The 56,951-nt window shown below is 64.8% G+C and carries 47 protein-coding genes (1 of these 47 running past the window's edge); 20 read left to right on the top strand and 27 right to left on the bottom strand.

Annotated elements, in window-relative coordinates; all coding sequences use genetic code 11:
* Nucleotides 1-822, top strand: the 3' portion of a protein-coding gene (locus tag A3AS_RS0132180) for a hypothetical protein (RefSeq protein WP_018321602.1). Its footprint begins 279 nt before the window's first position; the window shows 822 of its 1,101 coding nt (coding positions 280-1,101); its start codon lies beyond the left edge, outside the window; it ends in the stop codon at nt 820-822.
* Nucleotides 823-1,028: 206 nt separating this feature from the next.
* Here A3AS_RS0132180 and A3AS_RS0132175 read toward each other — a convergent pair whose 3' ends face one another.
* From A3AS_RS0132175 to A3AS_RS0132165, 3 genes are all read right to left on the bottom strand, one after another.
* A complete protein-coding gene (locus tag A3AS_RS0132175) occupies nt 1,029-2,216 on the bottom strand; it encodes an alanine--glyoxylate aminotransferase family protein (RefSeq protein WP_018321601.1) in 1,188 nt (395 codons plus the stop codon).
* Between the two features lie 106 nt (nt 2,217-2,322).
* Entirely contained in the window at nt 2,323-3,048 is a 726-nt protein-coding gene (locus tag A3AS_RS0132170) for a thermonuclease family protein (protein WP_018321600.1), read from the bottom strand.
* Between the two features lie 234 nt (nt 3,049-3,282).
* Entirely contained in the window at nt 3,283-5,010 is a 1,728-nt protein-coding gene (locus A3AS_RS0132165) for a hypothetical protein (RefSeq protein ID WP_018321599.1), read from the bottom strand.
* A 423-nt stretch (nt 5,011-5,433) separates the two neighbouring features.
* Between A3AS_RS0132165 and A3AS_RS0132160 the strand changes: the two genes are divergently transcribed.
* A complete protein-coding gene (locus A3AS_RS0132160) occupies nt 5,434-6,282 on the top strand; it encodes a caspase family protein (protein WP_018321598.1) in 849 nt (282 codons plus the stop codon).
* A gap of 129 nt (nt 6,283-6,411) precedes the next feature.
* Here the strand turns inward: A3AS_RS0132160 and A3AS_RS0132155 are convergent, their stop codons facing one another.
* From A3AS_RS0132155 to A3AS_RS48580, 5 genes are all read right to left on the bottom strand, one after another.
* Nucleotides 6,412-7,302: an efflux RND transporter periplasmic adaptor subunit gene (locus A3AS_RS0132155; protein ID WP_026202587.1), complete on the bottom strand. Its 891-nt coding sequence runs from the start codon at nt 7,300-7,302 to the stop codon at nt 6,412-6,414.
* Nucleotides 7,303-7,555: 253 nt separating this feature from the next.
* Nucleotides 7,556-7,726, bottom strand: coding sequence for a hypothetical protein (locus A3AS_RS48585; protein WP_018321596.1), 171 nt, complete (start codon nt 7,724-7,726; stop codon nt 7,556-7,558).
* 71 nt (nt 7,727-7,797) lie between these two features.
* A complete protein-coding gene (locus tag A3AS_RS0132145) occupies nt 7,798-8,940 on the bottom strand; it encodes a lactonase family protein (protein WP_026202586.1) in 1,143 nt (380 codons plus the stop codon).
* 127 nt (nt 8,941-9,067) lie between these two features.
* A complete protein-coding gene (locus A3AS_RS49850; RefSeq protein WP_256375113.1) occupies nt 9,068-9,199 on the bottom strand; it encodes a hypothetical protein in 132 nt (43 codons plus the stop codon).
* Nucleotides 9,200-9,280: 81 nt separating this feature from the next.
* Nucleotides 9,281-9,490, bottom strand: coding sequence for a hypothetical protein (locus A3AS_RS48580; RefSeq protein ID WP_183713181.1), 210 nt, complete (start codon nt 9,488-9,490; stop codon nt 9,281-9,283).
* A 131-nt stretch (nt 9,491-9,621) separates the two neighbouring features.
* Between A3AS_RS48580 and A3AS_RS49845 the strand changes: the two genes are divergently transcribed.
* Both A3AS_RS49845 and A3AS_RS0132125 read left to right on the top strand, forming a co-directional pair.
* Nucleotides 9,622-9,744 (top strand): hypothetical protein, encoded by a 123-nt coding sequence (locus A3AS_RS49845; protein WP_256375112.1) that lies wholly within the window; start codon nt 9,622-9,624, stop codon nt 9,742-9,744.
* A gap of 138 nt (nt 9,745-9,882) precedes the next feature.
* Nucleotides 9,883-10,464, top strand: a complete 582-nt coding sequence (locus tag A3AS_RS0132125; RefSeq protein WP_018321591.1) for a hypothetical protein — start codon at nt 9,883-9,885, stop codon at nt 10,462-10,464.
* A gap of 55 nt (nt 10,465-10,519) precedes the next feature.
* On the opposite strand, the gene A3AS_RS0132120 is transcribed toward A3AS_RS0132125, so the two are convergent.
* A complete protein-coding gene (locus tag A3AS_RS0132120) occupies nt 10,520-13,183 on the bottom strand; it encodes an EAL domain-containing protein (protein WP_018321590.1) in 2,664 nt (887 codons plus the stop codon).
* 231 nt (nt 13,184-13,414) lie between these two features.
* Nucleotides 13,415-14,134 carry a hypothetical protein gene (locus A3AS_RS0132115; protein WP_245283334.1) on the bottom strand — a complete coding sequence of 240 codons (720 nt, stop codon included), beginning with the start codon at nt 14,132-14,134 and terminating at the stop codon, nt 13,415-13,417.
* 179 nt (nt 14,135-14,313) lie between these two features.
* On the opposite strand from A3AS_RS0132115, the gene A3AS_RS0132110 reads away from it, so the two are divergent.
* Both A3AS_RS0132110 and A3AS_RS0132105 read left to right on the top strand, forming a co-directional pair.
* A complete protein-coding gene (locus tag A3AS_RS0132110) occupies nt 14,314-15,378 on the top strand; it encodes a LysM peptidoglycan-binding domain-containing protein (RefSeq protein WP_018321588.1) in 1,065 nt (354 codons plus the stop codon).
* 246 nt (nt 15,379-15,624) lie between these two features.
* Nucleotides 15,625-16,875, top strand: a complete 1,251-nt coding sequence (locus tag A3AS_RS0132105) for a Spy/CpxP family protein refolding chaperone (protein WP_084674957.1) — start codon at nt 15,625-15,627, stop codon at nt 16,873-16,875.
* On the opposite strand, the gene A3AS_RS0132100 is transcribed toward A3AS_RS0132105, so the two are convergent.
* From A3AS_RS0132100 to A3AS_RS0132090, 3 genes are all read right to left on the bottom strand, one after another.
* Nucleotides 16,876-17,703, bottom strand: coding sequence for a hypothetical protein (locus A3AS_RS0132100; RefSeq protein ID WP_245283333.1), 828 nt, complete (start codon nt 17,701-17,703; stop codon nt 16,876-16,878).
* Between the two features lie 1,155 nt (nt 17,704-18,858).
* Complete coding sequence (locus A3AS_RS0132095) at nt 18,859-21,306, bottom strand: adenylate/guanylate cyclase domain-containing protein (protein WP_018321585.1); 2,448 nt, start codon at nt 21,304-21,306, stop codon at nt 18,859-18,861.
* A 251-nt stretch (nt 21,307-21,557) separates the two neighbouring features.
* Nucleotides 21,558-23,624, bottom strand: coding sequence for an AsmA family protein (locus tag A3AS_RS0132090; RefSeq protein ID WP_018321584.1), 2,067 nt, complete (start codon nt 23,622-23,624; stop codon nt 21,558-21,560).
* A gap of 245 nt (nt 23,625-23,869) precedes the next feature.
* On the opposite strand from A3AS_RS0132090, the gene A3AS_RS0132085 reads away from it, so the two are divergent.
* Nucleotides 23,870-24,544: a Crp/Fnr family transcriptional regulator gene (locus A3AS_RS0132085; protein ID WP_018321583.1), complete on the top strand. Its 675-nt coding sequence runs from the start codon at nt 23,870-23,872 to the stop codon at nt 24,542-24,544.
* 146 nt (nt 24,545-24,690) lie between these two features.
* Here the strand turns inward: A3AS_RS0132085 and A3AS_RS0132080 are convergent, their stop codons facing one another.
* From A3AS_RS0132080 to A3AS_RS0132065, 4 genes are all read right to left on the bottom strand, one after another.
* Nucleotides 24,691-27,825 carry an efflux RND transporter permease subunit gene (locus A3AS_RS0132080; RefSeq protein ID WP_018321582.1) on the bottom strand — a complete coding sequence of 1,045 codons (3,135 nt, stop codon included), beginning with the start codon at nt 27,823-27,825 and terminating at the stop codon, nt 24,691-24,693.
* Nucleotides 27,825-28,754 carry an efflux RND transporter periplasmic adaptor subunit gene (locus A3AS_RS0132075; RefSeq protein ID WP_018321581.1) on the bottom strand — a complete coding sequence of 310 codons (930 nt, stop codon included), beginning with the start codon at nt 28,752-28,754 and terminating at the stop codon, nt 27,825-27,827. The genes A3AS_RS0132080 and A3AS_RS0132075 overlap by 1 nt, the downstream gene beginning before the upstream one ends.
* Nucleotides 28,755-28,912: 158 nt before the next feature.
* Entirely contained in the window at nt 28,913-29,575 is a 663-nt protein-coding gene (locus A3AS_RS0132070; RefSeq protein WP_026202583.1) for an OmpA family protein, read from the bottom strand.
* 159 nt (nt 29,576-29,734) lie between these two features.
* Nucleotides 29,735-31,276 (bottom strand): caspase family protein, encoded by a 1,542-nt coding sequence (locus A3AS_RS0132065; RefSeq protein WP_018321579.1) that lies wholly within the window; start codon nt 31,274-31,276, stop codon nt 29,735-29,737.
* Between the two features lie 38 nt (nt 31,277-31,314).
* On the opposite strand from A3AS_RS0132065, the gene A3AS_RS47800 reads away from it, so the two are divergent.
* Nucleotides 31,315-31,494: a hypothetical protein gene (locus tag A3AS_RS47800; protein ID WP_018321578.1), complete on the top strand. Its 180-nt coding sequence runs from the start codon at nt 31,315-31,317 to the stop codon at nt 31,492-31,494.
* Between the two features lie 152 nt (nt 31,495-31,646).
* Nucleotides 31,647-32,453, top strand: coding sequence for an N-acyl homoserine lactonase family protein (locus A3AS_RS0132055; RefSeq protein WP_026202581.1), 807 nt, complete (start codon nt 31,647-31,649; stop codon nt 32,451-32,453).
* Between the two features lie 300 nt (nt 32,454-32,753).
* On the opposite strand, the gene A3AS_RS0132045 is transcribed toward A3AS_RS0132055, so the two are convergent.
* Entirely contained in the window at nt 32,754-33,473 is a 720-nt protein-coding gene (locus A3AS_RS0132045) for a methyltransferase domain-containing protein (protein ID WP_018321575.1), read from the bottom strand.
* Between the two features lie 90 nt (nt 33,474-33,563).
* Nucleotides 33,564-34,106: a MarR family winged helix-turn-helix transcriptional regulator gene (locus A3AS_RS0132040; RefSeq protein WP_018321574.1), complete on the bottom strand. Its 543-nt coding sequence runs from the start codon at nt 34,104-34,106 to the stop codon at nt 33,564-33,566.
* 110 nt (nt 34,107-34,216) lie between these two features.
* Here A3AS_RS0132040 and A3AS_RS0132035 point away from each other — a divergent pair, with 110 nt between their 5' ends.
* The 5 genes from A3AS_RS0132035 to fahA all read left to right on the top strand — a co-directional run bounded on the left by A3AS_RS0132035 (nt 34,217) and on the right by fahA (nt 39,882).
* The gene (locus tag A3AS_RS0132035; protein ID WP_018321573.1) at nt 34,217-35,833 is read left to right on the top strand and encodes an FAD-dependent oxidoreductase; all 1,617 of its coding nucleotides are present in this window, start codon (nt 34,217-34,219) and stop codon (nt 35,831-35,833) included.
* Nucleotides 35,834-35,841: 8 nt separating this feature from the next.
* Nucleotides 35,842-36,069, top strand: coding sequence for a DUF2783 domain-containing protein (locus A3AS_RS0132030; RefSeq protein ID WP_018321572.1), 228 nt, complete (start codon nt 35,842-35,844; stop codon nt 36,067-36,069).
* Between the two features lie 25 nt (nt 36,070-36,094).
* Entirely contained in the window at nt 36,095-37,051 is a 957-nt protein-coding gene (locus A3AS_RS0132025; protein ID WP_018321571.1) for an MBL fold metallo-hydrolase, read from the top strand.
* Between the two features lie 2 nt (nt 37,052-37,053).
* A complete protein-coding gene (hmgA, locus tag A3AS_RS0132020) occupies nt 37,054-38,400 on the top strand; it encodes a homogentisate 1,2-dioxygenase (protein ID WP_026202579.1) in 1,347 nt (448 codons plus the stop codon).
* A gap of 210 nt (nt 38,401-38,610) precedes the next feature.
* A complete protein-coding gene (fahA, locus tag A3AS_RS0132015) occupies nt 38,611-39,882 on the top strand; it encodes a fumarylacetoacetase (RefSeq protein ID WP_018321569.1) in 1,272 nt (423 codons plus the stop codon).
* A 102-nt stretch (nt 39,883-39,984) separates the two neighbouring features.
* Here the strand turns inward: fahA and A3AS_RS0132010 are convergent, their stop codons facing one another.
* Both A3AS_RS0132010 and A3AS_RS0132005 read right to left on the bottom strand, forming a co-directional pair.
* The gene (locus A3AS_RS0132010; RefSeq protein ID WP_018321568.1) at nt 39,985-40,296 is read right to left on the bottom strand and encodes a DUF1272 domain-containing protein; all 312 of its coding nucleotides are present in this window, start codon (nt 40,294-40,296) and stop codon (nt 39,985-39,987) included.
* 72 nt (nt 40,297-40,368) lie between these two features.
* Nucleotides 40,369-40,848 carry an Lrp/AsnC family transcriptional regulator gene (locus A3AS_RS0132005; protein ID WP_026202578.1) on the bottom strand — a complete coding sequence of 160 codons (480 nt, stop codon included), beginning with the start codon at nt 40,846-40,848 and terminating at the stop codon, nt 40,369-40,371.
* A gap of 123 nt (nt 40,849-40,971) precedes the next feature.
* On the opposite strand from A3AS_RS0132005, the gene hppD reads away from it, so the two are divergent.
* Nucleotides 40,972-42,087 carry a 4-hydroxyphenylpyruvate dioxygenase gene (gene hppD / locus A3AS_RS0132000; protein ID WP_018321566.1) on the top strand — a complete coding sequence of 372 codons (1,116 nt, stop codon included), beginning with the start codon at nt 40,972-40,974 and terminating at the stop codon, nt 42,085-42,087.
* 133 nt (nt 42,088-42,220) lie between these two features.
* On the opposite strand, the gene A3AS_RS0131995 is transcribed toward hppD, so the two are convergent.
* From A3AS_RS0131995 to A3AS_RS0131980, 4 genes are all read right to left on the bottom strand, one after another.
* Nucleotides 42,221-43,327 carry a CaiB/BaiF CoA-transferase family protein gene (locus A3AS_RS0131995; RefSeq protein ID WP_026202577.1) on the bottom strand — a complete coding sequence of 369 codons (1,107 nt, stop codon included), beginning with the start codon at nt 43,325-43,327 and terminating at the stop codon, nt 42,221-42,223.
* A gap of 196 nt (nt 43,328-43,523) precedes the next feature.
* A complete protein-coding gene (locus tag A3AS_RS0131990) occupies nt 43,524-44,324 on the bottom strand; it encodes a xanthine dehydrogenase family protein subunit M (protein ID WP_018321564.1) in 801 nt (266 codons plus the stop codon).
* Nucleotides 44,325-44,339: 15 nt separating this feature from the next.
* On the bottom strand, nt 44,340-46,682 hold the full coding sequence (locus A3AS_RS0131985) for a xanthine dehydrogenase family protein molybdopterin-binding subunit (protein WP_018321563.1): 2,343 nt from the start codon (nt 46,680-46,682) through the stop codon (nt 44,340-44,342).
* Nucleotides 46,683-46,765: 83 nt separating this feature from the next.
* The gene (locus A3AS_RS0131980) at nt 46,766-47,251 is read right to left on the bottom strand and encodes a (2Fe-2S)-binding protein (RefSeq protein ID WP_018321562.1); all 486 of its coding nucleotides are present in this window, start codon (nt 47,249-47,251) and stop codon (nt 46,766-46,768) included.
* Nucleotides 47,252-48,178: 927 nt separating this feature from the next.
* On the opposite strand from A3AS_RS0131980, the gene A3AS_RS0131975 reads away from it, so the two are divergent.
* The 4 genes from A3AS_RS0131975 to A3AS_RS0131955 all read left to right on the top strand — a co-directional run bounded on the left by A3AS_RS0131975 (nt 48,179) and on the right by A3AS_RS0131955 (nt 52,806).
* Entirely contained in the window at nt 48,179-49,894 is a 1,716-nt protein-coding gene (locus A3AS_RS0131975; RefSeq protein WP_063707628.1) for a PQQ-dependent methanol/ethanol family dehydrogenase, read from the top strand.
* Between the two features lie 130 nt (nt 49,895-50,024).
* Nucleotides 50,025-51,206 (top strand): c-type cytochrome, encoded by a 1,182-nt coding sequence (locus A3AS_RS0131970; protein WP_026202575.1) that lies wholly within the window; start codon nt 50,025-50,027, stop codon nt 51,204-51,206.
* Between the two features lie 108 nt (nt 51,207-51,314).
* Nucleotides 51,315-52,001, top strand: coding sequence for a response regulator transcription factor (locus A3AS_RS0131965; protein ID WP_049815047.1), 687 nt, complete (start codon nt 51,315-51,317; stop codon nt 51,999-52,001).
* A gap of 106 nt (nt 52,002-52,107) precedes the next feature.
* Complete coding sequence (locus A3AS_RS0131955; protein ID WP_018321558.1) at nt 52,108-52,806, top strand: response regulator transcription factor; 699 nt, start codon at nt 52,108-52,110, stop codon at nt 52,804-52,806.
* Between the two features lie 40 nt (nt 52,807-52,846).
* On the opposite strand, the gene A3AS_RS0131950 is transcribed toward A3AS_RS0131955, so the two are convergent.
* Nucleotides 52,847-54,205 (bottom strand): ATP-binding protein, encoded by a 1,359-nt coding sequence (locus tag A3AS_RS0131950; RefSeq protein WP_018321557.1) that lies wholly within the window; start codon nt 54,203-54,205, stop codon nt 52,847-52,849.
* 10 nt (nt 54,206-54,215) lie between these two features.
* Entirely contained in the window at nt 54,216-55,382 is a 1,167-nt protein-coding gene (locus tag A3AS_RS0131945; protein WP_018321556.1) for an FIST N-terminal domain-containing protein, read from the bottom strand.
* Between the two features lie 268 nt (nt 55,383-55,650).
* On the opposite strand from A3AS_RS0131945, the gene A3AS_RS0131940 reads away from it, so the two are divergent.
* The coding region (locus tag A3AS_RS0131940) for a HAMP domain-containing protein (RefSeq protein ID WP_157644441.1) at nt 55,651-56,951 on the top strand (1,301 nt) is incomplete at its 3' end.

The following is a 56,951-nucleotide window of genomic DNA, read 5'->3' as shown; positions in this document are numbered from 1 at the left end:
TCCAACTCACGCCAGCAGGCCTTCGTGCTGGAGCAGGCGATCGCGGGCGGCGCAAGGCGCGTGATCTGGGCGATGGACGATTTCATCTTCGTCGATGCGGCCGACATCGAGGCCGATCCCTATCTGTCCGTCGATCTCTATCGCGGGACGGCCAAGGGCATCGCGTCCTATCTGTTCAGCGCCGCGATGGCGAAAGAGTCCCTGTTCACGCTGCTGCGGTCGGTCCCGCCGTTGCAAGGGCCGCTGACCCGCGCGGCGCCGTTTCTTCCCGTCAAGTTCGCGTTCGCCGATGTCGACGACATCTACGCGCTGCCGCGGGATTTCGACATTGCTCGCGAGTACAATGCGAGGAGGACGCTCGCCGCCTTCGCCTACATCACGAGCCCGGTGCGCAGCCGTTTTCTCGGCGAAGGCTACGGCTATGACGCCATGGTCAGGCATTTCGAGCGCGATGCCATCGGCCTGATCACGCGCCACCCCGACGTGACCTTCGACATCTACTTCCCGCCCTATTCGATCCTGCAATTCGTTGCAATGCGCGACGCCTCGCCCGAGACGCTGAAGATCGTCACCGATCTGACGGCAGTCATTTCGCAGCGCCTGACACAGCTTCCCAATGTGCGCCTGCACGATTTCCGCGCGATCAAGGCGGTGACGCACGACCTCGAAAATTACGGCGACGTCATCCACCACTCGCCGGTCGTCGATGCGAAGGTGCTGCAGTGGCTGGCGAGCGGGGAGTATCGCGTCGATCCGAAGACGCCGACGGCGTCGCTGGATGAGCTGAAGGCGCAGGTCGAGGCGTATCGTGTCGCGCGCTGATCTTCCCCTCTCCCCCTGTGGGAGAGGGTGGCTCGCCGCGGAGCGGCGAGACGGGTGAGGGGTATCTCTCCGCGAATCGATCTCGAAATTGAGTTTGCGGAGACAACCCCTCATCCGGCGCTTCGCGCCACCTTTTCCCACAAGGGGAGAAGGAAGAAAGGAGCGCTGCGTTCGCAGGGACGACAGTGGCGTTTGTGGCTGGCGCCCTACACCGCCACCTCTTCGCCGAGATACGCGACCGCCGCTTCCAGTCCGCCCTTGCCGTGCGGGATCTTCAGCGCGTTCAGGCCAATCTCGATCACCCCTAACGTGCCGAGCAGCATCGGCGCGTTGACGTGGCCCATATGGGCGATGCGGAAGGCTTGGCCCGAGAGGTCGCCGATGCCGGTGCCGAGCACGACGCCGCACTTGTCCTTGCAATAGCGTTGCAGCACCGCGGGATCGTGGCCGTTGCTCATGGTCACCGTGGTCACGGTGTTGGAGCGCTCGCTCGCCTCCGCCACGTTGAAGCCGAGCACCTGGCCTTCCGACCATGCGCCAACCGCGCGGCGTGCGGCTTCGCCGAGCAGGCTGTGGCGGCGGAAGGCGTTCTCCAGGCCTTCCTCGTGCAGCATGTCGATCGCCTTGCGCAAAGCGAACAAGAGATGCACCGGCGCGGTGCCGGCGTATTTACGATAATTCTCGGTGCCCTCGCGCTCGCTCCAGCTCCAATAGGGCGTCGACATGTCGGCCTTCTTGTGCACCTCGAGCGCACGCGCATTGGCGGCGACGAAGCCGAGGCCGGGCGGCGTCATCAGGCCCTTCTGCGAGCCGGACATCGCAACGTCGATGCCCCATTTGTCCATCTCGAACGGCATGCAGCCGAGCGAGGCGACAGTGTCGACCATGTACAGCGCCGGATGGCCGCTCGCCTTGATCGCCTTGCCGATCGCCTCGATGTCGTTCTGCACGCCCGAGGCCGTGTCGACCTGGACCACGACGACGGCCTTGATGGTGTGCTCCTTGTCGCGCCGCAGGCGCTCCTCGACCTCGTGCGGCCGCACTGCGCGGCGCCAGTCGCCCTTGAGCACCTCGACCTCGGCGCCCATCAGCGCTGCCGCATTGCCCCAGCCGATCGCGAAGCGTCCGCTCTCCAGCACCAGCACCTTGTCGCCGCGCGACAGCACGTTGCTCAGCGCCGCTTCCCAGGCGCCGTGGCCGTTGGCGATGTAGATGTAGGACTTGCCCTTGGTCGCAAACAGTTTCGAGATGTCACTGAGCAGGCTCTCGGTCAGGTCGAGCATCTCCTTGGAGTAGATGTCGATCGCCGGACGATGCATCGCCCGCAGCACCTCGTCGGGCATCGTGGTGGGCCCGGGGATGGCCAGAAATTCCCGGCCCGCGCGAACGGTCATTGCTGTTGGTCCTTGTTGCTTGAGAACGGACTGGTGGGTTTGCTGATTCACGTTTTACGCGCCGTGAACCCCCAAGAAAAGCACGCAAAACGCAGGTCTGGGGCTCTCATCTCTTGGTCTCGCGGCAGCCGGCGGCTTCCGCCTCCTCGACCGAGCAGAACCAGCGAGTGCCCTTGCTGATCTTCATCTTGATCTGGGTGTACCAGCGGCTGGTCGGCTGGTGAAAGATGCACTCGCCGGCGCTGTTGACGTTGCCCTTGATGGTGCAGTCCGGGGAAGGCGCCACCGGTCCCGAGGCCGAGGCGAGCAGCACCGCATGCGCCCCGTCGGGCGGCTTGGTGGCGCCGAGGATGGCGGTCTTCTTGTTGCGGACGCGCCAGTCCCAGGGCGCGATGAAGGCGCCCTGCCACATCCCGGCTTTTGCCTCGCGCGCAGCGGCCTCGTCGGGCTCGTAGTCCTTGGAGATGCGGGTGTAGGCAAGCGCCCAGCCGCTGCGCACCAGCCATTTCTGGATGTCCTCGCCGCCGACCTCGCAGCGCGCCACGGTGCGGCCGCGCCGGTCGATTGAACGGGTGTGGCAGACCCAGCTCTTGCCCTCGGCATATTTGGCGAGCTCGTCGCGCGCCGCGACGCCGCAGGTCCAGCGCTCGCTTTTGGTGTTCAGGCAGAGCTGGTCGACCGCAGGCGCGTCGATGCCGCCGAGCCGGATCCGCGCGTTGCCGATCACGACGGCATCGCCGGCGCGGACCTTGGCCATGCCGGTGATGTCGGTGGCCTCAGCCAGCGAGGGCAGGGCGAGCAAGGACAGCGCAATCAGGATTTTTCGCAGCATGCCGGTCCGCGTGTGATGAAAATCTCGATAGATCGCGCAATTGTGGTCGGCTTTTGGCCGTCGGGCCAGCATATGCCTAACAGATAGGCTTTCAACTTCCCGTCATCATGGAAGGTCTCGTAGGGTGGGCAAAGCGAAAGCGTGCCCACGATGTCTTTCGTGGCGAGAGATCGTGGGCACGGCGCGAAGGGCGCCTTTGCCCACCCTACGGCACCGTGTCTGAGGCACTCACCCTCACCGCCCCGTCATCGCCCGCTTCGCCACCGCCAGCCCCATCAGCACGAACGCGGACGTCACCTCCGGGCCGCCCACTAAAATCCGCGTCGGCGTCTTCATCTTGTTCCACTCATAGGCGCGGAACGGGCCGCGGCGGCCGCCTTCGCCGAGACCGGCGACGATCACGTTCAGCGCCGGCGCGAAGGCGCGCGGGTCGGCGCCGAGATGGCCGAGTGCGATCAGCGCCAGCGCCGCATCGAACACGTTCATCTCCGCGGCCATCAGCTCGCCCTTGACGTAGGACAGCACGCGATGGCGGATGAAGTCGAAATCACCGGCGGGATCGATTGCGGCCTGCGCGGCAAGCGGCAGTGCCAGGAACGCCGCATAGCAGCGGCCGAAATAGGCGCTGTAGAGCTCGGGCAGATAGTAAATGTGCGAGCGCGGATTGGCGAAGGCGCCGCTCGCCGCCAGCCGCTTCTGGAAGCCGATGATGCGATGCACCGTGGCGAGCCGCGACGGCGTCTCCAGGACTTTCCAGCGCGCCAGGTTGCGAAAGCTCACCTCGAGAATGTCGAGATTGAGCGTCGGATCGAGATCGTTGCCATAGGGACGCTCGCCCTTGAGGTTGTCGATCCAGGTCGCGACGCCGCCCTCATAGTCGATATTGTCGTTGAGCGGCACGGTCACGCGCGGTTCGTTGACGCCGGCGCGCACCTGGTAGCCGGCGTAGAAATCCAGCAGCGGCTGGTCGATGATCTCATCAAGGCAGCCGGCCTGCGTCGCGGCCGAGATCGAGCACGCCGTGGTGTCGCAATCCGGCACGTAGACGCCGAAGCCGAGATCCTGCTTGATCTGCGCGAAGTAACGGGAAAAGCGCGGATGCGGCGGAGGCGCCAGCGCGGTGACGACGTTGAAGCGCGCGCCGTCGATGCCCTCGACCTCCTCGCGGCTGATGTTGACGCAAAAATTCACCATGTCGGCGATGGCGCGTTCGGCCGCAATCTTGTCGGCCTGGGAGGCGAGTCCGGTCTCGCCATAGCTGAGCAGCGCCTCGATGAAGAACGCATCGTAATAGGCCGAGCGGTGGCGGATCTGCACCGGTTCCCACATCGGCTCGGCGACCCCTCGCCAGGGCGGATTGACGACGGCCCGGGCTGGCGAGCGCGCGATGAAGACGCGGGCGAGGTTGAACAGCAGCGAGGAATTCTTGTAGCCGCGCGCGTTGAGGCCCGTGAGCGCCATGATCAGCTCGCGGCCGCGGAAATCAGGATCGCCGATCAGGTTGAAGGCGGCGTAGGTCGGCAGGAAACCGTTCTTGCGGTAGGAGCCGAGCAGATGCTGCGCGCAGTCACGGATCACGCCGTCGATCTGCGCCTCTGGCGGCGCGGAGCCGGTGAACATGGCCGGCGGCGGCTTGGGGTGGTCGAGCGCGATGCTGTCGACGAGATCGGCGACCGGCTGGCCGACCGCCGCCCAATCGGGCTCGGCCTCGTCGCGGGCGCGAACCAGCGCTTGGCGCAGCGCCGTCAGCCTGGCCTCGTCACGCAGCTCGGGCAGTCCAGCCCGCCGCAGCAGCACCCGCAACGCGGGATTGCCGAGCGCGGTCTTGTAGAATTTGGCCAGATGCGGATCGCCGCTGGCCGTGACAGACAATACGGGGTCGCACACGTCGTAAAGCGAGGGGCCGTCCTTCCGGGCGGTCAGCGCCCGGCAGGCGGCGCCGGCAAAATAATGAAGGCTCATGAAATACCTGGTCGCGGGGCCTTGGTCGGGGGCCGGCACGCTCCCATCTGCGCGCCGCCCCCTTGCCAAGTCGTTGAAAAGGCTACCCGGATTCGCAGGAAATACAAATGTGATGGAGGTCACGGAAAAAGCCGGCACGAAGGCTGCATGATCCAGGCTCGAAATGGGGTGCCAGGGGGCAAAAACGCACAAATCTAGCTTGGAGAATTAACGAACATCTTCAGTCGCTTAGCTCAATTTTTGGGCAATCTATTGCCGGGGAGGCGATATCCGGTTAAGGGTTTGTTTGGTGCGGCGCCGCAAATTGCGCGCAATTCGGGGGCACATCCCCGGCCAATCCCTCAAACCTAAAGACGCTATCGCGCTACTCAAACAGTGTGCGCGCGCTTGGCTGGTCTTTGGCACTGACAGGAATGAAGCGAGATGAATGTTAGGCAGCTCGACATTTCCCGACGCACGATCGCGTTGGCCGCGGCCCTCATCGGCACGGTGTCGCTCGTGATCGGCGCCCATGCTGCTCTCAACATGCGCGCGATCGACGCCGCCAAGGCCGTCTCGACCGACCAGATCACGGGCTCGATCGCCCAGACCTCGCGCCTCGCCCTCGTCATCGGCAATGGACACTATCCCGACGCCAGCGCGCCGCTGACGCAGTCGATCAACGACGCCCGCGCGCTGTCCTCGTCCCTGCGCAAGAACGGTTTTGACGTCGACATGGTGGAAGACGCGACCAAGGACGACATGGTCCGCGCCGTCAATCGCCTGAAGTCCCGGATCAAGCGCGACACCGTCGTCATGCTGTTCTTCGGCGGCTACGGCGTGCAGGCGGGACGCGAGAGCTACATGCTGCCGGTCGATGCCGTGATCTGGAAGGAAAGCGACGTCCGCCGCCAGGGCGTCTCGATCGACGGCGTGATCGACATGATGAAGGAGCAGGGCGCCAAGGCCAAGCTCGTCGTCGTCGATGCCTCTCGCCGTAACCCTTACGAGCGTCGCTTCCGCTCCTACAGCCACGGCCTCGCGCCGATCAACGCGTCCGACAATGCGCTGATCCTGTCCTCGGCTTCGCCCGGCAAGGTCGTCGATGACGGCAAGGGCGAGCACAGCGTGCTGGTCAGCGAGTTCCTGAACAACCTCAGTGCAAAGGGCAGCGCCGAAAGCGTCTTCAACAAGACCCGCGTCGCCATCTCCCGCGCCAGCGAAGGCGATCAGGTCCCGACCGTGTCCTCCTCGCTGCTCGAAGACGTCCATTTCGGCGAAGCCGGCGGCTAGTTTTTTTGAGAGCGCGCGAGCTCTCGTAGGGTGGGCAAAGGCGCAAAGCGCCGTGCCCACCATTTTTCTCCGTCATTTCGATAGAAGGCGTGGGCACGCTTCGCTTTGCCCACCCTACGAGATCGCCTGCTACTTCGCTGCTTCCGCGGCCATCACCGGGCGTACCGGATCGCCTTCGCGCAGCAGCGCACCGGCGCGGGCGACGACGACATCGCCGTCGTTGAGGCCGTCGCGGACCTCGATATTGCCGCCCGACATCAATCCGACCTCGACCCGCTTGGTCTCGACCCGGTTGCGGCGGATCACCTGCACCACGGTGCCGGCGGATGAATATTGCACGGCGGTCAGCGGCACCGCGACGTTGCAGCTCTGCCCGGTCTTGATCAGCGCGCGTCCGCTCGCCTTCAGCAGCAGCCGCTTCTGCGAGGAGATGCCGATATAGACCATGCCTTGCTGGATGTTCGGCTCCACGGTCGGGCCGATGCGGCGCACCTTGCCGTCGATGTCGCCGGCGCCCGCGATCCGCACGGTCGCCGGCTGATTGACCGCGAGCTTGCGCATATCGGTGGTCGCCACCAGACCGACGAGATCGTATTCGCTGCGCGCCACGATCGTGAACAGCGCCTCGCCCTTGGCCGAGGCCAAATTGCCGATCTGGGCGGTCGACGTCGCGATCACGCCCGCCACCGGCGCGGTGACCTGCAGCGTGCCGCCCTCGGGGAGCGCCAGCCGTGCCAGCACCTGGCCGGCGGTGGTGGTGTCGCCGGCTTCCGCCAGCACGTCGGTGACCTTGAGGCCCGGCCGCTCGGGCCGCACCGACGTTTCCTCCCGCGCGATGATCGTGCCGGTGGCCTCGACGATGTCGGAGAAGCAGGACTTTGCGACTTTCAGCACCGTGACCGCCGGCCCCTTGGGCGCGTCGTCATCGGCGGCTCGGGCCGGATAGGGACCGAGGATGAGCATGCCGGCGACGGCTGCGGGACACAGGCTTCGAGTAACGGCACGGGGCAAATGATGCATCGGAAATTCCACGGGTTCTATGCCTCCAATCGATAGCAGATGGCAGGGCTGCGGACTACGGCAGCGTTGTCCCAAAAAGAAGGCCGCGCCACCGCGGGCCGACGCAGCAAGTCTTTGATTAGTCGCGGGATTGGAGAACAGGTTCGCATTTCCCGGGCGGCGCGCCGCGGGTCGGCACTACTCCAAAGTGCCGTCGATCACGGTCCTCTCATCGGTCAACGGCACAGGTCGCGGCGCGGGCGTAAACGGCCCGTCAGCCGCGGCGCTCACCCAGCAGCTTGCCGTTGGCCCGGTCGATCAAATGCAGGCGCGTGCAGGCCGGACAGGACACCGACACATGCGTGCGGTCGGCCGGCTCGTCGCCGAGCCGATGCTGCACGTTCATGCCGGTCTGCGGGCATTTGAAGACGATCTGACGGTCCATGACCGATGATATGACGACAAGGCGCGCTTTCCGAAATTACGGATGATTACGTAGGTCGGCGGCGGCGCCCCTCACGGCAGGTTCAGGAACTCCACCCAGTTCGGCTTCTTGCCGGTGGGGTAGGATTTCAGCTTGGCCAGCGCGCCGCTGCCCTGGTCGATCGCATAGACCGTCATGCTGTCGGAGAGCTCGCCGACCGCGGCGAGGTAGCGCCCCGTCGGATCGATGTGGAAGCCGCGCGGCTGCTTCTCGGTCGGCACGCTGCCGATCGTGGTCAGCTTGCCGCTGGCCGCATCGACCTTGTAGGCGGTGAGCGTGTTGGTGGTGCGTTCGGAGGCGTAGAGGAAGCGGCCGTCCGGAGTGATGTGGATGTCGGCGGCCCAAGGCTTCTTATCAGACTCTTTTCCGTTAAAGCCCTCCGGCAGTGCGGTGGTGCGCTGGATCTCGTCCCAGGCGCCGCTCCTGGCCTCGTAGGTGAACGCGGCGACGTCGCCGTTCAACTCGTGGATCAGATAGACGAACTTGCCATTGGGATGGAATACGAAGTGCCGCGGGCCCGATTTCTCCGGCACCTTGTGGGCTGGCGGATCGCTCGGCGTCAGCGTACCGGCCGTGGCATCGAACGCGAAGGCCAGCATCTGATCGGAGCCGAGATTGGTCGCGAACGCGAAGCGATTGTCGGGCGAGGGCAGGAAGGCGTGCGCGTTCAGCCCGGTCGGGATCACCTGTTTCGGCTCGCCGGCGACACCGTTGGCGGAAAGCGGATTCAGCGCGACCTTGTTGCCGCCATAGGAGGCGCTGAACAGGAACTTGCCGCTGCGGTCGATCGCGATATTGGCCATGCTGTCGGCGAGCGGTCCGTTGCCGATAGGGCTGAGCTGGCCTGTCTTGGGATCGATCGCAAAGCTGACCGCGAGGTACGGCTGCGAGCGGACACCGGCGATCAGCACGCGGTGGTCGGGCGTGATCGCGAGCGGCGTCGACGAGCCGGGCTTGTCGACGCCCTTGAAGGCGGCCGTCTGCACCGGAATCATCTCGCCGCTCTCGGTCATCTTGAACACGCTGATGTCGTTGCTGTCGGCGTTGCCGACATAGGCGAAGGTCTCGGCCATGCCGGCGTGGACTCCAGAAATGAGAGTGAGGGCTGCGAACAGGGTGGTGGCGATTGCAGCGCGTGGTGCTTTGGATGCGATGCGTCGGGTCGGTCTCAACATGGGCTCCTCCTGAGGGCCGGTCGCGGCCTTGTCGTTTTGCCGGCGAGGATAGCGGGCGGCGCGCCGCCGCACCAAATTCCAGTTGGGATTGATCGATGCCGAAATTGTATCGGTCGCGGGGGAGGGACTACCGCATCGCCGCGGTCCGGGAGGGCAGATGCGGGCTGGACGGATGCGCGGGTGGTCCGAGCACGGCCCAGACCGCGACCGCAACCAGAGCGGACGTCAGGATGGTCCAGGCGATGAGCCGTTTCCGCATCTGGTCGAATCCGTCGCTGTCATGAAGTCGCGGGGCACCCGGAATCGTGCACTGCAAACCGCGGCAATCCTATGAACTCGTTCACAGGCGAAAACGGCGGGCGCAAGGCGAACCAATGCCGCGCGAGCGCATTGAACCGGCATGCCCCGTGAAAACGATCTCGAAGGTAAGCCCGACATGGGCGGCAAGCATGGCGGTCAAGCCGGCCAGCCCAAGTCGCCGCCGCGCCCACACCAAGGCGAACACGATGAGGACGTCGTGGCAAAGCGCCACACCGGCCAAACCGATCACGCCTCGCCGCCGACCAAATCAAAATAGCGCCTCGCCGCGCGGCCGTGCCGCGCCGCGCGTCGGGAACGGCGGCATCGCTGTGCCGTTACCCCGGTCCCGCGGGCGTGACAGATCAAAACGGAGGCTGGCTCGTGTTTTGGATTTATTGGAACACCGCCTGGTCGCTGATCATCAGCGGCATCATGGTCGCCACCATCGTCAGCCACCCCGACGCGGAGTTCGTCGAGATCACCGCGGCAAAACAGAAGCTCTGAGCCCGCGCCAGGAGTCGTCGGCGATGACCGCCTGTGACCCTTTGCGGACGCCTTGAAGCCTTGTCTCGATTGGCTTGTTCAGCTTCAATCGCCGGGCGCCGGCTTTGGTCCGGCTTGGATGTGCCAGGGGGAAATTGAATGAGCCCATCCGCACCCATCAGCGCCGCCGACGCGATCAGCACGTACGTCTTTGCAAAGGATGGCAATCGACCGCAGATGATGAGGGACGCCTTTGCCTCAGACTGCGAATTGGAGATGGTCGTAAAGACCGACGCCATCTCATTCCCAAGCTCCGCAAAAGGGCTGGAGCAAGTTACCGAAGTACTGGTGACGAGCTTCGGCGATCAATACCAGAACGTCCGGACTTTTTGTCTCTCCCGTCCGACCTCACAGCAGCTACCGCGTTTCCGTTGCGATTGGCTCGTCGGGATGTCGGCAAGGCAAGGTGGTGCGGTTCGCGTCGGCTGCGGACGCTATGACTGGCGCTTCGGCTCCGGCCATGACGGCCGCGTCGAGAAGCTCGCGATCGAAATCGAAGTCATGAGTGTACTTCCAGCCGAGATGTCGAAGCCGATCATGCAATGGCTCGCGGCCTTGCCGTATCCCTGGTGTTCAAGCGCCCAGGCCTGCGAGAGTATTCCAGCCATTGACGCCTTAGAGCCGATCAAGCACTTCCTCACGGTAACGAGCGAGGCAAACCAGCAACCAAGAGTTTGTTGAGCAGGGGTGCGGCTCATCAAGTCCGGATTTGGCCTTAAAGCCAGACGTGGCGCCGCTAAGCCGCAACCGCCTGCGTCGCCAGCAGCTGCTTCAATTTCGCCGCCGGCACGGCCGGGCTGAACAGCCAGCCCTGCATCTGGCTGCAGCCGAGCTGGCGCAGCACCTCGCGCTGGGCTTCGGTCTCGACGCCTTCGGCGGTCGTCGCCATGTGGCGCGCGGCGGCCATGTGCACCACGGCCTGCACGATCGGCGAGGAATCTTCGGACTGACCGATGTCGCTGATGAAGCTGCGGTCGATCTTGATCTTGTCGAACGGGAAGCGGTGCAGATAGCTCAGCGACGAATAGCCGGTGCCGAAATCGTCGAGCGCGATACGCACGCCGAGCTCGCGCAGCTGCTGCAGGATCGTCAGCGCCTCCTCGTCGTCGCGGATCAGCACGGTCTCGGTGATCTCGAGCTCGAGCCGTCCGGGCGCAAGTCCGGACTCTGCGAGCGCGGCCGCGACCTTCAGCGCCAGCGTCCGCGTGCGGAACTGCACCGGCGAGACGTTGACGGCGATGTGAATCTGGCCGGGCCAGGAGGCGGCCTCACGGCAGGCCTGCTTCAGCACCCACTCGCCGATCTCGCCGATCAGCCCGGTATCTTCCGCCACCGGAATGAAGTCCGCGGGCGAGACCATGCCGCGCTCGGGATGACGCCAGCGCAGCAGCGCTTCGCAGCCGGTCACGACATTGGCCGCGAGATCGACCAGCGGCTGGTAGTGCACCTCGAACTCGCCGCGAGCCAGCGCCTGACGCAGATCGAGCTCGAGCTGCCGGCGCAGCCTCGCCTTGGCGTCGTATTCCGGCGTGAAGATGCGGTAGGTGCGGCGTCCCTCCGACTTCGCCGCGTACATCGCAAGATCGGCGCGCTTGAGCAGGTCGTCGAGATTGTCGCCGTGGTCGGGCGCGATCGCGATGCCGATGCTGGCATCGGTCGGGATGTCCTGGCCCTTGCAGTCCACCGGCGCGCGCAACGCCTTGAGGATATCTTCCGCCAGCGCCGACAGCTCGGCCGGATCGCGAGTACCGGCCTTGACGATGGCAAACTCGTCGCCGCCGAGCCGCGCGACGAGGTCGTTGCCGGAAACGCAGGCGCGCAGCCGGTTCGCCACCTGCCGCAGCAACTCGTCGCCGACCTCGTGTCCCAGCGAATCGTTGACGCCCTTGAACTCGTCGACGTCGATATAGAGGATGGCGAACGGCTTGTTCTGGCTGAGCTCGGCGACGCGCCGCTCCAGATGACCGCGCAGCAGCACGCGGTTGGGGAGGTCGGTCAGCGCGTCGTAATGCGCCATATGGGCGATGCGTTCGTCGGCGCGGATGCGGGCGGTGACGTCGTCGTGGGTCGCGAGCCAGCCGCCGGCGGCGCCGGGCTGGTTCTTGATCTCGACCAGGCGGCCATCCGCGGTCTCCACGATGGCGCTCTGGGTGCGCCCGATATGGCTCAGAATGTCGTCGCAATAGGTCTCGACGTCGCCGTGGAACGAGCCGGTGTCGTGGCGGTGCCGGATCACGTCACGGAAAGTGGCACCGGGCTTCACCACCTCGGGGGACAAGCCGTACATCTCGATGTAGCGCCGGTTGCAGACAATCAGCCGCTCGTCCTGATCGAACATCAGGAGCCCTTGCGTCATCGTGTTCATCGCGGTGTCGAGCCGCTGTTTCTCCAGCGAGAGCCGGTGCGTCACCTGGCGGAAGATCAGGAACAGCGTGAGCACCAGGAGGCTGATCGACAGCACGGCGATGGTGACGAAGAATTTCGTTTGCGTGCGCCAGGTCGCAAGCGTCGCATCCAGCGACTTGGTCGCGACCACGACGAGCGGCTCGCCGGCGAGCAGGCGCGAGGCGACGATGCGGTCCTTGCCGTCGATCGGGCTGGCGATCTGCATCGAGACGAAGGTGCGGTCGAACACCGCCATCTGCTCCGGCGTGCCCTTGCGAAAGTTCTGCCCGATCATCGCATCGACACGCGGAACGCGCGCCAGCAATTGGCCGTTCTGGTGGTGCATCGCGATCGAGGATTCCTCGCCGAGTCCGGTCGAGGCGAAGAACGATTCGAGCTGCTCGGGCGCGATCGCGCGCGAGACCACCCCGAGGAATTCGCCATGCGGGCCGGACACGCGCCGCGCGAACACGATCGCCGGTCCGTTGCCGATCCGGCCGTGCACAACCTCCACGTCCTCCTGCGCGGTCGGATCGTTCTTGAGGCGGTTGAAGTAGCCGCGGTCCGCGACCGAGACGTCGGCGACCGGCCAGCGCCGCGACGAGTTGATCAGCATGCCCCTGGCATCGAACACATTGGCGCCGGCAACGTCGGTCCAGCCGCTGGCTTTCGCACGCAGCACCTCGTGCATGGCGAGCGTGCCCATCTCGCTGCGGAAGACGTCGGCGGATTCGATGCCGCGGCTCTCGAGCTCGGTGATGATGCTCTTCTGCAGCACCGCGAAATCCTCGAACTCGCGGTCGAAATGCCGGGCCAGCAGGCGCACGGTGTTTTCAAGGCTGTCGCGGCCGCTCTCGATCGCATTCTGCCGGAAGCGGTCGACGGTGAGCGCGGTGCCGATTGCGGTCGCGGCCATCAGCACGAAGCCGCCGACGATCAGCCATGTCAGTGGCGCTCCCCGCCAGCGACGGAGCAGCGCGCGCATGCGCGCGGTCCATCGGATCGATGTGCCCATGCAGCCCTCCCGTGGGATGCAAGATGCAGTAAAACCGACAAGACCCCGTTACCAGCGAAGGTTAGGGAACTATGAATCGGAACGGAATCAGTGGGTTGGTTCCATCGATCGCGGAAGCTCCCGTAGGGTGGGCAAAGGCGCGCTCTTCGCGCCGTGCCCACGACCCCTATCCGCATCATCCAACGTGATCGGTGGGCACGCTACGCTTTGCCCACCCTACGAGACCACCATTCACCGCTTGATCTCCCAGTTCAGCGCTTCCGCGTTGCCCTTGGCGAACATCTTGGGGACATCGAACTGTCCGGTCTTGAGGTTATAGCGGCATTTCCAGTCCGCGAGCCCTTTCACGGCGACGTTCTTCGGATGCTTGTCCATTTCGCCCGACAGCGAGATCAGCAGGTAGCGGTTGTTGGGCCAGTCGACGCCGAGCCAGCGATAGGCAGTTTCGGTGCCCTTCATCAGATTGGCCGAGATATGATAGTCGAGCTTCATCTTCTTCGTGTCGGGACGGCTGTGGAAATAGGCCCATGCGAGATCGCTGAGTGATTGCTTCGTCGCGCTGACGAAGGCGCCGTTCTCGACATGATAGAGAAACAGATCCTGCGAGCCTGAGCCGGTCTTCTGCATCCGCACCAGCCATTGCGAGTCGCTGGTGAAGCGGAAGCCAGCGCCGTAGCCCTGCTCCGGCTTCAGCTCCGTCATCTGGTCGCCGCGTCGCGCCCAGACCTGCCATTTGACGCCGAACAGGTCCTCACTGTCCTTCATGTATTGCTCGAGCCTGGTGGCACCGTCAGGCGAGGTGAAGGCGAGGTCGGCATTGTCGGTGAGGACGAAGCCCGGCGGCGGGCCGGAGGCTGCGAGCGCTGGGGAAGCGGTGAGCGTCAGGGCAAGCGCCAGCCCGAGGGCTAGACCGAGCGCCAGATTTGGGGCGGAACGGCAAAATGTGGTCACGGGAAAATTCCTCAAAAAATGCCGCGATGCGGTCTCGCGAGATTTGACGCCGGCGGGGTGGCGCCGGTTCATCCCTGAGTGCCGGGACGGCGGTCTCATCCCATCGACCGTCTTGCTGCCGCAGCCAATTCGGCGCACCTTGCCCCCTCGGCTGATTTGCCATCTAAGGTTCTTTTCCGATGATGACCGCATCCAAGGCCTTCATTGCTCTTTGCCTGCTCGCCCTGGTCGGCACCGTGCTGGTGATCGGCCCGACCGAGCTGCGCCGCCTGCTGCCGAACGGGACCAAGACCGTCGTCGCAGCCACGCCCGAGGCCAAGGTCGAACCCAAGGTCGAACCCAAGGTCGAGGCCAAGGCCGAACTCAAGCCGGCCCCGAAACCGGAAGAACCCAAACCGGAACAGCCAAAGCTTGCCGCCGCCACGCCGCCTGCGCCCGCACCAGCCCCCGAGCCGAAGGCGGGGGCGCTGGCCGAGACCCAGAAGCAGGTCACGGCCGCGCTCGCCGATCTTGCACCGGTCAAGCCGTCGCCGGCGGTCGCCGACACCGGCCCCCGTTTCGACGTCGCCCGCGTCGACGATCACGGCGAGGCCGCGGTGATCGCGGGCCAGGCCGCGCCGGGGGCAACGGTCGAGCTGCTGCGCGACGGCAAGCCGCTCGATACGGTGACTGCCGACGCCTCGGGCCAGTTCGTGATGACCCCGCCGCAGCTTCCCGCCGGTTCCTATGAATTGACGCTCCGCGCCAGAGCGCCGGATGGCACGGTCACGCAGTCCAGCCGGACCATGCCGGTGACCATCGCCGCCGCGGCGCCGCCGCCCGCGCGTCCGGCACCGGTCGCGAAGCAAGACGTGCGGCAAGATTCGAAGCAGGCCGAGAAGCCGGACGACAAATCGGATGTCGTGGCATCCCTGCCGTCGGCCTCGCCGCATCTGGCCTCAACAGCCGAAAGGTCCGCGGTCCGGCCGAGGCTGGGCGGCGCGCCGAAGCCTCGGGTCATGGCGAGGGCGCCAGCGGCGACGACCGTTGCATCTGCCTCGCCGGCGGACGCCCTCAGCGTTGCGCCGGCAGAGACAGGCAGCCGGGTGATCTCCCGCGGCGACAGCCTGTGGGCACTCAGCCGGCTCGCCTATGGCGACGGCGCCCGCTACGCCGTGATCTTCAAGGCCAACCGCGACAAGATCCACAATCCCAATCTGATCTATCCCGGCCAGACGTTTGTGATGCCGCAAAAGGCGGAGTGAGGGGCGGTCTTGCTCTTCCTCTCCCGCTTGCGGGAGAGGAAGCCGAGCGCCGATCCTGCACCACAGGCAATTGCCCAGCCTGAGAGATCAACCGCGACGCTTTGCCCTGTATCCCCAAGGAACATTTGGTTCCCCGGCGCGTCATCTCGATGCGACGCAGTGCGCGCTTGGCTGGAGGAGGCCGAATTGGTCAGGTCAGCGGTCGTGTCAGGACGCGTGGGACTGGCGCTGGCGGGCGCCACCATCATGATTGCGGCCCTGCTGCTGCCCGGTAAGGCTGAAGCGCAGTTCGGATTGCGTGGCGGCCCGTTCGGTGTCGCCCGTTTCGCCGTCGGCCACATGATTGGCATGTCGCGGCTGCGCCATTCCCGTATGGCAGTGCGGGGCGGCCGCTACCGCTCCGCTGCCTTGAGATCGCAAGATCCGCGCGGTGCCGAGCGCGGCCAGCCAGCCAACCCTTACGTCCTGCGCGCGGCGCTCACGGCGCAGGCCGCGCTTTCAGGCTGGCAAGGCGGCCGCCGCCCGCAAGGCTGGTGGCGTCATCCCGATGGCAGCTACGGCTGGGTCGGCCCGGTGTTCTGGCCGTTCGCGCATGACGATCTCACCAATGCCGTGATCTTCGGCGATGCGACCAGCCTCTCGCTCTACGGCTATGGCGACATCTACGCTGCGATCTTTGCGCCCTACGCGGCCGCCGAGCTGGCCGCCTACACCGCGCCGCAGGGCAAACGCGCGCGCCGAATTCCGTCGGCGCAGAACGTTTGCGATGCCAGCGATCCCCCCGGCTTTCCGGTGGATCGCATCGCCGCCACCGTGCAGCCCAACGAATTGCAACGCACCGCGCTCGACGAGCTCGTAAATGCCTGGAGCGAAGCCCGCGACAGCATCCGTGCCGCCTGCCCATCGCAAGTGCCCGCGACCGCGGCGGAGCGCCTCGGCCTGATGCGCGAGCGGCTCGAGGCCATGATCAAGGCAACTGATGCGATCGCGCCGCCGCTGGCGAAGTTCACTGGCCTCCTCGATGACGATCAGAAGGCCCGGCTCAACGCTCTCGGCAATGAGCGCCGTGCCGCGCTCGCGGCCATGCAGCGCAAAGATACGAGCAAGGATACGAGCAAGGATGCGCAGGCCTCAAACGCCTGCGACCCCGACAGCGATCCGCGCTATGACGAGAAGCTGCAGCGGCAGTACGAGCAGCTCGTGCAGCAGCAATGGCCCGCAGGCGACATTGCCACCACGCTCCGCCTCGACGAGACCGCCCGCGCCCGCTTCGAGGTGCTGCAGGACACCACGCTGCGCACGATGCAGACGCTGAGCGCCTGCCCGGCGGAAGCCGCTGCGACTCCGCAGGCGCGCCTCACCGCCGCAAAGGCGCGGCTGGAGACGATGCTGCAAGCCGTGAACGGCGTCACCGATGCGCTCGACGATTTCGAGGCCGACTTGAGCGACGAGCAGAAGGCCGGCTTCGAGGCGATCGGGCCGAAGCGGGGGGCGTGATCAGTCGCACGCCCAGTCGAACTTCATGTCTTTGAAGTCGAGCTGCGCGTTGCCACTGCCGAAATTGTAGCCGCCGAAATATTCCTCGAACTCAATGTAGAACGGGCTCATCTCCGGCACCGCCTGGCACGGCCGCATGGTGCCGCCGAGATGGTTGCGGGCGTGGTCCTTGCACCAATCGTGCAGGCGGTAATTGTCGGCGGTCGGGACGCCGCCCTCAAAGTAATAATAGGACTGATAGCCGGTCGGCGGGTCGCGCGGAATGTGCGGGTCCTGCGGGGCCTTGCCGGCGTTGGGATCATCAGCGCGCGGCGTCAAGGCGATCGCGAGGTTCGCGGCCAGTTCGGCACGCGGCGGGCCGGCGAACATCTTCTGCGCGAACGGCGCGGCGGTCTCGAAGAAGGCGCTGGCGCCGCCGACATCGAGCCAGCGCGGCCGGTCGGCCGTCGCCAGCGCAAGCGGCGCGGGCGGTGTCGCGAACGGGCCGTCATATTCCGCCCTCGTCAGCAGCAGCGCAGCATATTCGTAGTCGAGGATGTCGGTCATCCGCGACAGCCGGGGATGCGCCGGCAGCTCCTGCACCGCCTCGCGGATTTCAGGATCGTCGGGCGCGCCGCCGTCATTGTGATCGGGCGCGGTGGCAAAGAACGACACTGCGACGATGTCCTCGCCATGGACGCGATAATCCGCCGGCAGCAGTAGCGTGAAGCCGTGCATCAGCGGATAACCGGTGACGGGATCGAGCGGCCATTGCTCGCTGCTGATGCCCGGCGGCAGGCCAAAGACCCAGCCGTGGTCACGCGCGCGATCGGCGGGACGGTCCAGCATCTGCAGATCATAAGCACGCGAAGGCAAGGCAAGCGCCACAGGTGGTCTCCATTGGAATTGCTCGCCGTTAAGGCGAGGGTTAGTCGCGGGGAGGAGGGATATGGTTCGGGGGAAGGGGATTGTCGGCACCGCCGTCGCCTCACGCTCCGCTGTCGTCCCGGCGAACGCCGGGACCCATAAGCACAGGGAGAAGTTTGGCGAAGATGAGGTATTCGGTACGTCGACCTCACGCAACCGATAGATCACGCGGTGGGTCCCGGCGTTCGCCGGGACGACCCCGGGGAGTCCACTGTCCCCCGCGCCTGACATCGAGCGGATCGACGCCGCAAGTCACCGGGTTTGCTGTAAAGCTTTGCAGGCGGGCCCGAGTACGGCGTGTTGGGTGGTGTTCCCAGTCTCTCATAACCCATTGATCCGACAACCCCCGTCTACTGTGCATGGGGTTGTTTGCTCGGTATCCGAATTTGTCATTCGAATAATCCAAAATTCGCTTTACTAGAAAAACGAAACACCCTATGCTCCTCCCAACTCATCCCATGGTAAGGGACGGATCGCGATCGTCAGGGTTCGTGGGGTGAGGGGCGGTGGACGCGGGTGGCGTTGGCGCCAAATGCGGTCGCAGGGCGGGGTATCCCCGTGAGCGATCAGCGGGCGCGTGTACGACGGTGCTTGCCTCGCGTACGGCAAAATCGTGTGGTCGTGACGCCCGAATATCCGGCGTCAAGTCTTGCAGCGGTGCGCTGGTCCGACCGGACCTGCGCATCCCTTGAAAGCTGCAAGACAACGGTGGCAAAGGGATCGACTCACCGGCGAGAGCGCGACATAAGCCGTTTCAACCACTGCGCAGGGAAGGCCGGGCATTCGGCCGCACCTGTTTCTCCCCTGTGAGCGAATACCACGCACTCTTGCACAGGGGTCTTGCGGGTGCCAGCCGGTGCCCGGTCTTCCCTGCGCCCTTCCATTTCGAAGGGTGGCTAGACCAAGCAAAACCCGGGCGCAATGTGCCGCGGGATCGATCGTGAAATGCTGTCGGTGAGCGATACAATGGCCTGTAGCCCGGATGGAGCGAAGCGCAATCCGGGACTGCCGTCGCTTGTGGCACGACCCCGGATTTCGCTTCGCTCCATCCGGGCTACACCAGCGCCAACGCCAGCTTTACCCCCTTCGCCGCACCGCCGAGGCGTCCACCACGTTCTCGACTTCCTCGCGCCAGTTCAAGATCTCCATCGCCAGCACGGGGTGATTGAAGCCTTTGAGCTGGAGATCGTCGAGGGCGCGCGCTTCGACCCAGGGCTCGACGATGCCGTAGACGCGGCGGCTTACCACGATCTGGTTGGGCTTGGCTTCGCCGCAGAGGCGCGAGGCGAGGTTGGTGACGCTGCCGATCGCGGCATATTCCAGCCGCTGCTCGAAGCCGACCTGGCCGAGCGTGGCATAGCCGACCGCGATGCCGATGCCGAAGCCGAGGCTGTGCCCGCGGTTGCGCCAGCGCTCGGTCAGCGGGCCGATGGTGTCGCGCATCTCCACCGCCATCTTCACGGCGCGCTTGGTGTGGTCCTCGAACTGGATCGGCGCGTTGAACAGGATCATCACGCCGTCGCCGGCATATTTGTCGAGCGTGCCTTCATATTTGAAGATCAGCTTGCCGAGCGCGGCGTGATATTCGCGCAGTACGTTCATCGCCTCTTCCGGCTCGGTCGCTTCCGTGAACGCGGTGAAGCCGCGCAGATCGCAGAACACCACGGTCACTTCGCGGCGCTGGCTGGTGAGCAGTCCTTCCGGGCTGTCGGAGGAGGCGATCAGCTGCGCCACCTGCGGCGCCAGGAAACGCTCGAGCTTGCGGATGCGCTCGATCTCGCCGAGCTGGGTCTTGACGCGCTCCTCGAGCGACTTGTTCCAGTTCTTCAATTGCTCGGTCTGCTCGCGCAGCTTATCGGCCTGGGCGCGCACGGTCTCGTTGGCCGTCTCCAGGGCGTGGCTCTTGTGGTCGACCTCGGTGAACAGCCGCGCATTGCGCATCGCCAGCACGGCCTGGTTGGCGAAGGTGCGCATCAGGCCGATGATGCTGGCGGCGAACTCGCCGTTCGCGCGGCGCAGCACCACCAGCGAGCCGAGCGTGCCCTGCTGGTCGACCAGCGGCACCACCAGCACCGAGTGGAAGCCGGCCGCGATGGCGACCTCGCGCAGCGGCTGCTCGGCGGCGGCGCCAAGCTCGGCGATCGCGATCGGCTCGCCGCTTTCGGCGGCATCGCTCAGGATGTTCTGGCCTTCGTCGATGGTGACATGGGCGCCGTCGGCGGATTTGTCGATACCGTTGGCCTCGACCAGGTTGAAGCGCCGCGTCTCGGCATCGAAGCCGTAGATCAGCACCGCATCGGCATGGGTGATCTCGATCGCGCGCGCGGCGATCGTCGGCAGCACGGCGTTGAGATCGAGCGAGGAGGCGACGGCGCGGCCGACCTCCTCCAGCACCTTCAGCTCGTTGATCGACTGCGCCAGATCGCGCGTGCGCTCCTCGACCTTGGTCTCCAGGTCCGAATAGGTCTCCTGGATCTGGCCGGCCATGCGGTTGAACTGACCGGCAAGATCTTCCAGCTCGTCCGAGGTGCGCACTTCGATGCGGTGATTGAAATCGCCCTCGCCGAGCCTGTAGGCGCCGTCGCGCAGCGCCGTGATCGGAATGATCATGCGGCGGGCGAGCAGCGTGCCGGCAAGGATCGCGACCATGAGGCCCATGCCGATCAAGAGCGCGATGCGCACCAGCTGGTCGCGTATCGGCGTCAGGGCCTGCGTGGTCGGCTGCTCGAACAGCACGCTCCAGCCGAGTTTCGGCACCGTGCTCGCCGCGCTCATCACCGCATGGCCGTTGAAGTCGGTGCCCGAACTGTCGCCCTCATGGCCAGGCGCGATCGCGGCCGCCACCTGCGGCAGCTTCGACAAATCCTTGCCGACATCGGGCCCCTTCGACGACGTCGCCAGCACGCGGCCGCGGGGATCGACGACATAGGCAAAGGCGGCCTTGCCGACCTGCGCGTCGGACAGGAAATCGGAGAGAAAGCTGAGGTCGATCTCTGCCACGGTGACGCCGGCATTGAAGCCGGAATGCGCCACCGAGATCGACATGAACGGCGTCCGGTCGGCGAACCAGGCCGGCGCATAGCTGACGCCGCGGGCGACGGTGTCGGTGAAGCGCATGTCGCGGGAGAGGTCGGCATTGCTGCCGGTGGTGGTCGACTGGCGCGAGACGCGCAGCACCTCGCGGCCCTCGCCGTTGAGCTGGAACAGCTGGTTGACGACCGAGACCTGGTGCAGCAGCGATGCGTAGTCGGCACGGCGCTTTTCGAGGGTGTCCTGGCTCGCCCGCGTCACCCAGCTGATCTGGCGATCGAGCTCGGAGATCGACTGCTCGATCCGCCGGGCGGCGGCTTGCGCCTTGTCCTCCAGCCCGTCGGTCAGCTGGGTCTTGGTGGCGCGGTAGGAGATCCAGGTCTCCATCGCGCCGTTGACGGCGAGCACGAACACGACGAGGCCGACGAGGGAGACGACGTATTTAGCGAACAGGCCCTCGCGCAGAAACCGTGTCTTGTCGTTCGCTCCTGCCATCCCGATCCTCTCGCGCCGCCATCGACGCCGGCGCTCACGGGCCATGCAGGCCCTTCCCGGCCGTTCTATCACAATTTGGGCCAAAGGACCGCCGCGCCGGCCGGGGACCGGCCGGCGTGGTTACTCCCTGTGGACGCGGGGGCCGGCGAAAGGCCGGTGAGTTGCCGCAGCCTCATCCGTTCGGAGGAAGCCGGTGGCGGGGAAGCTGATGTAAGGGGATTGCCGTGGAGCTAAGCCCGCCAATCCGCCAATCACCGGTTAAAGAGTTGCCGCAGCACGTCGTTCATTGGCTGACTGTCCTGCTGCGCGACCGGCGGGTCCTCAAGGGCCGGAGCCGCGGGCGAGGCCTGCGGCGCGGGCGTGGAGGGCGTTGCCGGCAGGCTCCGGCTGCGGCCACTGCCCGGCGCGGCGCCGGTGCTGCTTCCGGCGCCGCTGGAAAGTCCCTGCTGAATCAAATTGCCGATCGCCTCCCCCAGCGGACCGCCGAGCAGATTGTTCTGGCCCGGCTGCTGGGCTTGCGGATTGGCGTTGCCGGCCGCATTGCCGCCGGGCGCAGGCGTGCCGCCGAGACCAAGGCTGCCCAGAATGTTGCCGAGCCCGGCGCCATCAGGGCCGAACAGGCCCTTGCCCATCTCGCGCAGCTTGGCATAGGCGGCGTCGGGATTGTCCAGCATGCCGGCCATGTCGGGGTAGATCTTGGGCTGCGACCAGCTGCCCTGGATCATCACGGGAATGCCGAAGCCAACGGGCTCATTGGCGCGGCCCTGACCTTCGGTCGTCATCACCAGCTTCGGCTCGACGCGAAAACCCATCATCTTGGTGTCGAGGGCGATGGTGCCCGCGCCGGTGACGCGCACCAGCGGCCCGATCAGGTTGAGATCGGTTGTCACCGCCTGGCCCTTGTCGATGCGGAACGAGGCCGAAAGCTGCGACAGGTCGGTGCTTTGCTCCTGGCCGGCATTCTGGTTGTCCTGCCAGCCGGACAGCGTGCCCGATGTCAGCGAACGGATCATCTGCGCGACATTGATGCCGCGGATGGCGCCGTCCTGGAAATTGACGAAGGCCGTGCCCTGCATGTTCGCCATCAGCGCGCGCTGGCTGGCGCCCGCGCTGCGAAGAGCGAGCTTGGCCTGCAGCTTGCCATCGATGCGGTCGAATTCGGCGAGGCCCTGAAGCAGCGGCAGCGCGCGCACGCCGACGAGATCGGAATGCATGGCAAAGCTCGGCGCGCCGGTGGTTGCATCGAGGATCACCTCGCCAGCGACCTGGCCGCCATAGGCGCCGAGATTGGCGGTCCCCGCCTTCAGCACGCCGCCGGCGAGCTTCGCATCGAGCGCCAGAGGTGCGATGCGGGCATCACCGATCACGGCTTCGTTCGCGGAGATCCGCACTTGCGCATCGACATAATTGAGCCCGGAGACGTCGATCGGCGCATTGCTCCAGGGCTGCCCGGCGGCGCCCTCCGGCGATTTCGCCAGCGGAATCGCCAGCCGCTGGAAGTCGAGGTCGAGCTTGACCAGCGGCTTACTGGCAATGTCGACCGAAGCCCAGCCGTTGAATGTGCCATCGCCGAGCCGGCCATTCACGCCGTTGATCATCACGACGTCGCCGTTCATTCGCATCTCGGCATGACCGTTGAGCTGAGACTTCAACACGTCGGGCATGTCGATGGCGAAATCCACCGGGATCGTCGGCCGGTCGGCCGGCGGCGCCGGCGTGGTCGCCTTGATGTCGAACTTGGTCGGGTGGTCGCCGACGCGCGCGGTGCCGGTGATGTTGACCTTGCGGTCGCGGCCGATGGTCGCGTCGGCGTTGATGGCACTGATGCGGCCCTCGACGCGGTCGCGCACGCGCGAGAATGCGACTTCGCCGTCGGTGATCTTGACGCGGTCGATGGTCGCGCCATCCGCGTCGAGCGCGAGTGGCGGCTTCGACGAGCCTCCCGCATTCGGCAGGCGCTCCCGCAGCAGCGGCTGGTAAAGCACCGGATGGGTGACGATCAGCTCGCGGATCTCAGGGCGGCCCGACCACACGCTGGAGAGCGACATGTCGGCCTGCACGCTGTCGATCGTCAGGCGCGTGATGCCGCTGCGATCCCGGGGATCGGCAAGCGAGAGGTCGTTCAGGGTGACGTTCAGCGTCGGCCACAGGCTGATCTTGGTGGTGCCGTCGATCGACAGACGATAGCCGGTCGCGCTCTCGACGCGCGAGGCGATCGTCGACGTCAGGAAGCCCGAGGGGATTCCGACCACCAGCAGGAGTGCGATCACGATGATGACGGCGGCCAATGCCGCGCCGGCGAATTTTACTGCTCTCATCTCGACTTTCCACTGACGGACAATCGGCGTCGAATCCCGCCGGTTATCCATCCTTCGCGGCCGAGTTTATCCCCGGACGGGAAGCGGCTCCAAGCGCGTAAAAATAGTCAGGGGGTGCTGCAAAGTTATGTGACTTATGACACACTTCCCCGGCGCGGTTTTACGCGATCCTGATGGTGATGGTTTCAAGCGATTTGCCAAGCGTCTGACAAGATGACTGACCAGGACTTCACAAGGACATTGAAATGAGCAAGCAGGCCGAATTTGCGGTCATTTTGAAGATGAACGCGATGTTCGCGGATCTCGGTGCAGACGAGCTCCAGCGGCTGTCCAATCTCTGTCACACCCAGCATCTGGGGAACGGCGAGGTGCTGTTCCAGAAGGGCGATCCTGGCAACGCGCTGTTCGGCGTGCGCCGCGGCCAGGTCCGCATCGAGACAGGTGCCTCCGACGGCAGCCGGCTCACGCTCAATTTCATGGGCCCCGGCGACCTGTTCGGCGAAGTCGCGGTGCTGGACGGCCAGAATCGGACCGCGGATGCGACCGCTGGCGAGGCCAGCGAATTGTTCGTGCTGCGGCGCGAAGATTTTCTCAGCTTCCTCGAACGCGAGCCGAAGGTCGCGATCAAGATCATCGCATTGCTGTGCCAGCGCATCCGCTGGCAGAGCGAGCGCATGGAGGAATCCATGCTGCAGCCGCTGCCGGTGCGCCTCGCACGGCGGCTCTGCGCGCTGGCCGCCGATTTCGGTTCCGAGGTGCACATCTCGCAGGAGCAGCTCGGCGTCTTCGTCGGCGCCGCCCGCGAGAGCGTCAACCGCCAGCTGCAGGCCTGGCGCAAGGAAGCGATCCTCGATCTTCAGCGTGGCCGCATCCTGCTGCGGAACATGACCAAGCTGACCGCGATCGCCCGGAACGAGTAGGGCGCAGCCGAACGTAGCCTACGAATGCAGGGCTTGCCGGTGCAGACAGCAGGATCGAGCGTGATCCGCGTGAAAGCTATTGGGGTAACATAGCGCCTTGAAGGCGCCCTGCGTTAACGCGCCCCTCCGGCCACTCGCCTGGAATTTCACTCCGCAGCACGGTGGGCGACGTCTTTCGGTGCCGGCGCCGCGCCGTGATGACTGTCCGTCTCGGCGTCCTCGCTGTGCACGATCAGCCGCTTGGCGAAGCGCCAGATCAGGGCGCCAAAATCGTCCATCACCATGAACATCGCGGGCACGAACACCAGCGACAGGATGGTGGAGAAGATCAGGCCGCCGATCACCGCGAGCGCCATCGGCGAGCGGAACTCGCCGCCGGCGCCGACCGCGAGTGCGCTCGGCATCATGCCCGCGGCCATCGCGATCGTGGTCATCACGATCGGACGGGCGCGCTTCATGCCGGCGTCGATCATCGCCTCTTCGCGCGGCTTGCCGGCGTGAATGGCTTCGATCGCGAATTCCACCAGCATGATCGCGTTCTTGGTGACGATGCCCATCAGCATCAGAATGCCGATCCACACCGGCGTGGTCAGCTGCTTGCCGGTGAGGAGCAGGGCCGCGATGGCGCCGCCGATCGAGAGCGGCAGCGAGAACAGGATGGTGATCGGCTGCAGGAAGGTGCCGAACAGCAGCACCAGCACGGCGTAGACCATCATCAGGCCCGCCGTGATAGCGGTGGCGAAGCCGTCGGACAGCTCGTTGAGGCTTTCAGCGTCGCCGGAGGGAGAGACCTTCACGCCCTTCGGCCGGCTCTTCATCACCGGCAGATCGTAGATCTTCTTGGTGGCGTCGCCGAGTGCGGCGGAGCCGACGAGGTCGGCGGCGACCGTCGCCTGCCGTTCGCGATCGTAGCGGTTGATGCTGGTCGGACCCTGGTCGAGCTTGACGTCGGCGATGACCGAGAGCGGCACGCCGCCCTTCTCGCCGTGCTCGCCGAGCGGCACGCGCAACTGTTCCAGCGTCTTCAGATTGCCGCGCGCGGCATCCTCGAGCTGCACGCGGATCGGCACCAGACGGTCGCCGACGTCGAACTTGGCGAGCGCGGGTCCGACGTCGCCGATGGTGGCGACGCGGATGGTCTGCGACAGGCTTTCAGTCGAGACGCCGAGCCGCGCCGCGAGATCGGCGCGCGGTTCGACGCGCAGCTCGGGCCGCTCCAGCGTGGTTTCCGAGATCACGTTGGAGATGGTCGGAATCCGCTTCATCTGCGTCGCGAGCTCGCTCGCGAAATTGTTCACGATGTTGGCGTCGACACCGGTCACGACCAGCGAGATGGCGCGCAGACCGTTCTCGTCGAGGAACCAGAAGCGGATGTCTGGGATGTTCTCCAGCTCCTGGCTGATCGAGAATTCGAGCTCGCGCTGGGTGATGTCGCGGGCATCCTTGGGCGTGTAGTTGATGATCAGTGCGGCGCGCCGGACTTCCTGGGTGCCCGGCGGGACGCGCCCGCCGTCGACGAAGATGCTCTTCACCTCGGGCCGCTTGCGCAGCCGCGCGACGATGTCCTCGGTGACCTTTTCGGTATAGGCAAGCTGGGTGCCCGGCGGCAGCTCGAGGGCCAGCAGTGAGCGCGAACTATCCTGCGCCGGCAGAAAACCCTGCGGCAACAGTGTAATGCTCCAGATCGAGGCGGCGAAGATGCCGAAGCCGACCAGCACCGTGATGAAATAGTGTTTTACCGACCAGGCCACGATCCGGTGATAGGCCCGCAGCACGCGGCCGGGCGGCGGTTCTTCGTGAGTGCCGGGCTTGAGGAAGTAGGCGGCGAGCACCGGCGTGACGAAGCGCGCGGCGAGCAGCGAGAAGAACACCTGCACCGAGACGGTGATGCCGAACTGCTTGAAGAACTGTCCGGCGATGCCCGACATGAAGCTCGCCGGTGCGAAGATCGCGATGATGGTGAGCGAGATCGCGATCACCGCGAGGCCGATCTCGTCGGCGGCTTCGAGGGCGGCACGATAGGGCGACTTGCCCATGTTCATGTGCCTGACGATGTTCTCGATCTCGACGATGGCGTCGTCGACCAGAATACCCGTCGATAGCGTAATGGCGAGGAAGCTGACGAGGTTCAGCGAGAAGCCGAGCAGGTCCATCGCCCAGAACGCCGGGAAGATCGACAAGGGCAGCGAGATCGCGGCGATGATGGTGGCGCGCAGGTCGCGCAGGAACAAGAGCACGATGACGACGGCGAGGATGGCGCCTTCGAACAGGGTCGAGATCGCCGCGTGGTAATTGCCGTTGGTATATTCGACCGAGGTGTCGATCACCTTCAGGTCGACGTCGGGATAGGCGGCCTTGAGTACGTCGATGCGCTTCTGCACGGCCTCGGCCACCTTGACGTCGCTGGCGCCCTTGGAGCGCTTGATACCGAGCGCGACGATCGGCTCGCCGTTGAAGCGTGCGAAGGTGCGGCGGTCCGCGATGGTGTCGGTGACGGTGCCGAGGTCGTCGAGCCGGACCTCGCCGCCGCCGAACAGCGGGATCATGGTGCCGGCGAGATCGCTCAGCGTCTTGGCGCCGGCGAGCGTGCGGATCGCCTGGTCGTTCTTGCCGATCTCGGCGCGGCCGCCGGCGACGTCGACATTGGTGCCGCGCAGGCTCTGGCTGACATTGACCGCGGTCAGCCCCATCGCCTGCAAACGGTCGGGATCGAGCGAGACCAGAATTTCGCGCTCGACACCGCCGATGCGCTCGACCTGGGCGACGCCGCGCACGCCTTGCAGTGCGCGCTTGACCACGTCGTCGACGAAGTAGGAGAGCTGCTCCGGCGTCTTGCCGGGCGAGATCGCGGCATAGGTGACGATCGGCAGGCCGATGACGTCGACGCGCTGGATCAGCGGCTCGGTGACGTTCTGCGGCAGGTTCGAGCGCACACGCGTCACCGCGTCCTTGACGTCGTTGAGCGCGCGGTCGGTGTTGGTCTCCAGCGCGAACTGGATGGTGGTGACCGACACACCGTCGGTGATCTGTGAGGTGATGTGCCGCACGCCCTCGACGCCGGAGACGGCGTCTTCGACCGTCTTGGTCACCTGCGATTCGAGCTCGGCGGGCGCCGCGCCGAACTGCGACACCACGACCGAGATCACGGGAATATCGGCCGAAGGCAGCCGCGTCACCGCGAGCTTGGTGAAAGACACCCAGCCGAGGATCAGAAGAATGATCGAGAAGACGACCGACGGCAGCGGATTCCGGATCGACCAAGCCGAGATATTGAGAGCCATCAGCGTACCCGCGTGCGATCGAGTTCATCGGCGAACATGGTCTTGATCTGGTCGCCGTCATGGAGCGAAGAGCCGGCGTCGGCCACGACGATTTCGCCGACGTCGAGGCCCTCCAGAATTTCCGTCGCGTTGTCGGACGAGAGCCCGACCCGCACCTTGCGCGTCTCGATGATGTTGCCCTTGACGACCTGAATGGTGAGATGGTCGATCGCGGTCTTGGGGATCGAGACGCCGCAGCTTCGCTTGGCGTCGATCGAGGCGCGGGCGAACACGCCGACCTTCAGCGACGGATTGTTGGTGACGCTGATGCGGACGCGGCCGAGCTGCGTGGCGCGGTCGATCTCGGGCGCAACCAGCCGGACCCGGCCGATCAGATCAGGCGCGTCATCGCGGCTGATGCGCACGGTGGCGCCGGAGTTGAGCTTGGGCATGTGCACCGCCGGAACCTGAGCATCGAGCTCGATCTCGTTGTTCACGGCGATGCGGAACATCGGGCCGGCCTGCGGGGAAGCGGGCGCGCCGACGATGGTGCGGACCTCGGTGATGAGGCCCGGCGCAGGAGATTTCAGCGAGATCGGGCCTTGCGGACCGGGTCTCTGCGGCTGGCCCGGGATCTGCGGCGGCGCGGTCAGGCGCGCCAGCTCCTGGTTGTCGGCAACGACGGTGCCCTCGGTGACGAAGAGATCGGTGACCTTGGATCCCTCCTGGTCGGCGATGACCACGGCCTCGCGGCGCGGCACGAAGAAGCCGGTCACCCGTACAAGGTCGGAGAAGCAGGCATTGGTCGACTTCGTCACGATGACGAGCGCCTCGCTCTGCGTCTCCTTCGGCTCGGCGCGCTTGCGATGCTCGAATAGGTAATAGCCGACGCCGAGCGCGACGACGAACATCACGGTTCCGGCAGGCTTGAGATATTCGGAGAGGTTCATCGCCGGATCATCCTGGCCTGGCTCACGGCCATCCGCGCGAGGCCCATCGAGAGCATTTCCCTGAAACAAAGCGGCGTCCCGCAAGGCTGCGGGACGCGCTCTGGAAGCGAGACTTTACACCACATCACGACTTGTCACTTCAGAGGATTTTGTCGTGCTCACTTCGATGCGGTGGTCTTGTTTTCCATGTTGACGACCTGCACGCGGCGGTTGGCCTCGGCCATCGGCTGGCTCGGATTTTTCAGCTTGCTCTTGCCATAGCCGACGGTGACGAGGTCGGTGGCGGAGATGCTGTACTTGTCGACGAGGTAGCGCTTGATCGCATCCGCGCGGCGTTCCGACAGGTCCTGGTTGTAGGTTTCGCCCCCGGCGGCATCGGTGTGGCCGGCCACCACGAAGGTGGAGCCCTTCAGGTCGGGACTGGTCAGCGCGCGACCGAGCGCCTGCACGGATGGCATCGACTTGGCGCTGATATTGGCGGAGTTGTAGTCGAACGTGATTTCGAGATCGATGTTCGGCTTGTCCTTGGCGACCGATGCGATTTCCTCGCGCTCGGTCGAGGACAGCGAACGCGTCGAGCGGCCGCGCACCGACTGGATCAGCTTGCTCTCGGCGGCGTTCGGCGCGGGATCGGCCTGGGGGGCGAGCGAGAGGCCGCGGGTCAGGGGCTTCTTGGCCGGCGGCGCCAGCGCGCGGACGATGTCGTCCTCGGTGACGTTCTTGCTGTTGCCGTCATCGCCGGCGAAGGCCGGCAGCGACAGCGCAGCGCCAAGAGTGATGATGGACAGAATCGCGGTAAGTCCCTTTGCAGCCGATTTCATAGCCAGTCCCTCCTGCGCAGCGAGCTCGCGCGGTTCGAAAATTCCTGCCAAAGTTCCTGCAATGAGCCCCCCGGGGAAGGCTGCCTGCGGCATCCGTTCGTTAGTCTTCCCTGGGCCACCAGGGGTTCGAGGCGCCGCCTGCCTCAATTCAAAAAAATACTAGCGCACTCCGTAGCTTGCGAACTCCTGAACGATGTTCGGATCCATCGCTTTGGCATTGGCGATATCAAGCGCGCCTTCCTGGGCGGAGCCATTGCGCTGCTTGGCGAGGCCGCGCCCATAAAGCGAGGAGGTCAGACGCGGGTTGATCCTCAGGGCCGCATCGAAATCGGCGATGGCATTCTTGACCGCGCCCGATTTGAGGTTGACGAGCCCGCGGCTGTCCAGCGCGTCGACGAAGTTGGGCCGCAGCCGCAACGCCTCGTTGCAATCCTTCAGCGCGCCCTGGAGGTCGCCGACCACGGTGCGGGTCCAGCAGCGGTTGTTCAGCGCCTCGACATCCTTGGTGTTGATCCGGAGCGTGTCGTCGAAATCCTTGATGGCGAGGTTGTAGGCGCCCTTGCTGGCATAGACCTGGCCGCGCCGGTACAGCGCGTTCACGTCATCAGGATTGGCGGCGATCTTGGAGGTCAGGCTCTTGATCGTGGGATCGTCGGCCAGCGCGGCGGCGCTCGGCCCGCTGTCGGTGCTCGGTGCCGGAGCGGGATCAATCGGTTTGACCGGCGGTGGCGGCGGGGGCAGGGCGGCCTCGACCTGCGGCTTCGGCGTGGGGGCCGGCGCAGGCGCAGGAGGTGGAGAAGCAGGCGCGGGTGCCGCCGCGGTGTCGGCCGGCTTCGGCGGCGGAGGCGGTGTCGGCGCCGCGGGCGGTGACGGCGGCGGGTTGTTGGCGACCACCGGCGGCGGCGCGGGAGGCGCGGGCGGCGCGCTAGGCGCCGGACGCGATCCGCCGGCTCCCGGGCTGAACGAGAAATCTTCGGCCAATGAAGAGGATATCCAAGGCACCTGCTCGCCGCGCGAAGCCCGGGTGACTCCCATCTTGGTCCGGTTCAGCGTCTCCTCGGCCATCAGGTCGGGGACCCGGATTTCCTTCAGGAGCTCCTGGACGAACAGGCTGTGCTCGCCGCCGGCGTCGGAGACCACCGAGGCCAGCGCCGCCGAATACATCACCAGCGTTCCGTTCGGCGCGATCACCGGGGTCAGGCCGGCCGAGAAGCTGCGGAACCGGCGCTCGAACGGATTGCGCCTGCTAGCGTCGACCAGCGCGATCTTGACGCCGGCGCCGCGGGTGTTGAGCTCGCCGAGGACGGTCTCGAGGCTGAAACCGTCGCGGCGCACGTCGGATTCGGTCCAGATCTGCGCATCGATCGGCAGCATGTAGCTCTGGCGCGCCGACTGGATGCCGAAGCCGCTGAAGAACACCAGCGCCACCGATCCCGGCTTGATCTTGCCGTAGAGCTTGTCGAAGGCGCGGCGCATGCCGTCGCCGGTCAGATTCTCGCCGATCTCGACCGAAAAGCCGTCGCGCTTGAGCTCGTCGGCGACGTCACGGGCATCGTTGATCGGTTCCTTCAGCGGGGCATCCGCATCCGGATATTTGGCGTTGCCGATGACCAGCGCAAAGCGGTCACCGGCCGCAAGCGATGGGGCAGTCGGGACGAGCGAGACGAGCAAGGGCAGAAGAAAAAAGAAGCGAATTTTCATAATCAGCGCGGTCCAGCCAAAAAGGCGCCGTTCCCAGCTTGCGCCGCGGCGACCTTAACTTACGCTTCCTGCATTATCAAACCGGGGACGGGGCTGCTTGGAGATTCGGCGTTATCGCGACGATTGACCGCAACGCCTGGGTGCGCCGCAGGGAGGATAAACAGGCTGTCATGTTTGTGCTCGACGTGATCCGGCTCGATCTTACCGGCGGACGTTAGGGACTCCATGGCGACGAAAATGTGATTGGTCTCACATTGAAAGGCCTGCCGCCGTGATGCGGCGCGGCGTTTGACCTTTGCAGCGGAGAATGGCTTGGTGCGCAGGATCGTGCCGAAGATCCACTCAGAAAAGCAAAGCAAAAGCAAAAACCATGGGAAACGCCTACGAGATTTACGCCCTGCGCTATGCGACGATGTCGCCGCGCACCCCCAGCATGAACTTCCTTCAGCCCGATCCGCATGACAGCGCGGCGCAGGACCTCGACTATTTCGTCTGGCTGATCCGCGGGGGCGGCCGCGACATCCTGGTCGACACCGGCTTCAATGCCGAGGAGGCGAGCGCGCGGGCGCGCAAGCTGACGCTCAATCCGGTCGATGCGCTGGAGCGCTTTGGCGTCGCGGCGTCAAGCATTCGCGACGTCATCGTGACGCATCTGCATTACGACCACGCCGGCAATCTCGATCGCTTCCAGAATGCGCGCTTCCACCTCCAGGAGCGCGAGATGGCCTACGCGACCGGGCGCTGCATGTGCAACGGACTGCTGCGACATCCGTTCTCGGTCGAGCACGTCACGCAGATGGTGCGCCACGTCTATGGCGAGCGCGTCACCTTCTATTCCGGCGATGGCGAGGTCGCGCCCGGCGTCACCGTGCATCGCGTCGGCGGCCATTCGGACGGCCTGCAGGTAGTCAGGGTCGAGACCGCGCGCGGGCAGGTGGTGCTGGCATCCGATGCCGCGCATTACTACGCCAATCTGCAGCGCAAGAGCCCGTTCCCGATTGTCTACAATGTCGGCGACATGGCGGTGGGTTGGGAGACGATCGAGCGTCTCTCCGGCCATCCTGACAGGTTCATTCCCGGCCATGATCCGATCGTGACGGAAATTTATCCGCGCGCCAGCGACAAGGTCGACGCCTGGGCGCTGCATCTGCCGCCGACAAGGTCGTTTGCGAAGTGAGGGCGAAGCCGTCATTTCCGGGGCGCGCGAAGCGCGAACTATGGTGCGCAGTTGCGCACTTGAGAATCGCGCGCCACAATCTCTGGATTCCGGGTTCGCCGCTTTCGGCGCCCCGGAATGACAGCGTCGGCTAATACGCCTGCTTGGCGTCGGCCTCTTTGCTGGTCTGGATCAGATCGAGACTCGCTTCGCTCTCGCCGAGCCGGATCGCGAGCGCCGGGTTTGAGTCTCGATCGGCAATTCCGGTCTGACCTTTTCTTCGGACGTGTGCGGTCTCCGGGACGGGCGGCAGATATGGTTTCAACGAGTGCCGGCAGGATCCACACAAGCAACGATATCGCGGGGAGATTTTCGAGCCGCTAGCTCCGGGGGAGAGAATATCGCCAGGTATCCTCCGTCCCCTGCGAGCTTATATGTGGCGACCTCGCGATAGCCGACGGCAGTTAATTCGCAGCGCAAGAGCGCAATTGGCGTGCCGTGCTTCGACGTCGGAAGCTCAAGATCAACAATTCCCACCCGCGCACCCTGCTTCAAGGCGGGCGCGAGATTGTAGAGGAAGGCATAGGGTTGGGCTATCTCGTGATACATATGCGCAAGGATTGCGGCGTCCAGCGAGGAAGCGGGCAGACGCGGGTCGTGGGGTTCGCCGAGCGCGAATTGCACGTTCGTCAACTTCAGAAGATTTGTTCGCCTGGCGAGTTCGACGAGGTAATCCCGCGTGACGTCCTGGGCAACGACAGAGCCGGCGGGTCCGACGAGGTGCGAGAGCCTGACCGTGTAGTAGCCACTGCCTGCTCCAATGTCACCGACTGTCATACCTGGTTTCAGTTCAAGAACGCGTGCGATTTGACCGGCCTCATTGAGGGCGTCGCGGCGCTCGTCGGCGGAGCGGCGCGGGCTGACGATTCGAGCGATCGGGCGCTGCGGTGAGGGAAACTTGTTTGCAGCGACTCCGGGGGGAGCCAGATAACCCATGTCAACGGCGTATGCACGAGTTGCGATAAGCGCCATAAGGAGCATCGCTATATTCGCCACTGCCGTCACGGGCCTACCAAGCTTTCTCAACCGGACTCCCAAAAGCCGACGTCTGCGCCTCCATGAGTAGGCGTCCTAATACGCCTCTTTCGCGTCGGCCTCTTCGCTGGTCTGGATCAGATCGAGATTCGCTTCGATTTTGCCGAGCAGCACCGAGAGCTGCTTGCGCTCCTGCGCGGAGAGGCAGGCGAGGATTTCGTCTTCCCGCCGCAGCAGCTGCGGGAACAGCTCTTCGTAGAGCGCGCGGCCCTTCTTCGTCAGTTGCAGGCGGAATTCGCGGCGGTCGGCTTCGTTCTCGACCCGCTCGATCAGATCCTCGTTGAGCAGCGCAGTCACCGCGCGGCTGATGGTGGATTTGTGCGTGCGGGTGCATTGCGCGATGTATTGCGCGCTACAGGCATCGTTGCGGAACCCGAGCGTGGCGATCACGCGCCAGGCCGGAATGTCGAGACCGTGCCGCTCCTGGTATTCGACCGCGAGCGCGGAACTGACTTCCGCTGCGAGCCGGTTGAGGCGGAACGGCACGAACTTGAACAGGTCGAGCCGTGCCTTTGGTCGCACGGAGGCCTCGTCGGCTTCGCGTGCCTTCAGTGCGATGTCGCTGGATGTCCTCGCCAAGGAGCGCGCTCCGAATTCCAGTTGACGGCCGGCCGGCTCCGGTCCAAAATAGTTGCACGTGAGACTATCTAGCAGATCAGGCCTCTCCTGACCAGAGCCGAGGTTCGAGTATGGCGCAGGCCACGACCTATCAGGCCAAAGCCCAGTTCGGCTATCGCCGCCATGCCGATCAGGACCGCGCCGGCCAAGGCCCGGCCGAGCATCCGGTCGTGGTTGTCGGCGCCGGCCCGGTCGGGCTGTCGCTCGCGATCGACCTTGCCCAGCGCGGCCAGCGCGTCGTCCTTCTGGATGATGCCGACCGCATCGGCGAGGGCTCGCGCGCGATCTGCTTCTCGAAGCGGTCGCTGGAATATTGGGACCGGCTCGGCGTCGGCGACCGCATGGTCGCCAAGGGCGTGGTGTGGAGCGTCGGCCGGATCTTCCACGGAGAGTCTCTGCTCTACCAGTTCAACCTCCTGCCCGAGGACGGCCACAAGCGGCCCGCCTTCATCAATCTCCAGCAATACTACGCCGAAGCCTATCTGGTCGATCGTATCAGCGATCTGCCTGAGATCGACCTGCGCTGGCGCAACAAGGCGACGGCGCTGGAGCAGCGCAATGATTCCGTCGCATTGACGATCGAAACCCCGGAGGGCGCCTACCGTTTGCATGCGCAATATGTGATCGCCTGCGACGGCGCCCGCTCCTCGCTGCGGCAGATGGTCGGCGCCGAGTTTGCGGGGCAAGTGTTCGAGGACCAGTTCCTGATCGCCGATGTCAAGATGACCGCGGAATTCCCGACCGAACGCTGGTTCTGGTTCGATCCGCCGTTCCACGCCGGCCGCTCCGCCTTGCTGCACCGGCAACCCGACGACGTCTGGCGTATCGACCTCCAGCTCAATCGCTACGCCGATCCGGTGGTCGAGAAGAAGCCGGAGAACGTGCGGCCGCGGATCGCGCGCATGCTCGGCCACGACAAGTTCGAGTTCGAGTGGATCTCGCTGTACAAATTCCAGTGCCGGCGGATGGACCGGTTCATCCATGGCCGCGTGATTTTTGCCGGCGATTCCGCGCATCAGGTCTCGCCGTTCGGTGCCCGCGGCGCCAATTCCGGGCTCGAGGACGCGGAAAATCTGTCCTGGAAGCTCGATCGCGTGCTGCGCGGCACCTCGCCCGCAAGCCTGCTCGAGAGCTATCATGCCGAGCGCAGCCTGGCGGCCGACGAGAACATTCGCGAATCCACCCGCTCGACCGATTTCATGGCGCCGAACTCGCATCAGGAAGCGCGGCTGCGCAAGGCGGTGCTGTCGCTGGCCAAGGAGACCGAGTTCGGCAAGCGCATGGTCAATGGCGGGCGCCTGTCGGTGCCGTGCAGCTACGACTCTCCGTTGTCGTCGCCGGATGCAGATGCGTGGGGCGGCGGACCGTCGCCAGGGTGCTCCATGCTCGATGCGCCAATTGCCGAGCAGGCCTATCTGACAGACGCCTTCCGCAAGGGTGGAACGGACTTCACCCTGCTCTCGTTCAACAATGGCGCGGCCATTGATGTGCCCGATGGCCTCAAGAATGTTCGCATCGGTGGCGAGGGCGGACTTGCCGATCCCTCGGGCCTCGTCGCAAAGCGCTACGACGCCGCGCCTGATACAGCCTATCTGCTGAGGCCCGATGGCTATGTCGCCGCGCGCTTCCGCCATCCGACGCGCGCCGCGATCGCGGCGGCGTTGTCGCAGGCTCAAGGGCTCAATTGAGGTTTCGCATGCCGTTGTCAACCAGCTCCAACTTTGCGCGGCCGGACGATGCCTTTCGCGCCATCGTCGAAGCGCATCGCGGGTTCACCGAGGAGCAAAGCGCTGATTTCGACGCGGCTCTGGTGCTGATCCTCGCCAACCATATCGGCGACATCGGTGTGCTGCGCGAGGCGATCGAGCTTGCCAAGCGCCGCATGATCGACGGCCAGCAGCAACAACAACAGCAACAACAATAACCCAAAAGACTCAAAGGACGAATTGATGGCGAAGAACTTCGCATCCACCGGTGACCTCTCGGAAAAGAAAATCACCTTCTCCGAGATTGGGACCGATCTCTATGCCTTCACCGCCGAGGGCGATCCGAACACCGCCGTGATCGTCGGCGACGACGGCTGCCTGGTGTTCGACGCGCAGGCGACGCCGGCGATGGCCAACAAGGTGATCGAGCGCGTCCGCACTGTGACCGACAAGCCGATCAAATATGTGGTGCTGTCGCACTATCACGCCGTGCGCGTGTTAGGGGCCTCCGCCTACAAGGCGCAAGGCATCGTTGCCTCGCAGGAGACCTATCGGCTGATCGAGGAGCGCGGCAAGCAGGATTGGGATTCCGAGTACGGCCGCTTCCCGCGACTGTTCCAGGACGCCTCGAGCATCCCCGGCCTGACCTGGCCGACGCTCACGTTCGAAGGCGAGATGTCGATTTATCTGGGCAAGCGCGAAGTGCGGCTGATGCAGCTCGGGGCCGGCCACACCTCCGGTGACATCGTCGCCTGGGTGCCTGATGCCGAAGTGATGTTCTCCGGCGATCTCATCGAATATCACTCGGCCTGCTATTGCGGCGATGCGCATTTGCGCGAATGGCCGATGACGCTGAACGAGATCCGCAACTTCAATCCCAAGGCGATCGCGCCGGGCCGCGGCGATGCGCTCAACGGCACCGCCACGGTGCGCGAAGCCATCGCGATGACGCGCGATTTCGTCACCTCGCTCTATGGCGCGGCCGAAATCTCGGTGGCCAAGGGTCGCACGCTGAAGGAATCGATGGCGGCGACCCGCGAGGTGATGGATCCGAAATTCCACAGCTTCGCCATCTACGAGCACTGCCTGCCGTTCAACGTGTCGCGTGCCTATGACGAGGCGTCGGGGATCGACGATCCCGTGATCTGGACCGACAAGCGCGACCAGGACATGTGGGCAGCCCTGCAAGGAGGAGGATAGTGATGAACATCAACACCTCGCCCGATCAGATCATCCGAAGCTCGGCCCAGGTGACGCCGGGCTACATGTCCGGCTTCGGCAACAGCTTCGAGACCGAAGCGCTACCGGGCGCGCTGCCGATCGGGCGCAACTCGCCGCAGCGCTGCGCCTACGGGCTCTACGCGGAGCAGCTCTCCGGCTCGCCCTTCACCGCGCCGCGCGGCACCAATGAGCGCTCCTGGCTCTATCGCATCCGCCCCTCGGTGAAGCATTCCGGCCGCTTCGAGAAAGCCGATGCCGGCCTGTGGCGTTCGGCGCCGTGCCATGAATACGATCTGCCGATCGCGCAGATGCGCTGGGACCCGACGCCGCTTCCGAAGGACGAGGTGACCTTCGTTCAGGGCGTGCAGACCATGACGACGGCGGGCGACGTGAACACGCAGGCCGGCATGGCCGCGCATGTCTACCTCATCACCAAATCGATGGTGGACCAGCATTTCTACAATGCCGACGGCGAGCTGATGTTCGTGCTTCAGCAGGGCAATCTTCGCCTCGTCACCGAGTTCGGCCGCATCGACGCCGAGCCCGGCGAGATCGTGGTGATCCCGCGCGGCGTCAAGTTCCGCGTCGAGATTCCGAACGGGCCGGCGCGCGGCTATCTCTGCGAGAACTACGGCGGTGCGTTCACGCTGCCGGAGCGCGGGCCGATCGGCGCCAATTGCCTTGCCAACGCCCGCGACTTCCTCACCCCCGTCGCGCATTACGAGGACAAGGACACGCCGACCGAGCTCTACGTGAAATGGGGCGGCTCGCTGTTCAAGACCACTCTGCCGCATTCGCCGATCGACGTCGTCGCCTGGCACGGCAATTACGCGCCCTACAAATACGATCTGCGCACCTTCTCGCCGGTCGGCGCAATCGGCTTCGATCATCCCGATCCCTCGATCTTCACGGTTCTCACTTCGCCGTCGGAGACGGCGGGCACCGCGAATATCGACTTCGTGATCTTCCCCGAGCGCTGGATGGTCGCCGACAACACCTTCCGGCCGCCCTGGTACCACATGAACATCATGAGCGAGTTCATGGGCCTGATCTACGGCGTCTACGATGCCAAGCCGCAAGGCTTCGTCCCCGGCGGCATCTCCTTGCACAATTGCATGCTGCCGCACGGCCCCGATCGCGACGCCTTCGAGCATGCCAGCAACGGCGAATTGAAGCCGGTGAAGCTGACGGGGACGATGGCCTTCATGTTCGAGACCCGCTACCCGCAGCGCGTCACCGCCCACGCCGCGAACGCGTCCACGCTGCAGGACGACTACGCGGATTGCTGGAAGGGGCTCGAGAAGCGGTTCGATCCGAACAAGCCGTAGTCTCTCTTACCCTCCCCTGGAGGGGGAGGGTCGTTACGCATGCAGCGAAGCGGAATATGGGACGGGGTGGGGTGACGGTCTCTCCGCAAGGAACACTGCCCGCGTTGAGAGATCACCCCACCCCGTCTCATATTTCGCTGCGCTCAATATGAGCCGTCCCTCCCCCTCCAGGGGAGGGTGACACCCTCACCGCTGCGCCACGGGAAACCAATGCCCCACCCCAACGACCCCAGCCTCCGCTCCTTCATTGAGATCGATTCCGCCTCCGACTTCCCGATCCAGAACCTGCCCTACGGCGTGTTCTCGACGGCGGCCAATCCGACGCCGCGCGTCGGTGTCGCGATCGGCGATTACGTGCTCGATCTCTGGGAGCTCGAGCAGGAATCCCGCCTCGATGTCGGCCCGCTCGGGGTGTTCTCCGGGCCCTCGCTCAATCCCTTCATGACGCTGGGGCCAAAGGTCTGGGCCAAGACCCGGGCGCGGATCAGTGAGCTTCTGCGGGCCGATCATCCTGAGCTGCGTGACAATGGGGAACTGCGTAGCCGCGCGCTCGTGCCGATGCGCGATGCCAGGCTGCATCTGCCGTTCGCCGTCTCCGGCTATACCGATTTCTATTCGTCGAAGGAGCACGCCACCAATGTCGGCGTGATGTTCCGCGGCAAGGACAATGCGCTGCAGCCAAACTGGCTGCATATGCCGATCGCCTATAACGGCCGCGCCTCGACAGTGGTGGTTTCAGGCACCCAGGTGAAGCGGCCGTACGGGCAGCTGAAGCCGCCGAATGTCGAGGTGCCGAGCTTCGGGCCCTGCAAGCGGCTCGATTTCGAGCTGGAGATGGGCGTCGTGATCGGCCAATCCTCGCCGATGGGCGGCATGCTGAGCGAGCAACAGGCCGAAGAGATGATCTTCGGCTTCGTGCTGCTCAACGACTGGAGCGCGCGCGATATCCAGCAATGGGAATATGTGCCGCTCGGTCCGTTCCTGGCCAAAGCGTTCGCGACCTCGATCAGCCCCTGGGTGGTGACGCGCGAGGCGCTGGAGCCGTTCCGCCTGAACGGACCGGAGCAGCAGCCGGTGCCGCTCGATTATCTCAGGCAGGGCAGGCCGCAGAATTACGATGTCGAGCTCGACGTCTCCTTGCGCGCCGCCGGCGCCAACGCGCCCGCCAGCATCAGCCGCACCAATTTCAAGTACATGTATTGGTCCTCGGTGCAGCAGCTCATGCACCACGCTTCCTCCGGCTGCGCCATGAATGTCGGCGATCTCTTAGGGTCCGGCACCATCTCCGGTCCGGAAAAGAACCAGCGCGGCAGCTTGCTCGAGATCAGCTGGAACGGCACCGAGCCGGTTGAATTGCCCGGCGGCGCCAAGCGCTCCTTCCTGGAAGACGGCGACAGCCTCGTGATGCGCGGCTGGTGCCAGGGCAACGGCTATCGCGTCGGCTTCGGCGAGGTGGAAGGGACGATTTTGGCGGCGGAGTGATTGCGGCGCGCTCCGGTCTCGTAGGGTGGGCAAAGCGAAGCGTGCCCACCATATCGATGATGTGGGCACGGCGCTAACGCGCCTTTGCCCACCCTACGAGATCTACCGCTTCTCTGGCGGCACGTCCCGGATCCGCGCGCAATGTGCCGCGACGTCCTCGACGCTGTATTTCAAATGCACCCGCTTGTCCGACGGCACCTGCTTGCTCGTGCACACGCCCGGCCGCCATTCCTGCGTCGGCCTGATCGGGCGCGGCGCAAAACCGCCGCCGCAGTTCGGGCAGACGTTGGAGAGTTTCGTCTCGACGCAATCCGCACAGAACGTGCATTCGTAGGAGCAGATCCGCGCATCAATTGCATCGGGCGGCAGGTCGCGGTCGCAATATTCGCAGTTCGGTCGAAGCTGGAGGGCCATGGCTGAATCTCCGGATTGGCCGGGATCATCGCAGATCGCGCGGGAAGCGCGAATGACGTAGTTCCCTCGATTTCAGCCGGCCTTGATCTCCCTGAGCGGCAATCGCGAGCTCTCCTTCAGCCTGTCGAGCACGATGGAAGAGCGCACATGCGCCACGCTCTGATGCGGCATCAAGACGTCGTTGACGAGGTTGGAGAGCCCTTTGAGATCGCGCAGCACCGCCTTCAGCACGTAGTCGGCGTCACCGGTGAGCGAATAGGCCTCCTGAATCTCGTCGATACGGCCAACCAATGCGCGAAACCGCTTCGAGTTATCCGGCGAGTGAGTCGCGAGCGTCACCTGGATGAAGGCGACCACGCCGAAGCCGAGTGCCTCGCTGGAGAGATCGGCGTGATAGCCCGCGATCACCTTCTCCTCCTCCAGCCGCATCCGCCGGCGCGAGCATTGCGAGGCCGAAAGCCCCGCGAGGTCGGCGAGCTCCTGGTTGGTGAGGCGGCCATCGTCCTGGAGCGCGCCCAGGATCCTCAGGTCGAAGGCGTCAACCGAAATCATGCGTTGTTTGTCCATTTCATGCACGGATCGTGCATATGATACCCAAAGACCGTCCCGTTTGCACGCTCATTGCGGGCTCCATGAAGGATAATTCCTCCCAGCAGCAATTTGGGAGAGCCGTCTATGGGACCGTTTCCGCACGATGCACCGCCGGCCACTGTTAGCGCCGACAATCCGATGGGCACCGACGGGTTCGAATTCGTCGAATATGCGCATCCCAATCCAGAAGAGCTGCATGCGCTGTTCAAGCTGATGGGCTATGCGCCCGTCGCGCGCCACAAGACCAAGAAGATCACGGTCTACCGCCAGGGCGACATCAACTATCTCGTCAACGAGGAGCCCGGCAGCCACGGTTACGAGTTCGTTGCCACGCACGGGCCCTGCGCCCCCTCGATGGCGTTCCGCGTCGTCGATGCGAAGGCGGCCTATGACCGTGCGATTTCGCTCGGTGCGGAGCCTGCCGATGTGTCATCGGCGCAGAAGACGCTCGATGTGCCCGCGATCAAGGGCATCGGCGGCAGCCTGCTCTATCTGGTCGACCGCTACGGTGCCAAAGGTTCGGCCTATGATGCCGAGTTCGAATGGCTCGGCGCACGCGATCCGCGGCCTGCCGGCGCTGGCCTGTTCTATCTCGACCATCTCACCCACAACGTCCACCGCGGCCGCATGGATGTCTGGGCCGGCTTCTATGAGAAGCTCTTCAACTTTCGCCAGATCCGCTTCTTCGACATCGAGGGCCGCGCCTCCGGACTGTTCTCCCGCGCGCTGACCAGCCCGGATGGCAAGATCCGGATTCCGATCAACGAGGATGCCGGCGATTCCGGCCAGATCGAGGAATATCTGAAGACCTATCGCGGCGAGGGCATCCAGCATATCGCCTGCGGCTGCCGCGATATCTACCGCACCATCGAAGACCTGCGCGACGCCGGTCTGCCGTTCATGCCGCCGCCGCCCGAGACTTATTTCGAGCGGATCGACGCGCGTCTGCCCAAGCATGGCGAGGATCTCGCGCGTCTCCAGAAGAACGGCATCCTGATCGACGGCGAGGGCGTGGTCGAGGGCGGCCAGACCAAGGTGCTGCTCCAAATCTTCTCGGCCAACGCGATCGGCCCGATCTTCTTCGAGTTCATCCAGCGCAAGGGCGACGACGGGTTCGGCGAGGGCAATTTCAAGGCTCTGTTCGAATCGATCGAGGAGGATCAGATCCGGCGCGGGGTGTTGAAGGTGGATGCGGCGTAGGTTCTAGCCTCACGCACGGTGCCGTAGGGTGGGCAAAGCGAAGCGTGCCCACGTCCCGCCCAGTTGATGCGAAGACGTGGGCACGGCGCTCCGCGCCTTTGTCCACCCTACGCGACCTTTGTCCGGGTGAGACTTACCTCTTCCACGCCTGCATCACCGCGCCGATTTCCGCCGGCTCCGGCTCACGCACCGCCGACGGTGTCCGCGAGAAGCGCGGCGCCGGGGCGGGCTGCTTCACGCCGTGGCGCTCGACGAACACGTTGCGGGCGACCATGTGCGGATGCTGGGTTGCTTCCGACATGGTCAGCACCGGCGCGAAGCAGATGTCGGTGCCTTCCATGATCTTGCACCAGTCCTCGCGCGTCTTGCTCTTGAACACGGCCTTCAGCTTCTCCTTCAGCGCCGGCCAGGCCTTGGGGTTCATCTGCGCGTCGAAATCGGCATCCGTCAGGCCCGCATGCTCGCGCAGCAGCGCGTAGAACTGCGGCTCGATCGAGCCGATCGAGACGAAGTGCCCGCAGGCACATTCATAGGCGCCGTAGAAGTGCGCGCCGCCGTCGAGGAAGTTCTGGTTGCGCCCTTCGGTCCAGCGGCCGAGCGTGGTCATGTCGAAGAAGAACGACATCAGCGAGGCCGCCCCGTCGCACATCGCGGCATCGACGACCTGGCCCTTGCCGGATCGCTGCGCTTCCAGCAGGGCTGCGAGCACGCCGACGACGAGATAGAGCGCGCCGCCGCCGAAATCGCCGACCAGATTGAGCGGCGGCACCGGTGCTTCCTTCGTGCCGATGGCGGCCAGCGCGCCGGTGATGGAGATGTAATTGATGTCGTGGCCGGCCGCGTTGGCGAGCGGGCCTTCCTGGCCCCAGCCGGTCATGCGGCCATAGACCAGTTTGGGATTGCGAGCGAGCACGACGTCCGGCCCGAGCCCGAGCCGCTCCATCACGCCGGGCCGAAAGCCCTCGACCAGCGCATCGGCGCTGGCAAGCAGGTCGAGCACCTCTGCGATCGCCGCCTTGTCCTTCAGGTCGAGCTCGATTACCTTGCGGCCGCGTCCCGCCACCGACTTCATGCTCTTCTTCGCGCCGACCCGGTCGAGCGTGACGACGTCGGCGCCCATGTCCGCCAGCATCATGCAGGCGAACGGGCCAGGGCCGATGCCGGCGAATTCGACGATGCGGAAGCCCGAGAGCGGGCCGGAGGCGCGGACGGTCGAGGTGGGCGCTGATTTGTCGAGCACGTTGTTGTTTCCTCGGGTCGCGGGCGGATGCCGATGGTTCGGCATCGCCGCTGACATTATTCTTGGAGCGAGTTAATCGGCTGATTAACTTTTCTCGCCTTCATGCCAGCGAGGCAAGCGCTTTTGATGCCGCACCGCCAAAATAAAACGGCGCGCACCGAAGTGCGCGCCGCGGAAAATTTGTGTCGAGGCGCTATCAGCGCGCCGCGGCCACCGCGCGCTGCGCCATCACCTTGACGAGGTTGGCGCGGTACTCGGCAGTGCCGTGGATGTCAGCCAGCAATCCGCTCGCCGAAATGCTGACGCCATCGATCGCCGACGGCGACCAGTTCGCCTTCAGCGCGGCTTCAATCGCAGGCACCCGCATCACACCGGATTGCGAGGCACCAGTCGCGGCGACGCGAACCTCGCCCGATTTGGTCTGCGCGACGAACACGCCGGTCAGCGCAAAGCGCGAGGCCGGATGCCGCATCTTCTCGTAGCCTGCTTTCGCCGGCACCGGGAACGACACGGCGGTGATGATCTCGCCGTCTTCGAGCGCCGTGGTGAACAGGCCCTGGAAGAAGTCCTCGGCCGAGATCGACCGCTTGTTGGTCTTCACGGTGGCGCCGAGTGCGAGCAGTGCGGCGGGGAAATCCGCGGCGGGATCGTTGTTGGCGATCGAGCCGCCGATCGTACCGCGGTAACGCACGGCGGGGTCGCCGAGCACCGAGGTGAGATAGGCGATCGCAGGAATCGCCTTCTTCACATCGGCATTGGTCATGATGTCGTAATAGATCGTGGCGGCCTTGATGGTCAGCGTGTCGCCCGACAATTCGACGCCCTGCAGCTCCTTGATCTTCCCGAGGTCGATCACGTCGGACGGGCTTGCGAGGCGCTGCTTCATCACAGGCAGCAGCGTCTGGCCGCCGGCAAGGAACTTGGACTCGCTGCCCTTGGCGAACAGGCTTGCAGCCTCGTCGACCGAGGAAGCGCGATGATAGGTGGTCTGGTACATCTTCGTTCCTCCCTCTTAAGCCGCGTTGATCGTGCGCCACACCCGATCAGGGGTTGCGGGCATTTCCAGATTGTTCTTGCCGATCGCATCCGTGATCGCGTTGATCACGGCCGCAGAGGCGCCGATCGCGCCGGCCTCACCGCAGCCCTTGATGCCCAGGGGATTGCCCGGGCAAAGGGTCGTGGTGTGGGAGAGGTTGAAGGAGGGCACGTCGTCGGCGCGCGGCATGGCGTAATCCATGAACGAGGCCGTGACCGGCTGGCCGTTGGCGTCGTAGATCGCGTGCTCGAGCAGCGCCTGCCCGATGCCTTGAACAAGGCCGCCATGGACCTGGCCCTCGACGATCATCGGGTTGATCAGCCGGCCGAAATCGTCGGCCGCGACGAAGTTGACGAAGGACGTCTTGCCGGTGCCGGGATCGACCTCGAGCTCGCAGATATAGGTGCCGGCCGGGAAGGTGAAGTTGGTCGGATCGTAGAAGGCGCTCTCCTTCAGACCCGGCTCCATCCCGTCAGGCAGATTGTGCGCGGTGTAGGCCGCGAGCGCGACCATCGGCAGGGCAATCGCCTTGTCGGTGCCGGTCACCTTGAACTCGCCGTTCTCGATGACGATGTCCGCTTCGGACGCTTCCAGCGCGTGCGCGGCGATCTTCTTGGCCTTGGACTCCATCTTCTCCATGGCCTTCAGGATCGCGGTGAGGCCGACGGCCGCCGAGCGCGAGCCGTAGGTGCCCATGCCGAACTGCACCTTGTCGGTGTCGCCATGGACGATCGAGACCTGGCTGATGGGAACGCCGAGGCGATCCGCGACGAGCTGGCAGAACGTCGTCTCGTGGCCCTGGCCGTGGCTGTGCGATCCCGTCAGGATCTCGATGGTGCCGACCGGGTTGACGCGCACCTCGGCCGATTCCCACAGGCCGACGCCGGCGCCGAGGCTGCCGACCGCCTTCGACGGCGCGATGCCGCAGGCCTCGATGTAGCAGGACACGCCGATGCCGCGCAGCTTGCCTTGCGACTTGGCTTGCGCCTTGCGCGCGGCGAAGCCGGCATAGTCGATCGCCTTCATGGCGGCATCGAGCGAGGCGTTAAAGTCGCCGGTGTCGTAGGCCATGATGACGGGCGTCTGGTGCGGGAACTGGGTGATGAAGTTGGTCCGGCGCAGCTCGGCCGGATCGACCTTGAGCTGCCGCGCCGCCGTTTCCATCAGCCGCTCGATCAGATAGCTCGCCTCGGGGCGGCCCGCGCCGCGATAGGCGTCGACCGGCGTGGTGTTGGTGTAGACCCCGATCACCTCGGCATGGATCGCCGGGATGTTGTACTGGCCCGACAGTAGCGTCGCGTAGAGATAGGTCGGCACCGAGGACGAGAACAGCGACATGTAGGCGCCGAAATTGGCGTAGGTCTTCACCTTGAAACCGGTGATCTTGTTGTTGGCGTCGAACGCCATCTCGGCATGGGTCACATGGTCGCGGCCGTGCGCGTCGGTGAGGAAGGCCTCGGTGCGGTCGCCGGTCCACTTCACGGGACGGCCGACCTTCTTGGAGGCCCACAGCGCCACCATCTCTTCGGGATAGATGAAGATCTTGGAGCCGAAGCCGCCGCCGACATCAGGAGCGATCACGCGCAGCTTGTGCTCGGGGGCGATGTTGTAGAACGCCGAGAGCACGAGGCGGGCGACGTGCGGGTTCTGCGAGGTCGTATAGAGCGTGAAATGCTCTTCCGCCGCGTCGTAATCGGCGATCGCCGCGCGCGGCTCCATCGCGTTCGGGGCGAGGCGGTTGTTGGTGACGTCGAGCTTGACCACATTGGCGGCCTTGGCGAAGGCGGCATCGGTGGCGCCCTCGTCGCCGATCACCCAGTCATAGACCTGGTTGCCGGGAGCTTCGGGGTGAAGCTGCGGCGCGCCAGACTTGATCGCGGCCTGGACGTCGGCGACTGCGGGAAGTTCCTCGTAATCAACGACGACGGCCTCGGCCGCATCGCGCGCCAGATTCTTGCTTTCGGCGATCACGACCGCGACGGCCTGCCCGACGAAGCGCACCGTCTCCGGCGCCATCGCCGGCCATGCGCCCATCTTCATCGGGCTGCCGTCCTTGGAGGTGATGGCCCAGCCGCAAATGAGATTGCCGACCTTGTCGTCGACAATCTCTCGGCCCGTGAGCACGGCGACCACGCCAGGCATCTTCAGCGCGGCGGAGGAATCTATCCCCTTCACCTTGGCGTGGGCGTGCGGGCTGCGGATGAAATGGGCATGGGTCATGCCCACCAATTTGATGTCGTCCACGTACCGGCCCTTGCCGGTGATGAAACGCTTGTCTTCCTTGCGCACGACGCGCGCGCCGATACCTTCAACACCCATGTCTGGTCCTCCCGACCGGAAATTTCTTTGACCGCGCTTTCCCTCGAAAGCTGCAGCCGTGGTTCTTTTCGAGGCGCGCCGCTTTACTCGGCCGCCTGCGAGACCTTCATGCGCCCGGCTGCATCCAGCACGGCTTTGACGATGTTGTGGTAGCCGGTGCAGCGGCAGATATTGCCTTCGAGCTCGGTGCGGACGGTGGCTTCGTCGAGCTGACCACCATGGCGGTGCACGATGTCGATCGCCGACATGATCATGCCCGGCGTGCAATAGCCGCATTGCAGGCCATGATTGTCGCGGAAGGCGGCCTGCATCGGGTGCAGCTCGTCGCCCTTGGCGATGCCTTCGATGGTGGTGATGCTGGCGCCGTCGGCCTGGCCCGCCAGCATGGTGCAGGATTTCACCGCTCGGCCGTCCATGTGCACGACACAGGCGCCGCACTGGCTGGTGTCGCAGCCGACATGGGTCCCCGTGAGATTGAGATGATCGCGCAGCAGTTGGACCAGCAGCGTGCGGTCCTCGACGTCGACAGCAACGGCCTTGCCGTTCACTGTCAGTTTGACTGTAGACACGGTGTCGTCCTCCCAGAATGTTTGTAGTTATTCCAATTAGAAACAGCGCGATGAAACTTTGCAACTGGGATTTTGGGTCGCCGGGTGTCACGAAACGGTCGTCGAGGCGCCGCGATCAGACAACACCGATCCGTGTCGCCGCCAGTGCATGGCGCGACCTGTCTGAAACTTGCAAGAAGATGGTCTCTCGCGTCTTCCGCGGCGTCCTGCTCTGCCATCGCGCGAAGGCTGCTCGCCCCGTGGATGTCGGTCCTGGCGCCGCCGATTGTCTCTCCCTTGGGACGACTCCTGTCGTCGCTCCGCAAATAGGAGCACGGCCGGGCAACTTTGTAATCGCGATCTTGGTAGTAGGGTTTTTCACGATAAGTCATTGATTTTATTGGAATGTTTATCCGCCATGACGAGCCGGACCGGCTTGGCCGGCCTGCCGGGAGGCGGCCTGCCCAAGTCCGCCCTGATCCCTGGCGATCGATGGACGCGAAGAAGACAACCAATCTCTCGAGATGGTTTCGCCGCCGAGCATCACCCTCGTGCCTGAATGCGGGCCGGTCAAAGCGAGCTGCAACGATACAGCGACATTGACGGATATTGTAACCGCTCAGCAGCCCTCGCCGCGGTTGAGCCGTCGTCGTGATTTGCGGTCGTCGCTGATGCCGACTTTCGACGGAACGCGCGGATGGCCACACGATGTTGCCGCAATCCGATCGCTGGTTTGGAGCTGCCAACAAGCGACAAGAAACGAGTGCCGACAACGAGATGAGTGGCCAAGCCTGACAACGATTTGCACTACTACCTTCCGCCTATACTAAGCGCGAAAAGGCGATGCTGTAATTTCCGTGATGGTTCGCAGTCGAACTGCGTATCGAAAAGCGCAAAAGCGCATCGGCGCTCAACGTGGCGCGCAAAGCAACATCACGGAGGGAATAAATGACCTTTGGAACGAGGGGCTTCTTGGCCGGCATTTCGATGATCGCGATGCTGGGCGCCGGCACGGTTGGCGTTCGCGCCAACGATTCACTGCTCAAAGCGCAATCCGATTCCAATCAATGGGCGGTCGCGGGCCACGACTACGCCAACACGCGATTCAGCCCGCTCAACCAGATCAACGCCGAGAACGCCGGCAAGCTGTCGCTTGCCTATTCGTTCTCGCTTGCATCGCTGCGCTCGAACGAATCCTCGCCGATCGTCATCGGCAACACGTTGTACGTCTCGACATCATGGGGACCGAAATACGTCTATGCGCTCGACGCTGCGACCGGCGCGCGAAAGTGGACCTACGAGCCGGAGATTCCGGACGACGTGCTGCAATACGCCTGCTGCGACGTGAACAATCGCGGTGTCTCCTACGCCGACGGCAAGATCTTCGTCGGCCGGCTCGACGGCAAGTTGACCGCGCTCGACGCCGCGACGGGCAAGGCGCTGTGGACGGCGAAGGTGGTCGATTACAAGCAGGGCTCGGTCATCACCTCGCCGCCGCTGGTCGTGCGCGACAAGGTCATCACCGGCTTCGGCGGTGGCGAGTACGGCGTGCGCGGCGCGCTTCAGGCCTTCGACATCAACACCGGCAAGCTCGCCTGGCAGACCTATACCGTTCCGACGCCGGAGGAGCCCGGCGGCGATACCTGGAAGGGCGATTCCGCGCAGCATGGCGGCGGCGCGGCCTGGCTGGTCGGCTCTTATGATCCCAAGACCGATACCGTGTATTGGGGCACCAGCAATCCCGGGCCGTGGAACACTGCCGTGCGCTCGACCGGCAACGGCGATTTCGGCAAGCTGACCAATCTCTACACGGCCTCGACGCTGGCGCTCGACCCGAACACCGGCAAGATCAAATGGCATATCCAGACCACACCTGCCGACGCCTGGGATTATGACGGCGTGAACGAAGCCGTGCTCGCCGACCTCAACATCGGCGGCAGCAACGTTCCGGCGCTGATGAAGGCGGATCGCAACGGATTCTTCTTCGTCGCCAACCGCGAGACCGGCAAGGTTCTCTCGGCGGAGAAGTATGTCTTCTCGAACTGGGCGCAGAAATTCGATCTCGCCACCATGCGCGCGGTCGAGGATCCCGACAAGCGTCCGGGCCCCGGCCATCCCGCCAAGGACATCTGCCCCAATTTGATCGGCGGCAAGAACTGGCAACCGATGTCGTTCAACCCGCAGACCGGCCTCGTCTACATTCCCTCCAACAATGTCTGCATGGATTGGTCGGTCAGCGACGTCGCCTACAAGCGCGGCGTGTTCTATCTCGGAGCCGAATTCCCGACCAAGGAAGGCCCCGGTGGCTTCCTCGGCGAGCTCGTGGCCTGGGATCCCGTCAACCAGAAGAAGGTCTGGTCCATCAAGGAAGACCTGCCCTTCAATGGCGGGACGCTGACCACTGGCGGCGGCCTGGTGTTCGCCGGCAACATCCATGGCGATTTCCGTGCCATCGATGCGAAATCCGGCAAAATGCTCTGGAGCAAGAATCTCGGCTCCGGCATCGGCGCGGGCCCTGTGACCTACATGGTCGACGGCAAGCAATACGTCGCCATCGTCGTCGGCCGCACGGCAGCGCTGCCCGCGTTCCTGGGCGAGGTTGGCAAGAAGATGACGGCTGCAGCTCCCGAGGGCGGCTCGCTCTTCGTGTTCTCCGTCCAGTGACTACTGGCGCGTGTATCCCCGAGTGACGGGATACACGCGCTCTTTTCCCAAAATGTGATCGCGTCGTTGCGGCCGAGGCCAGGCCTTGTCCCAACGTCACGCCAACGATGCCCAACCACGGGAGGTGAGGATGCGTCCAAATCGTTCTGGCCTTGGCCACAGCAGACGTCGCGCCATCGCAGCTTTGCTCGCATGTGTTGCCGGCTCCGCGCTCATCGTGCCAGCCGCCCCGAGCCGCGCGAACGAAGTGCAGCCGTTCCGGCTCTGTGCCGATCCGACCAATCTTCCGTTCTCGAGCAACAGCCCCTCGCAACCCGGCCTCTATGTCGAGATCGGGCAGGCGCTGGCGCGGGCGCTCGGGCGGCCGATCGCCTACGACTGGTACAAATCGTATTTCGGCAAGCGCACTGTCCGCGTCACACTGCTCGGCAAGCAATGCGACGCCATGATCGGCCTGCCGCGCTCCGAGGATTTCATGGGGCCGGCCGTGATCTTCTCGAGCACGGTTGCGCGTGAAGGCTATGCCCTCGTGACCGCAAAGGACCGGACGATCTCAGGGGTCGACGATCTCCGGGGCAAACGGGTCGCCGTGCAGTTCGCCAGCACGCCGCAAAACCTTCTGGCGATGCGTGACGACATCCAGAAGGTGACGGTGCTGTCGCCCGAGGAAGGCATGCAGGCGCTCGATCGGGGCAAGGCCGACGTCGCCTTTATCTGGGGACCCGTGGCCGGCTGGCTGAACAAGACCGTCTACCAGGATCGCTATCGCGTTCAGCTCACCGAAGGCGAAGGTTTGTCGTGGGACGCGGCGATCGGCTTCGCGAAGGCCTCGACAGAGCTGCGCGACCAGATCGATGCGGTCTTGCCGGACCTCGAGCGGACCATCGCCGACCTCAAGGTGAAGTATGGCCTGCCGACCGGTCAGCCTCTCCGCCTCAGCGCCGTGCAGACACCGGCGGGAACGACGACCGGCGCCGGGACCGGCGTGGCGCTAGTGGCCAACGTCGTCGCGACCGAGACCAAGGGCGACGCGCTGGCGTCAAATGCCGAAGCTGTCGGTCAGGGCAAGGAGATCTTCAACGGTACCTGTGCGCATTGCCATGGTCCCGACGCGATCCAGAGCGAGCGGAAGATCGATCTGAGGCTGCTGCGTCACCGCTACGGCGACGAGATGCGAGAGAAATTCTTGACCACGGTGCATGAGGGACGTCCGGCCAAGGGCATGCCGTCCTGGAAAGAGGTCTTCACCGACAGCCAGTTCGACAACATCTACGCCTTTCTGCTGACGGTTCAGGTCGAATCGAACGACTGAATGGTCTTGACCGGACGGCATCGGGGAGATGTTCTAGGGTCCGTTTCGCATCTATCGGCACCAACGTCCGATGGATGCGCCCGCGCGATGGACCCCGGGGAAGGTGCCATGACCAGCTTCCTGATCATCGATGATCACCCGCTGTTTCGCGAGGCGCTCGGCAATGCCGTGCGGCTGGCGTTGCCGGAGGCCCGCATTCTGGAAGCGATGTCGATCGAGGACGCCTTGCGGGTGCTTTCGGTCGAACGCGGGATCGACCTGGCGCTGCTCGATCTTTCGCTTCCCGACGCAACCGGCTTCTCCGGCTTTCTCAGGCTGCGCGAGACCTATCCGCGCCTGCCGGTCGCCATCGTCTCGAGCGAGGAGGATCAGCATTTGGTCCGCGAGGCGCTGGCGCTGGGTGCTGCCGGCTATCTGCCAAAATCCACATCCAAGCGCGAGCTCGCGCAATCGATCGAAGGCGTGCTCGGCGGATCGGTGTCCGTGCCGAAGGATTTCGTGGCAGAGCCGCAGCGGAAGCGGGCCGACAGCAGCAAGGCACTCAAGGTCAAGCTCCGCGAACTGACGCCGCAGCAGCTTCGCGTGCTCGATCTGCTTCGTCGCGGCTATCCGAATCGGCAGATCGCGCAGGAGCTTCAACTCGCCGAATCGACCGTGAAGGCGCACATCACCGAGATCCTGCGCAAGCTCGGACTGTTCAGCCGCAACAAGGCGATCGTCGAGATCGGTAAGGTCGATCTGCCGGATCCGCGGCAGCGGCCCCAGCTAAGGACCGATCGCGGGAGGCCGCAATGAGCTGCTGGTCCGACTTGATCTGGATCAAGCCGGGTTGCTCCGGCGACGGCATGCTCGCCGGTCTGATCGCTGACTTCGGTGACGAGCTGGGAACGGCCCAAATCTGATGCGGTTTCTGATTGTCGAGGATCATCCGCTGTTTCGCGAGGCGCTCGAAGGGGCGCTGCAAATGGCGACGCCGGATGCCGATATGCTTCAGGCCACCTCGATCGACGGTGCGCTCGAATTGTTGGCGTCGAGACCCGATGTCGACCTCATTCTCCTCGACCTGTCGATACCCGGGACGACCGGACTGTCCGGCATCATCCGCATCCGCAAGGCGTTTCCCCGCATTCCCGTCGTCATCGTGTCGGGGCACCAGGACGCCCAGATCATCTCGGGCGCATTGTCGCTCGGCGTATCCGGCTACATCCTCAAATCCTCGTCCAAGCAGGAGCTGGCGCATTCGATCAGCGAAGTCGTGCGCGGCGCGGTGTGTCTGCCGGCCGCTTTTCGCGCATTGGCCCGCCCGCAGCGCTCGCCGATCGCGGCCCAGGATCTCCTGAAGCGCCTTCACGATCTGACGCCGCAGCAATTGCGCGTCCTTGAAATGCTCAAGCGCGGCCTGCAGAACAAGCAGATCGCCTTTGAGCTGAAGATTTCCGAGACCACCGTGAAGGTTCACGTCTCGGATATCCTGCGCAAGCTGAACGTGCTGAGCCGCACCAAGGCGATCGTCGAAATGTCGAAGATCGATTTTGCCACGCTGGCGGGCTCCGGAGCTGCCGCGAAGCGCGACCGCGCCCGGACCGATCCGCCCGCATGATGCAGCCTCTATCGCCGTCGATGCGGCGCGGGGTGATGAACTAGCTCAGCAGGAACGACAGCAGTGCGCGCATTTCCGCCGGCCTGATCGGCTTCTTCAGCACTTCCAGCCCATAGCGGCTGGCTTCCGCCGCAGCCTTTTCGGAATAATCCGCGGTGATGATCATCGCCGGCACGTCCGAGTTCAACTGGCGCCGGATTTCCTCGACGGCCGACAATCCGCTTTCGCCGTGATCGAGATGGAGATCGGCGATGATGGCGTCCGGCGAGCCGCCTAGCTCACTCAAACGCTGGGCGGCGTCCGCGGCGGATCTCGTGGTCGCGACATCGCAGCCCCATCCCTCCAGCAAGGCGGCCAGCGCCTCCGCGCCCGAGGCGTCGTTCTCGATGAGCAGGATCTTGGCCCCTCCCAGAGCGCCATAGTGCAGATCGGCGGGCTTCATTTCCTGGAGATCGTCGCTGACATCGGCGCGATCGGCCGGCTCCAGGTCGAGCACAAAGGTCGATCCCCGGCCGACATGCGACGACAGCCGCACCTCGTGCCCGAGCGCCGTCGCGAAGCGGCGCACGATCGAAAGTCCGAGACCGAAGCCGGCCTGGTCGGTCGCGCTCGCATCGCCGCGCTGGAACTCCCGGAAGATCGCCTCCTGCTGCGCTTGCGCAATTCCGGGTCCGGTATCGGAGACCTGGATCGCGATGCGATCGCCACGCCGCCTGCATCCCAGGATGACGCCGCCGCTGCGGGTATAGCGGATCGCATTCGCGAGAAGGTTTTGCAGGATCCTCCGGAGCATCAGCGGGTCGGACAGGACCGCAAGCGGCGAGGTGCGGATGCGCAGGGACAGTCCCTGCCTCCAGGCGATCGGCTCGAACTCGTCGCGGAGCTGGTCGAGCAGCGGCTTAAGCGCGATCGGCCGCACGTCGGGCCGGAGCGCGCCCGCATCGAGCTTCGCGATCTCTAGAAGCGAGCGCAGCAGGTCTTCCAGCGTGACCAGGGACCGGTCGACCTGGTCGATGAGCAGGCCCGCTTCCTGCGACTCCATCATCTCGGTGAGTGCCGACAGGGTCAGGCGCGCCGCGTTCAGCGGCTGGAGGAGATCGTGGGTGACCGAAATCAGCACGGATGATTTCAGCGAGCTTGCAGCCTCCGCCTGCTGCTTGGCGCGGTACAGGCCTTCATTGGCCCGTTCGACCGAACGCAGAGCATCCCGCAACTGATGGGTCCGGTCGCGAATCTGATGGTCGAGCGCAATTGCCGTTTCGAACAGCGAGAACGCATTGAGCTGCTGATCCATCGACCGCTCGACGCGGGACATCAGCGCCGCATTGATCTTCTTCAGCTTGACGGACTCCCGCCGGAGCTGCTCGATCGTTTCGGCATCCTGCCAGGTCTCTGCCACATTGGCTCCGTTACGTCGGCCGCCTGCCGATGGCGACGCCGGTGAAGGTCTGGTTCACGTGCATCGAGCCGAACTGTTCGCCGTAGGTATGGAAACCGACGACGCGGTTCTGCCGGTACAGCTCGGACATTTCGCGTGAGAGCTGGTGCTGCTCGGCATCCAGCCGGCGCAGCAGGCATTCGAAGCCAATATAGAGAGAGACGTCACCGATCTGGTCGCGGGTTTCCGCGAAGGCGTCGCGGGTGGCTCCGACCAGGCTGCACGAGGTTGCCGTCGTCAGCACCATGCCCTCATCGATCGCACAGAAGAAGCGCAGCGAGCCGTCGGGATCGACGCGCTGGATCGACCGCGCATAATAGGACCCGCCGACCCGGACCAGCACCGGATGGGAGGCGAAGGAGAACGGGTCGAGCTTGGCGTCGATGATTCCGACGGCGCGGGAATATTCCGCGGCGGCAGGCTCGGCGTTCAATTCCTTGACGACGCGCTGCTCGATATCGGCCTCGGTGACCACCATCTTCTGTGTGGTGGGCTCGAAATTGTCGCATTTGAACACGCGGAACGGCAGCGACGTGTTGAGGAGAATGAGGAGAGCCGCGTCGGTGTGGGCCCTGCCGTCGAAGAACACCCAGGTCCTTTCGAAGCGCAGGCCGTCGCCGGCCGACCCGCCGACGATCGGGATATTGTCGAGCGAGGCATAGAGGGCGGACATCACAGCCTCCTCGCGGCGGCACATGCCGTCGATCAGCACCAGGCCGAACGGGTTGCCGCCGCCGACCTCCGAGGTCGTCCGCAGCAACTCGTGGCGAAGCTCGCTGCCGATCCGGCGGCCGTCCTCGACGTGGAAATTGGCGAGATTCAGGATCGGCCGGACCACGGCGTTGAAGTCGGCCTGGCTGAACGTCATCGCGACAACGCTGTTCTCGTCCCAGCCGTCCGGCGCCAGCTCGCCGGCCGTCGTGCAGCCGCAGACCGGCGTGTCCGCAAAGTGTCTCGTGATCTCGGCGATGAACCGATGAGGATCGTAGCAGGGGGAGAGGAAGACCAGGACCAGGGCCAGCTCGTCCGACGGAAGCTGGGCGACCAGCTCGGCAACGGCCTCGTCGACGGTCGGAGCCTTCGATTTCGCGACCGCAACGCCGGACGAACCGCCAAACCGAAGATCGGCCTGCCCCACTTCGTTTCTCTCCTCAAGGACCGGCTTGGTCTGTCGCCAAGATCTGCCGCCAAGTGCCGAAAACACTAGGGCTTTTCCAGTCTACCCGCAACATCGCGCGGTCTCCGGCCCGGACTGGAAATTGCCGGTCTGGTGCTTGCGCAGCCCGGGATAGCGGTCCGGAGGAATTTACCGCCCCTTGACGATTCTGCCTTAGTTTTGCGCATGCGGTCGGGGAGGCGGGGCGCCTTCGGATCGCGGCTGTTTGGAATGAATAATGGGGGTGGGAATGTCCGGGCGTATCGCGTCGCCGTCAAAGCGCACAATATTTCCCACCCTGAGGTTCCGCGCCAAGATCATCCTGGGCTTTGCGGTCGTGCTGGCGATCTCCGCCGGCAGCATGGCCTTCTCCTATTTCGGCTTCGAGCGAGTCTCCGCCGGGGTCGGGTCCTACCGTAGCAGCGTGTCGGAGGCGGACCTCGCCCGCAACATCGACCGCGAGCTGCTCGGCTACTGTTCGGCCGTCAAATATTTCGTCGTGACCGGCAAGGAAGATGACGCCAAGGCGGCGCTCGAGGCCGAGGCCAGCCTGAAGAATGCCATCGACCGGGCCGTCAAGAGCGCCAAGACCCCGGCGCGGAAGGAGAGTCTCGACAAGCTCGCCAAGGAGTTCGCGAATTTCTCCGCAACCTTCGGCAAGGTTCTGCAGGCCAAGCGTGACAGCACGTTGCTGGTGCAGAACCAGCTGCAGCGCCAAGCCAATCTCCTGAAGTACAAGCTCGACGACCTCGGCAACAACGCTTCCGATTCCGAGGCGCAGGCGATCGAGTTCGGCACCAAGCAGGTCAACGCTCAGTTCCAAACCGCGAGTGCTGCAGCCACCAATTTCGTGCTGACGTCCGATCAGGTCATCGCGACCAGCGCGCTGGCGCGGCTGAAATTCGTCGAGAACTCGCTCGGCGCGGTCTATTCCATGGACGACAAGATCGTCGCCGGCCTGAAGGAGGCCAAGACCATCCTCGGCGCCTATCGCGAGGCGTTGGAGAAGCTGATCGCCAACGCCAAGATGGTCGACGAACTCGTCACCGAGATGAGCGGCTCGGCTGGTGCGATCCAGCAAGGCGCGACCGCCATGAAGGCGGACCTCGTCGCCGAACAGCAGCGGCTGGACACGGAGTCTGAAGCGACAATCGGGCAGACCGAGCAATTGGTGCTGATGCTGGCCATTGGCGGTACGCTGCTTGGTGCGGTCCTCGCCTTCCTGCTTGGCACCGGCATCTCGCGTCCGATGATCGCGATGTGCAAGGCGATGCGCGAGCTGGCCTCGGGCAATTTCGACGTCGTGCTGCCCGGTCTCGGCCGCAAGGACGAGATCGGCGAGATGGCCGGCGCGGTCGAGGAGTTCAAGGTCCAGGCCGTGGCAAAAGCCGAGCGCGATGCCGCCGCCAGCGAAGCCCAGAACAGGGAGGCGAGCGCTGCCCGCCGCTCCGAGCTGATCCGCTTTGCCGATGATTTCGAGAGCGCGGTCGGCGCCATCGTCTCCAACGTGTCGGCCTCGGCCGTGCAGCTGGAATCGGCGGCGTCCACGCT

Origin of the sequence: Bradyrhizobium sp. WSM2793, from assembly GCF_000379585.1 — a bacterium.
Taxonomy (GTDB): Bacteria; Pseudomonadota; Alphaproteobacteria; order Rhizobiales; family Xanthobacteraceae; genus Bradyrhizobium.
The sequence above is the reverse complement of the archived record's forward strand: the minus strand, read 5'-3'. Positions and strand labels throughout refer to the sequence as shown.

What these genes read in the sequence shown, in the direction of transcription:
- A3AS_RS0132090 (WP_018321584.1), bottom strand. Translation starts at nt 23,624, where the DNA reads ATGAGAGCAGTAAAATTCGCCGGCGCGGCATTGGCCGCCGTCATCATC.
- A3AS_RS0131975 (WP_063707628.1), top strand. Translation starts at nt 48,179, where the DNA reads ATGACCTTTGGAACGAGGGGCTTCTTGGCCGGCATTTCGATGATCGCG.
- A3AS_RS0132025 (WP_018321571.1), top strand. Translation starts at nt 36,095, where the DNA reads ATGGCGAAGAACTTCGCATCCACCGGTGACCTCTCGGAAAAGAAAATC.
- hmgA (WP_026202579.1), top strand. Translation starts at nt 37,054, where the DNA reads ATGAACATCAACACCTCGCCCGATCAGATCATCCGAAGCTCGGCCCAG.
- A3AS_RS0132170 (WP_018321600.1), bottom strand. Translation starts at nt 3,048, where the DNA reads ATGCTGCGAAAAATCCTGATTGCGCTGTCCTTGCTCGCCCTGCCCTCG.
- A3AS_RS0132075 (WP_018321581.1), bottom strand. Translation starts at nt 28,754, where the DNA reads ATGAACCTCTCCGAATATCTCAAGCCTGCCGGAACCGTGATGTTCGTC.
- A3AS_RS0132055 (WP_026202581.1), top strand. Translation starts at nt 31,647, where the DNA reads ATGGGAAACGCCTACGAGATTTACGCCCTGCGCTATGCGACGATGTCG.
- A3AS_RS0132160 (WP_018321598.1), top strand. Translation starts at nt 5,434, where the DNA reads ATGAATGTTAGGCAGCTCGACATTTCCCGACGCACGATCGCGTTGGCC.
- A3AS_RS0132105 (WP_084674957.1), top strand. Translation starts at nt 15,625, where the DNA reads ATGATTGCGGCCCTGCTGCTGCCCGGTAAGGCTGAAGCGCAGTTCGGA.
- A3AS_RS0132120 (WP_018321590.1), bottom strand. Translation starts at nt 13,183, where the DNA reads ATGGGCACATCGATCCGATGGACCGCGCGCATGCGCGCGCTGCTCCGT.
- A3AS_RS0132100 (WP_245283333.1), bottom strand. Translation starts at nt 17,703, where the DNA reads ATGCTGGACCGTCCCGCCGATCGCGCGCGTGACCACGGCTGGGTCTTT.
- A3AS_RS0132035 (WP_018321573.1), top strand. Translation starts at nt 34,217, where the DNA reads ATGGCGCAGGCCACGACCTATCAGGCCAAAGCCCAGTTCGGCTATCGC.
- A3AS_RS0132070 (WP_026202583.1), bottom strand. Translation starts at nt 29,575, where the DNA reads ATGAAATCGGCTGCAAAGGGACTTACCGCGATTCTGTCCATCATCACT.
- A3AS_RS48585 (WP_018321596.1), bottom strand. Translation starts at nt 7,726, where the DNA reads ATGGACCGTCAGATCGTCTTCAAATGCCCGCAGACCGGCATGAACGTG.
- A3AS_RS0132165 (WP_018321599.1), bottom strand. Translation starts at nt 5,010, where the DNA reads ATGAGCCTTCATTATTTTGCCGGCGCCGCCTGCCGGGCGCTGACCGCC.
- A3AS_RS0132175 (WP_018321601.1), bottom strand. Translation starts at nt 2,216, where the DNA reads ATGACCGTTCGCGCGGGCCGGGAATTTCTGGCCATCCCCGGGCCCACC.
- A3AS_RS0132155 (WP_026202587.1), bottom strand. Translation starts at nt 7,302, where the DNA reads ATGCATCATTTGCCCCGTGCCGTTACTCGAAGCCTGTGTCCCGCAGCC.
- A3AS_RS0132125 (WP_018321591.1), top strand. Translation starts at nt 9,883, where the DNA reads ATGAGCCCATCCGCACCCATCAGCGCCGCCGACGCGATCAGCACGTAC.
- fahA (WP_018321569.1), top strand. Translation starts at nt 38,611, where the DNA reads ATGCCCCACCCCAACGACCCCAGCCTCCGCTCCTTCATTGAGATCGAT.
- A3AS_RS0132065 (WP_018321579.1), bottom strand. Translation starts at nt 31,276, where the DNA reads ATGAAAATTCGCTTCTTTTTTCTTCTGCCCTTGCTCGTCTCGCTCGTC.
- A3AS_RS0132080 (WP_018321582.1), bottom strand. Translation starts at nt 27,825, where the DNA reads ATGGCTCTCAATATCTCGGCTTGGTCGATCCGGAATCCGCTGCCGTCG.
- A3AS_RS0132145 (WP_026202586.1), bottom strand. Translation starts at nt 8,940, where the DNA reads ATGTTGAGACCGACCCGACGCATCGCATCCAAAGCACCACGCGCTGCA.
- A3AS_RS0132085 (WP_018321583.1), top strand. Translation starts at nt 23,870, where the DNA reads ATGAGCAAGCAGGCCGAATTTGCGGTCATTTTGAAGATGAACGCGATG.
- A3AS_RS0131955 (WP_018321558.1), top strand. Translation starts at nt 52,108, where the DNA reads ATGCGGTTTCTGATTGTCGAGGATCATCCGCTGTTTCGCGAGGCGCTC.
- A3AS_RS0131985 (WP_018321563.1), bottom strand. Translation starts at nt 46,682, where the DNA reads ATGGGTGTTGAAGGTATCGGCGCGCGCGTCGTGCGCAAGGAAGACAAG.
- A3AS_RS0131970 (WP_026202575.1), top strand. Translation starts at nt 50,025, where the DNA reads ATGCGTCCAAATCGTTCTGGCCTTGGCCACAGCAGACGTCGCGCCATC.
- hppD (WP_018321566.1), top strand. Translation starts at nt 40,972, where the DNA reads ATGGGACCGTTTCCGCACGATGCACCGCCGGCCACTGTTAGCGCCGAC.
- A3AS_RS0132110 (WP_018321588.1), top strand. Translation starts at nt 14,314, where the DNA reads ATGATGACCGCATCCAAGGCCTTCATTGCTCTTTGCCTGCTCGCCCTG.
- A3AS_RS0132030 (WP_018321572.1), top strand. Translation starts at nt 35,842, where the DNA reads ATGCCGTTGTCAACCAGCTCCAACTTTGCGCGGCCGGACGATGCCTTT.
- A3AS_RS49850 (WP_256375113.1), bottom strand. Translation starts at nt 9,199, where the DNA reads ATGCGGAAACGGCTCATCGCCTGGACCATCCTGACGTCCGCTCTGGTT.
- A3AS_RS0132010 (WP_018321568.1), bottom strand. Translation starts at nt 40,296, where the DNA reads ATGGCCCTCCAGCTTCGACCGAACTGCGAATATTGCGACCGCGACCTG.
- A3AS_RS0131965 (WP_049815047.1), top strand. Translation starts at nt 51,315, where the DNA reads ATGACCAGCTTCCTGATCATCGATGATCACCCGCTGTTTCGCGAGGCG.
- A3AS_RS0132045 (WP_018321575.1), bottom strand. Translation starts at nt 33,473, where the DNA reads ATGCTCCTTATGGCGCTTATCGCAACTCGTGCATACGCCGTTGACATG.
- A3AS_RS0132095 (WP_018321585.1), bottom strand. Translation starts at nt 21,306, where the DNA reads ATGGCAGGAGCGAACGACAAGACACGGTTTCTGCGCGAGGGCCTGTTC.
- A3AS_RS0132005 (WP_026202578.1), bottom strand. Translation starts at nt 40,848, where the DNA reads ATGATTTCGGTTGACGCCTTCGACCTGAGGATCCTGGGCGCGCTCCAG.
- A3AS_RS0131990 (WP_018321564.1), bottom strand. Translation starts at nt 44,324, where the DNA reads ATGTACCAGACCACCTATCATCGCGCTTCCTCGGTCGACGAGGCTGCA.